This is a genomic window from Pseudoalteromonas sp. SG43-8 (genome assembly GCF_014164245.1).
Classification (GTDB): domain Bacteria; phylum Pseudomonadota; class Gammaproteobacteria; order Enterobacterales; family Alteromonadaceae; genus Pseudoalteromonas; species Pseudoalteromonas distincta.
The window spans coordinates 1-57,671 of sequence record NZ_JACJEX010000015.1 but is presented as its reverse complement, the minus strand read 5'-3'; the positions used below and the strand labels follow the sequence as shown (position 1 = coordinate 57,671).

General features: G+C 40.2%; 45 protein-coding genes and 1 pseudogene (1 of these 46 running past the window's edge). 14 read left to right on the top strand and 32 right to left on the bottom strand.

What is annotated here, in order from left to right; translation table 11 throughout:
- The 7 genes from ribD to H5122_RS17990 all read right to left on the bottom strand — a co-directional run.
- Nucleotides 1–747, bottom strand: the 5' portion of a protein-coding gene (ribD, locus tag H5122_RS18020) for a bifunctional diaminohydroxyphosphoribosylaminopyrimidine deaminase/5-amino-6-(5-phosphoribosylamino)uracil reductase RibD (protein ID WP_149603136.1). The gene continues 387 nt to the left of window position 1, outside the view; only the first 747 of its 1,134 coding nucleotides appear in the window; its start codon is at nucleotides 745–747; the stop codon falls past the left edge of the window.
- Between the two features lie 2 nt (nucleotides 748–749).
- Entirely contained in the window at nucleotides 750–1,199 is a 450-nt protein-coding gene (gene nrdR, locus H5122_RS18015; RefSeq protein WP_002961761.1) for a transcriptional regulator NrdR, read from the bottom strand.
- Between the two features lie 104 nt (nucleotides 1,200–1,303).
- The gene (gene glyA / locus H5122_RS18010) at nucleotides 1,304–2,560 is read right to left on the bottom strand and encodes a serine hydroxymethyltransferase (RefSeq protein ID WP_002961763.1); all 1,257 of its coding nucleotides are present in this window, start codon (nucleotides 2,558–2,560) and stop codon (nucleotides 1,304–1,306) included.
- 271 nt (nucleotides 2,561–2,831) lie between these two features.
- A complete protein-coding gene (thrC, locus tag H5122_RS18005) occupies nucleotides 2,832–4,115 on the bottom strand; it encodes a threonine synthase (protein ID WP_182682821.1) in 1,284 nt (427 codons plus the stop codon).
- An 11-nt stretch (nucleotides 4,116–4,126) separates the two neighbouring features.
- The gene (gene thrB / locus H5122_RS18000; protein WP_182682822.1) at nucleotides 4,127–5,062 is read right to left on the bottom strand and encodes a homoserine kinase; all 936 of its coding nucleotides are present in this window, start codon (nucleotides 5,060–5,062) and stop codon (nucleotides 4,127–4,129) included.
- Nucleotides 5,063–5,071: 9 nt separating this feature from the next.
- On the bottom strand, nucleotides 5,072–7,489 hold the full coding sequence (thrA, locus tag H5122_RS17995) for a bifunctional aspartate kinase/homoserine dehydrogenase I (protein WP_182682823.1): 2,418 nt from the start codon (nucleotides 7,487–7,489) through the stop codon (nucleotides 5,072–5,074).
- Nucleotides 7,490–7,717: 228 nt separating this feature from the next.
- Nucleotides 7,718–8,086, bottom strand: a complete 369-nt coding sequence (locus H5122_RS17990; RefSeq protein ID WP_024596295.1) for a response regulator — start codon at nucleotides 8,084–8,086, stop codon at nucleotides 7,718–7,720.
- A 355-nt stretch (nucleotides 8,087–8,441) separates the two neighbouring features.
- Between H5122_RS17990 and H5122_RS17985 the strand changes: the two genes are divergently transcribed.
- Complete coding sequence (locus tag H5122_RS17985) at nucleotides 8,442–10,211, top strand: sensor histidine kinase (RefSeq protein ID WP_182672773.1); 1,770 nt, start codon at nucleotides 8,442–8,444, stop codon at nucleotides 10,209–10,211.
- Between the two features lie 102 nt (nucleotides 10,212–10,313).
- Entirely contained in the window at nucleotides 10,314–11,231 is a 918-nt protein-coding gene (rdgC, locus tag H5122_RS17980; RefSeq protein ID WP_002962662.1) for a recombination-associated protein RdgC, read from the top strand.
- A 353-nt stretch (nucleotides 11,232–11,584) separates the two neighbouring features.
- Here the strand turns inward: rdgC and H5122_RS17975 are convergent, their stop codons facing one another.
- Nucleotides 11,585–11,821: a YgjV family protein gene (locus H5122_RS17975; RefSeq protein ID WP_149594066.1), complete on the bottom strand. Its 237-nt coding sequence runs from the start codon at nucleotides 11,819–11,821 to the stop codon at nucleotides 11,585–11,587.
- 287 nt (nucleotides 11,822–12,108) lie between these two features.
- Between H5122_RS17975 and H5122_RS17970 the strand changes: the two genes are divergently transcribed.
- Nucleotides 12,109–12,765, top strand: coding sequence for a Crp/Fnr family transcriptional regulator (locus tag H5122_RS17970; protein WP_002962665.1), 657 nt, complete (start codon nucleotides 12,109–12,111; stop codon nucleotides 12,763–12,765).
- Between the two features lie 65 nt (nucleotides 12,766–12,830).
- On the opposite strand, the gene H5122_RS17965 is transcribed toward H5122_RS17970, so the two are convergent.
- Together H5122_RS17965 and pepB are read right to left on the bottom strand one after the other, a co-directional pair.
- Nucleotides 12,831–13,397 carry a phosphoribosyltransferase gene (locus H5122_RS17965; protein WP_002962666.1) on the bottom strand — a complete coding sequence of 189 codons (567 nt, stop codon included), beginning with the start codon at nucleotides 13,395–13,397 and terminating at the stop codon, nucleotides 12,831–12,833.
- 183 nt (nucleotides 13,398–13,580) lie between these two features.
- Nucleotides 13,581–14,876 (bottom strand): aminopeptidase PepB, encoded by a 1,296-nt coding sequence (gene pepB, locus H5122_RS17960; protein WP_002962668.1) that lies wholly within the window; start codon nucleotides 14,874–14,876, stop codon nucleotides 13,581–13,583.
- A gap of 123 nt (nucleotides 14,877–14,999) precedes the next feature.
- Between pepB and sfsA the strand changes: the two genes are divergently transcribed.
- The 8 genes from sfsA to H5122_RS17920 all read left to right on the top strand — a co-directional run bounded on the left by sfsA (nucleotide 15,000) and on the right by H5122_RS17920 (nucleotide 21,428).
- The gene (gene sfsA, locus H5122_RS17955) at nucleotides 15,000–15,719 is read left to right on the top strand and encodes a DNA/RNA nuclease SfsA (protein WP_182672774.1); all 720 of its coding nucleotides are present in this window, start codon (nucleotides 15,000–15,002) and stop codon (nucleotides 15,717–15,719) included.
- A gap of 307 nt (nucleotides 15,720–16,026) precedes the next feature.
- Entirely contained in the window at nucleotides 16,027–16,470 is a 444-nt protein-coding gene (gene dksA, locus H5122_RS17950) for an RNA polymerase-binding protein DksA (protein WP_149594063.1), read from the top strand.
- 20 nt (nucleotides 16,471–16,490) lie between these two features.
- Nucleotides 16,491–17,435 (top strand): tRNA glutamyl-Q(34) synthetase GluQRS, encoded by a 945-nt coding sequence (gene gluQRS, locus H5122_RS17945; RefSeq protein WP_182672775.1) that lies wholly within the window; start codon nucleotides 16,491–16,493, stop codon nucleotides 17,433–17,435.
- Between the two features lie 78 nt (nucleotides 17,436–17,513).
- On the top strand, nucleotides 17,514–18,995 hold the full coding sequence (pcnB, locus tag H5122_RS17940) for a polynucleotide adenylyltransferase PcnB (protein WP_206013271.1): 1,482 nt from the start codon (nucleotides 17,514–17,516) through the stop codon (nucleotides 18,993–18,995).
- A 4-nt stretch (nucleotides 18,996–18,999) separates the two neighbouring features.
- Entirely contained in the window at nucleotides 19,000–19,485 is a 486-nt protein-coding gene (folK, locus tag H5122_RS17935) for a 2-amino-4-hydroxy-6-hydroxymethyldihydropteridine diphosphokinase (protein WP_182682824.1), read from the top strand.
- A 30-nt stretch (nucleotides 19,486–19,515) separates the two neighbouring features.
- Complete coding sequence (panB, locus tag H5122_RS17930) at nucleotides 19,516–20,310, top strand: 3-methyl-2-oxobutanoate hydroxymethyltransferase (protein WP_002962679.1); 795 nt, start codon at nucleotides 19,516–19,518, stop codon at nucleotides 20,308–20,310.
- On the top strand, nucleotides 20,310–21,158 hold the full coding sequence (panC, locus tag H5122_RS17925; protein WP_138489570.1) for a pantoate--beta-alanine ligase: 849 nt from the start codon (nucleotides 20,310–20,312) through the stop codon (nucleotides 21,156–21,158). The genes panB and panC overlap by 1 nt, the downstream gene beginning before the upstream one ends.
- Before the next feature lie 33 nt (nucleotides 21,159–21,191).
- Nucleotides 21,192–21,428: a hypothetical protein gene (locus H5122_RS17920; RefSeq protein ID WP_165744073.1), complete on the top strand. Its 237-nt coding sequence runs from the start codon at nucleotides 21,192–21,194 to the stop codon at nucleotides 21,426–21,428.
- A gap of 70 nt (nucleotides 21,429–21,498) precedes the next feature.
- Here the strand turns inward: H5122_RS17920 and H5122_RS17915 are convergent, their stop codons facing one another.
- The 12 genes and pseudogenes from H5122_RS17915 to H5122_RS17860 all read right to left on the bottom strand — a co-directional run bounded on the left by H5122_RS17915 (nucleotide 21,499) and on the right by H5122_RS17860 (nucleotide 35,288).
- Nucleotides 21,499–22,467, bottom strand: a complete 969-nt coding sequence (locus tag H5122_RS17915) for a PstS family phosphate ABC transporter substrate-binding protein (RefSeq protein WP_002962686.1) — start codon at nucleotides 22,465–22,467, stop codon at nucleotides 21,499–21,501.
- Between the two features lie 115 nt (nucleotides 22,468–22,582).
- Nucleotides 22,583–23,890 (bottom strand): phosphate regulon sensor histidine kinase PhoR, encoded by a 1,308-nt coding sequence (gene phoR / locus H5122_RS17910; RefSeq protein ID WP_002962688.1) that lies wholly within the window; start codon nucleotides 23,888–23,890, stop codon nucleotides 22,583–22,585.
- 65 nt (nucleotides 23,891–23,955) lie between these two features.
- Nucleotides 23,956–24,645: a phosphate regulon transcriptional regulator PhoB gene (gene phoB / locus H5122_RS17905; protein ID WP_006791869.1), complete on the bottom strand. Its 690-nt coding sequence runs from the start codon at nucleotides 24,643–24,645 to the stop codon at nucleotides 23,956–23,958.
- A gap of 725 nt (nucleotides 24,646–25,370) precedes the next feature.
- Nucleotides 25,371–26,435, bottom strand: coding sequence for a class II fructose-bisphosphate aldolase (gene fba / locus H5122_RS17900; RefSeq protein WP_002961523.1), 1,065 nt, complete (start codon nucleotides 26,433–26,435; stop codon nucleotides 25,371–25,373).
- A 201-nt stretch (nucleotides 26,436–26,636) separates the two neighbouring features.
- Nucleotides 26,637–27,812 carry a phosphoglycerate kinase gene (locus H5122_RS17895; RefSeq protein ID WP_182672777.1) on the bottom strand — a complete coding sequence of 392 codons (1,176 nt, stop codon included), beginning with the start codon at nucleotides 27,810–27,812 and terminating at the stop codon, nucleotides 26,637–26,639.
- 64 nt (nucleotides 27,813–27,876) lie between these two features.
- Nucleotides 27,877–28,893: an erythrose-4-phosphate dehydrogenase gene (gene epd, locus H5122_RS17890; RefSeq protein ID WP_182672778.1), complete on the bottom strand. Its 1,017-nt coding sequence runs from the start codon at nucleotides 28,891–28,893 to the stop codon at nucleotides 27,877–27,879.
- A gap of 178 nt (nucleotides 28,894–29,071) precedes the next feature.
- A pseudogene (locus H5122_RS17885) lies at nucleotides 29,072–29,735 on the bottom strand (peroxiredoxin-like family protein).
- Between the two features lie 79 nt (nucleotides 29,736–29,814).
- Nucleotides 29,815–30,549, bottom strand: a complete 735-nt coding sequence (locus H5122_RS17880) for an SIMPL domain-containing protein (protein WP_182682825.1) — start codon at nucleotides 30,547–30,549, stop codon at nucleotides 29,815–29,817.
- Nucleotides 30,550–30,688: 139 nt separating this feature from the next.
- A complete protein-coding gene (locus H5122_RS17875; RefSeq protein ID WP_182672780.1) occupies nucleotides 30,689–31,312 on the bottom strand; it encodes a 3'-5' exonuclease in 624 nt (207 codons plus the stop codon).
- Nucleotides 31,313–31,327: 15 nt separating this feature from the next.
- Entirely contained in the window at nucleotides 31,328–33,166 is a 1,839-nt protein-coding gene (locus tag H5122_RS17870) for a DUF294 nucleotidyltransferase-like domain-containing protein (RefSeq protein WP_182682826.1), read from the bottom strand.
- Nucleotides 33,167–33,289: 123 nt separating this feature from the next.
- Nucleotides 33,290–35,014, bottom strand: coding sequence for a sodium:solute symporter family protein (locus H5122_RS17865; RefSeq protein ID WP_002961534.1), 1,725 nt, complete (start codon nucleotides 35,012–35,014; stop codon nucleotides 33,290–33,292).
- 10 nt (nucleotides 35,015–35,024) lie between these two features.
- A complete protein-coding gene (locus tag H5122_RS17860; RefSeq protein WP_002961535.1) occupies nucleotides 35,025–35,288 on the bottom strand; it encodes a DUF4212 domain-containing protein in 264 nt (87 codons plus the stop codon).
- A gap of 414 nt (nucleotides 35,289–35,702) precedes the next feature.
- On the opposite strand from H5122_RS17860, the gene H5122_RS17855 reads away from it, so the two are divergent.
- Complete coding sequence (locus tag H5122_RS17855) at nucleotides 35,703–39,143, top strand: PAS-domain containing protein (protein WP_182672783.1); 3,441 nt, start codon at nucleotides 35,703–35,705, stop codon at nucleotides 39,141–39,143.
- A gap of 117 nt (nucleotides 39,144–39,260) precedes the next feature.
- On the opposite strand, the gene H5122_RS17850 is transcribed toward H5122_RS17855, so the two are convergent.
- The 4 genes from H5122_RS17850 to H5122_RS17835 all read right to left on the bottom strand — a co-directional run bounded on the left by H5122_RS17850 (nucleotide 39,261) and on the right by H5122_RS17835 (nucleotide 45,146).
- Nucleotides 39,261–41,906, bottom strand: a complete 2,646-nt coding sequence (locus H5122_RS17850; RefSeq protein WP_182682827.1) for a DUF2339 domain-containing protein — start codon at nucleotides 41,904–41,906, stop codon at nucleotides 39,261–39,263.
- A gap of 126 nt (nucleotides 41,907–42,032) precedes the next feature.
- Entirely contained in the window at nucleotides 42,033–43,394 is a 1,362-nt protein-coding gene (locus tag H5122_RS17845) for a hypothetical protein (protein ID WP_182672785.1), read from the bottom strand.
- A gap of 163 nt (nucleotides 43,395–43,557) precedes the next feature.
- Nucleotides 43,558–44,463, bottom strand: coding sequence for a GGDEF domain-containing protein (locus H5122_RS17840; RefSeq protein WP_182682828.1), 906 nt, complete (start codon nucleotides 44,461–44,463; stop codon nucleotides 43,558–43,560).
- Between the two features lie 98 nt (nucleotides 44,464–44,561).
- On the bottom strand, nucleotides 44,562–45,146 hold the full coding sequence (locus tag H5122_RS17835; RefSeq protein ID WP_002961545.1) for a YqaA family protein: 585 nt from the start codon (nucleotides 45,144–45,146) through the stop codon (nucleotides 44,562–44,564).
- A gap of 194 nt (nucleotides 45,147–45,340) precedes the next feature.
- Here H5122_RS17835 and H5122_RS17830 point away from each other — a divergent pair, with 194 nt between their 5' ends.
- The gene (locus tag H5122_RS17830; RefSeq protein ID WP_182672787.1) at nucleotides 45,341–46,576 is read left to right on the top strand and encodes a TMEM143 family protein; all 1,236 of its coding nucleotides are present in this window, start codon (nucleotides 45,341–45,343) and stop codon (nucleotides 46,574–46,576) included.
- Nucleotides 46,577–46,653: 77 nt separating this feature from the next.
- Here the strand turns inward: H5122_RS17830 and H5122_RS17825 are convergent, their stop codons facing one another.
- The 5 genes from H5122_RS17825 to H5122_RS17805 form a co-directional block, all read right to left on the bottom strand.
- Nucleotides 46,654–49,791, bottom strand: coding sequence for an efflux RND transporter permease subunit (locus H5122_RS17825; RefSeq protein WP_182682829.1), 3,138 nt, complete (start codon nucleotides 49,789–49,791; stop codon nucleotides 46,654–46,656).
- Nucleotides 49,792–49,799: 8 nt separating this feature from the next.
- Nucleotides 49,800–51,047 (bottom strand): efflux RND transporter periplasmic adaptor subunit, encoded by a 1,248-nt coding sequence (locus H5122_RS17820; protein ID WP_182682830.1) that lies wholly within the window; start codon nucleotides 51,045–51,047, stop codon nucleotides 49,800–49,802.
- Nucleotides 51,044–52,306, bottom strand: a complete 1,263-nt coding sequence (locus H5122_RS17815) for a TolC family protein (protein WP_182682831.1) — start codon at nucleotides 52,304–52,306, stop codon at nucleotides 51,044–51,046. Before H5122_RS17815 ends, H5122_RS17820 begins: the two co-directional genes overlap by 4 nt.
- A gap of 150 nt (nucleotides 52,307–52,456) precedes the next feature.
- The gene (locus H5122_RS17810) at nucleotides 52,457–52,765 is read right to left on the bottom strand and encodes a hypothetical protein (RefSeq protein ID WP_039490315.1); all 309 of its coding nucleotides are present in this window, start codon (nucleotides 52,763–52,765) and stop codon (nucleotides 52,457–52,459) included.
- An 81-nt stretch (nucleotides 52,766–52,846) separates the two neighbouring features.
- Nucleotides 52,847–53,665: an AraC family transcriptional regulator gene (locus tag H5122_RS17805; RefSeq protein WP_039490313.1), complete on the bottom strand. Its 819-nt coding sequence runs from the start codon at nucleotides 53,663–53,665 to the stop codon at nucleotides 52,847–52,849.
- A 112-nt stretch (nucleotides 53,666–53,777) separates the two neighbouring features.
- Here H5122_RS17805 and H5122_RS17800 point away from each other — a divergent pair, with 112 nt between their 5' ends.
- Nucleotides 53,778–56,864 carry a beta-galactosidase gene (locus H5122_RS17800; protein ID WP_182682832.1) on the top strand — a complete coding sequence of 1,029 codons (3,087 nt, stop codon included), beginning with the start codon at nucleotides 53,778–53,780 and terminating at the stop codon, nucleotides 56,862–56,864.
- A 52-nt stretch (nucleotides 56,865–56,916) separates the two neighbouring features.
- On the opposite strand, the gene H5122_RS17795 is transcribed toward H5122_RS17800, so the two are convergent.
- Nucleotides 56,917–57,363 (bottom strand): DoxX family protein, encoded by a 447-nt coding sequence (locus H5122_RS17795; RefSeq protein WP_182682833.1) that lies wholly within the window; start codon nucleotides 57,361–57,363, stop codon nucleotides 56,917–56,919.
- Nucleotides 57,364–57,671 lie beyond the last annotated feature (308 nt).

Genomic DNA, 57,671 nt, shown 5'->3' with positions numbered 1-57,671 from the left:
TAAAGCAAGGTCAGGTGTTAAACGGTTTTGAGAGTCAATTATAACACGCACGGGCTGGCGAAGCGGCAAATCAGTAGGCAGTGTGCAAGGCAGCTCACTTAGTCGCACATTAAGTTTAGCATCATCGACTAACACTGTATCGGCACCGGTTAAAATAGCGCAGCTTTTCGCTCGGTATAATTGTACGTCTTGTCGAGCAGCAGGACTTGTGATCCACTTACTTTGCCCATTTTTAAGCGCTGTTTTACCATCAATACTCGCTGCCATTTTGCAAATCACATAAGGTAAGCCTTGCTCCATACGCTTAAAAAAGCCAACGTTAAGTGCGCGAGCTTGTGATTCGAGTAACCCGTAAGCAACGTCAATACCCGCGTCGCTCAGTATTTTAAGGCCTTTGCCAGCAACTTGTGGATTTGTATCAACCATAGCAGCAATTACTTTTACCACACCGGCAGCTTTTAAGCCTTCGGCGCACGGTGGCGTACGGCCATAATGACTACACGGTTCAAGCGTTACATAAGCCGTTGCACCTTGTGCATTTTTTCCAGCGACAGCCAGTGCATTTACTTCTGCATGACCTTGACCTGCTAATTGATGAAAACCCTCACCAATTATTTGATTATTTTTAACTAATACACAGCCAACATTAGGGTTAGGTGTGGTAGTAAATCGCCCTTTTTTGGCAAGTTCTATGGCGCGTGCCATATACATTTCATCATGTTCGGTAAAAGTAGTTTGGCTTTGCATTGTTACTCCCCTAAACGGGCAATTTCTTCGCCAAATTCGCGTATATCTTCAAACGAGCGATAAACAGAGGCAAATCTTACGTACGCTACTTTATCGAGCTTCTTGAGGGCTTCCATAATGCATTCACCAACCAAATGGCTTGAAATTTCTCGCTCGCCTGTAGCACGCAACTGCGATTTTATTATATTCACTACTTCGTCTACTTGCTCTGTGCTCACTGGGCGTTTTTCGAGTGCGCGATTTAAGCCATTTAATAATTTATCTTCGTTAAATGGTTCGCGGCTGCCGTCTTGTTTAATAACACGAGGCATAACCAGTTCAGCGCCTTCAAATGTAGTAAAGCGCTCGTGGCAGTCGTTGCACTCACGGCGCCTGCGAACTTGGTGGCCTCCGCCGACTAGGCGAGAATCAATAACTTTAGTATCTTTTGCGGTACAAAATGGGCAATGCATAGCTCGGTACTTCCGTTTTAAAACAAAAAAGACCGCTAAATAGCGGCCTTTTATCTTAGCAAAAAACTAAACAGTTGTGATCTAAATTACTGTTGCTTATAAAATTAAGCGTAAACAGGTAATTTTGCACAAATTGCTTTAACTTTTTCTTTAACTTGCGCCTGTACAGATTCATCAGTGATGTTATCTAGTACGTCACAAATCCAGCCAGCAAGCTCTTTTGATTCTTCTTCTTTGAAACCACGACGAGTGATTGCAGGAGAACCAATACGCAAACCAGATGTTACAAATGGTGAGCGTGGATCGTTTGGCACTGAGTTTTTATTAACTGTGATGTTAGCGTTACCAAGGGCTGCGTCTGCATCTTTACCAGTAATATCTTTATCGATTAGATCGAGTAGGAATAAGTGGTTTTCAGTTTTGTCAGATACGATTTTGTAGCCGCGCTCTTGCATTACAGCAACCATTGCTTTTGCGTTTTTAACAACTTGTGTTTGGTATACTTTAAATTCTGGTTGAAGCGCTTCTTTAAATGCCACTGCTTTTGCTGCAATAACATGACATAAAGGACCACCTTGGCCACCAGGGAAAACTGCGCTGTTAAGCTTTTTGTAGATAGCTTCGTCGCCACATGCAGAGATAATTAAACCACCACGAGGACCAGCAAGTGTTTTATGAGTAGTTGTAGTTACAACATGTGCATGAGGAACTGGGCTTGGGTAAACGCCTGCCGCAATTAAACCTGCAACGTGAGCCATATCAACAAACAGGTAAGCACCTACTTTGTCAGCAATTTCACGGAATTTAGCCCAATCAACAATACCTGAGTACGCTGAGAAACCACCAATAATCATTTTTGGTTTATGCTCAAGTGCTAGTGCTTCAACCTGTGCGTAATCAATTTCGCCCGTTGTTTCATCTAGTCCGTATTGAATTGCATTGTAAAGCTTACCAGAGAAGCTTACGTGTGATCCGTGAGTTAAGTGACCACCATGAGCTAAGCTCATACCAAGTACAGTGTCGCCTGCTTCTAATAGCGCTAGAAAAACAGCAGCATTAGCTTGCGAACCAGCATGTGGTTGTACGTTTGCGTAGTCAGAACCAAATAACTCGTTAGCACGGTCAATTGCTAATTGCTCAACAACATCAACGTGCTCACAACCGCCATAATAACGTTTGCCAGGGTAACCTTCTGCGTATTTATTTGTAAGCTGTGAACCCTGCGCTTCTAGTACGCGTGGGCTACAGTAGTTTTCTGAAGCGATTAGTTCAATGTGCTCTTCTTGGCGAGCAGTTTCTTTGTTTATCGCGTCAAATAACTCTGGATCAAAATCCGAAATATTCATGCTACGTTCTAACATTGGGGTCTCCTAGGGCAACGTGTATGGTGTTTTTTAGAGGCTTTATTGTACGCTTTAAACGACTCTTTGCCTACGCTCTTAAGTTGAGGATATTTAAACAGGGATTGAAACTATTTCACAGACTTTTTAAGATGATATTTTCTTATAAAACCATAACGATTTTAAATGAATGCTATTTCCTACATTTAATTAGTAAATGCAATTCACTAGCTTTAATAGCCTAAAGTTATAAAAAAAGGCGGCTTAACCACCTTTTTTTCAATTAATTAACTTAGCCAAGTTTAGCAAGTATTTCTCTACGTAATGCGTCGTAATCGGCCTTTATATCGCTTGCTAGGCATGGTTTTGCTAGTGCGTCGCTAAGTGGTTTTGGCATACCTAATTCAATATTTAAAATACCCTCTACGCTTTCTTTAAACTTAGCAGGGTGAGCGGTGGCTAAAAAGATACCCGCGGCCCCTGGCGCTCGATTTTCAACAAGACCTTGGTACGCAATAGCAGTGTGAGGCTCTGCAACATAACCCGTTTGTTGAATTTTTTTCATCACCGATTGCGTGTCTTCCTCGTTTACGCTAGTTGAATAAAAGTTATCGTAGCTAAACCAGTTATTATCTAACATTGTTTGCACACGCGGCCAGTTGTTTGGCTTACTTACATCCATTGCATTTGAAAGCGACTCAAGTGTTGCGTTTGGCGTCCAGGTTTTATCAAGCATAAAGCGCGGCACAGTATCATTTTGGTTGGTTGTTGCACTTAATTTACCTACAGGTAAGCCAATAACCGCACCAATCATTGCAGCACATACATTACCAAAGTTGCCACTTGGCACTGATATATGCGCTGTTGCGCGTTTTTCTTTTGGTAGTTGTGCAATGGCCTCAAAGTAATAACAAACCTGAGCAACTAAACGGCTAATATTAATTGAATTAGCAGAATTAAGCCCAAGTGTTGATTTAACTTCTTCATCTAAAAAGGCATTTTTAACCAACTCTTGGCAATCATCAAAACTGCCATCAACTGCGTAACAATGAATATTGTTACCTAACGTAGTAAATAGCTTTTGCTGAGCAAGTGAAATTTTGCCTTTAGGATATAAGATGACAACATCGATATTCGGCTTGTTATAAAAAGCATGCGCAACGGCTGCACCAGTATCGCCCGATGTTGCAGTTAAAATAGTTACTTTTTCATCTTTATTAAATTGCGCTAAACACTCAGCCATAAAGCGACCACCAAAGTCTTTAAACGCAAGCGTAGGACCATGAAACAACTCTAAGCAGTATGTATTCTCTTCAACTTCCACCAGCTTAACTGGAAAGTTAAATGCATTTTTAACCATTTGTGCCACAGTGTCGCTTGGCAGCTCATCACCAATTAGGTGAGATAATATTTTGCCACTGCGTGTAACAAAGTCCATATCAAGCAATGCATCAACATCGGACAGTGGGGCAAGGGATTCTGGGAAAAACACACCTTGATTACGACCCAAACCTGTTTTTACGGCTTCAACGAACGACACTTTTTGTGAGCTATCTTTTAAATTATGTAATTGCATGACTACCTATCCTATAAAACTGTTAATTGACGCGTGCCGTCGTTATCTAATTTACAAATGTGGCAAAAGCCTTGCTCGTTAATGTAATTTGCCTCTAACCACTGCGCGCATTGCTGTGCAGCTTCAAGTGTTTTACATACACTAAACAAGGTAGGTCCTGCGCCCGAAATACTCACTATTTCAGCGCCCAGCGCTGGTAAGCTTGCTTTGGCTTCACTAAAACCTTTAATAAGCGGTGCGCGGTAAGGTTCTGCTATTTCATCTTTCATTATGCTAAGCGCATCGTCAAAACGATTAGTTAACAGTAAGCTACTAAATGCCGATAAACGCTGTGCAAACTCAACACTTGCATGCATGCTCAACTCTTTTGGTAAAACCGAGCGCGCTTTAGCAGTGTTGAGTGAAAAACCAGGGAACGCAGCAACGTAGTACCAATTATCATCAACAGGCAGTGCAATCGATTTATCAGGGATCAAATCACCTGTTAATTGCAAACCACCTAAATAACATGGCGTGATGTTGTCGTAATGACGACCACCGCTCACTACTGCTTCAAAGTCAGCCATAAGCTCAATAAGCTCAACCTGACTTAAGTTAGTTTGTGCAAACTTATCAAGAGCTGCAAAGGTAGCCACGACCGAGCATGCACTAGAACCAAGTCCAGATCCAATTGGTAAATTCTTTTTAAGCTCGAGCTTTACGCTTGGCATATCAGGCGCTACATGCGCTCTAAAATGTACTAAACACTGGTACGCTAAGTTTTCATTCGCATCACTTGGTAACTTGTGAGCGTAGTTGCCAGTGCAAATAAATTCGTCACTTGGTGCTGCACTTACAACGGCTACATCGCCTAATAAACTACCATCAATTGGCGCAAGCGCTGCGCCAAGTGCATCAAAACCCACTGCAAAATTACCAATAGACGCCGGAGCATATACTTCAATCATAACGAGCTCCTAGCGCGATAGTGTTTTTAAAATATCAGCAAATACACCCGCTGCTGTTACTTCAGAGCCGGCACCATAACCACGAATTACAAACGGACGTGGCTGGTAGTATTGGCTTAAAATAGCAAGCGCGTTTTCGCCATCGCGAATTACATTAAGCGCATGTTTTTCATCAACAGCCTCAATACCTACTTTACAGTGACCTTCTTTAATTGTACCTACATAACGAAGTACCTTTCCTTCGCTCGCAGCACTTTGAATGCGGTCATTAAAATCAGCATCTAGGCTTGGTAGTTTTGCCATAAACTCATCAACGCTATCACCTTGTGCAAAACCTTGTGGTAATACTGACTCAACTTCAATATCACTTAGCTCCAACTTCATACCGGCTTCGCGAGCAATGATCAGTAACTTACGTGCTACATCGGTACCCGATAAATCATCACGAGGATCTGGCTCAGTAAAACCGCTTTCTTTGGCTTTAATAGTTGCCTCAGAAAGTGATAAACCATCTTGAAGTGCGCCAAACATATACGAAAGTGAGCCAGATAAAATACCGCTAAACTCTAGTAACTCATCACCGGCACCAAATAATGACTGCAAGTTATCGATTACTGGTAAACCTGCACCAACGTTAGTTTCGTATAAAAATTTACGATTATTCTTTTGCGTAGCAGCTATTAAATCTTGGTAATACGTGTATGAGCTTGTTGTCGCTTTTTTATTAGCTGCAACCACATGAAAACCTGCATTTAAAAAGTCTACGTACTGCGCAGCAAGTGCATCTGAAGATGTACAATCTACTAATACCGGATTCACTAAGTGGTTTTGCTTAACAAATTGCTCTACTAATTTTAAATCAAATGCTTGCTCAGATGAGGCCAATTTTTGCTGCCAATCACTAAAAGCGATGCCTTCGTTATCAAGGTGTAATTGACGAGAGTTAGCAACACCATACAAGTTAAGTTTAATATTACGCTTTTCAAGCCAAGCTTGCTGGCGCTCAAGCTGATTAATAAGCTCTTGCCCTACTAAGCCACAACCTAGTAAAAACACATCAATTGACGGCACATGCGTGAAAAAGTTTTCATGGCATATTTTTACAGCGTCATTACATAACTCACCATCAATTACCGCAGAAATTGCACTTTCTGTAGAATCCTGTGCAATTGCCACAATATTTACTTGCGCTTGTGCAAGCGATGCAAAAAACTTAGCCGCTAAGCCACGGTGTGCGCGCATGTTGTCGCCCACTAAAGTAACAATGGCTAAATTACGCTGTACTTGTACAGGCTCAATAAGCCCTGCTTGTAATTCAAGCTCAAATGCAGTTTGTAACGCATCCAGTGCAAGTGCTAGGTCTGTTTCGTGCACACAAAAACTAATGCTAAATTCACATGATGATTGCGTGATCAATACAATTGATACGTTATCGTGAGCAAGCGCATTAAATACCTTAGACGCCATGCCTACTTTACCTTTCATGCCTGGGCCTGAAACAGTTAGCATTGCAAGGTCTTGTAAGCTCGAAAGCGCTTTTACTGGCTCATCAGATGAATAATCGTTACCAATTAATGAGCCTTGTGCGTCTGGGTTATGCGTATTTTTAATTTCGCATGGCACGCCTGCTTTAGCACACGGTAAAATTGTTTTAGGGTGAAGTACTTTTGCACCAAAGTAAGAAAGCTCCATCGCTTCTTTATAAGATAAAAAATCTACTTTAGTGGCTTTTTTAATATAACGAGGATCAGCACTGTATACACCATCAACGTCTGTCCAAATTTGGCAAATTTCAGCTTCTAAACATGCTGCTGCAATTGCTGCTGAGTAGTCTGAGCCATTACGGCCAAGCGTTGTAAGCTCGCCCTTGTCATTACTCGCAGTAAAACCAGGCATGATATAAATAGTTGCAGGATTTTCTTTAAGCACAGCTTGAAAGCGCGCTTTACTTATTACTAAATCAGCCTCGGCGTCGATATAACCACCCGTTGAGGCGATACAGCTTGTTGCTTCTAAGTATCTTGCATCGTGCGAGTTCAATAAAGCCTGCATTAAAGAAACGCTAACGCGCTCTCCAAAGCTAATTACAAATGCGCGAACTTGATCAGGGCAACACTGTATAAGCGACACGCCATCTAATTTATTTTTAAGTTCCATTAGATCTGGCCAGCTTGTAACTACTACGCCACTTTTTTCAACGTCAGCTTTTAAGCCTTCACAACGGCTAGCTAAGGCTTGCCATTGCTGCGAAAAATCTAAGCCTTGCTCTGCGGCACTTGCAAGTGCAACTAGCGAATCGGTCATTCCACCTGGAGCAGAAAGCACCAATAACATTTCATCTTTTAACTGTGCTTTAACTAACTGAGCTACCTGTTGTAAGCATGCATAATCGGCAAGTGAAGACCCACCAAATTTTAAAACTCGCATTGTTTATGTTCCTCATCCCATAAAACGAAAAAAGGCCTGTGTTCTAAGTGAACACAGGCCTTTAAATTTGTTGCACCGACCTATGCCACTATCCAGTAAGAATGATGGTTGTAATAATAATGGTCAGTACGCGATTAATTGTTTTCATATGTTAAGACTGCCTTAACAAAGGCTATGCTGTCAACCCTAAATTAAAAGATAAAACAGCCTTTTTTAACATGAAAAAACCTAATGAATGCCAAATTTATGCAATATTTCATTCAAGCTTGATTTATTAATAGGTTTATCAATAAAATCAATTGCGCCAAGCTGGGCGACTCGTTGCTTCATTTTTTCCTGTATATCAGCAGAAATAACCAACACAAAGCACTCTATTTTTTCTGTTTTTATAGTTTCAAGTACTTGTATACCATCAACCTCTGGCATGGTGAGGTCTAGGCACAGTAAATCAAAGTTTTGTGCTCTTAAAAGATCGAGGGCGTTTGCTCCATTTATAGCTTGTTGTATATCTGCGTCTATACACTCATTTAAACACCGCACGACTTGTTTACGAGCAACAGCAGAATCATCACAGACTAATATCGAAAATTTCATCATGTTTACTACTACACAACCATCAAAGTTATTAAAAGACCATCTTCCTTTGCACTAAGGACACTTTAACACGCATCTAAATACTTAGCGCATTAATAATTCAATGCAATAATAAATATAGAATTAATTCATTTAAATGTGATTAACGAAACTAAATTCTAATCAAACTTACAAAACTTAACGTCTAACGAATTTACTAATTCATAGCTGAGTTTAATTACATTAATACTACATACCTACTTAATTAGATTTATCTTATTAAATTTTAACTTTTTTATTTATTTTTAGAGGTTTATTGACTAACTTTTAAATTACAATAGTAACGTTACAAAAATAACAAAGGATGAACAAGTCACTCATGTTACAAAAAAGCCTTTCTAAGAAGCTACTAACAAGCGTTTTATCCGTTTATTTTTTGCTTACCTTCGTAGTGACTTGCGGACAGGTGCTTGCTGAATATCTCAATACTAAAGACTATATACGTGATGAATTAAGTACATTACAAAAAACCTTTAGTCGTAGCTTAACACGTGCAATTTGGGAGCTTAATACCAAGCAAACAATTACAACAGCAGAAGGTTTACTCGCCATTCCCATGATTGAAGGGATTATTGTTCGAGATGACAGCGGCGAAATTATTTCACAGTTAGGGCGCTCGCTCGACATACATAAGCTATATAACCAACAGTTAGTACAAGAAGAAGCTATTTTAGAAGACGCGAAATCCGGTCTGTTTGGTTATACCTTTCCACTTATTTTTGAATTTTCTGGCCGTGCTACCCAAGTGGGTGACGTTACCTTATTTTCTAGCCGAGAAGTTGTTTTAAGCCGAATTATGGTATCAATCTACTTTTTGATTGGTAATGCGATGATTAAAACCACCTTTTTAATCATTTTATTTTTAATGGCATTTAGAAAGCTTCTTACAGATCCCTTAGCTGAGCTCACTGAGCAACTAGAAAACCTAGAATTAGATGAGCTAGAAGGACAACACATTGAAATAGAAACAGAGGAGCATAACGAACTAAAAGTAATGGAGCAGTCGTTTAACAAACTAATAGATAAAGTGGTTCAGTATAGGAAAGAGCTTGAGCACACCCAAAAAGAACTCATTATTAGTAACGAAAAACTCGATCATCACAACATACAACTTGAGCAAGACGTAGCCCGTAAAACATCAAACTTAAGCCAAGCAATGATGGAATTACAACAGCAAAAATACGAACTTGAAAAGCAAAAAATTGTGCTCACTGAAGAAATAGACTTGCGCCGCAGCACAGAGCAAGAGCTAATTACAAAACAAACTGAATCCCAACGTTATATAGAAGAATTAAGCCTTGCACAGGAACGTTTATTAGGCACAGAAAAAATGGCCGCACTAGGCGGACTTGTGGCGGGTATTACACATGATATAAACACCCCTATTGGGATAGGTGTAACGGCAATATCGTTTTTGCAAGAACGCTTAAATAAACTCGAAAGTGCTTATAGTGAAAAAACACTTTCACCAAAAGCACTAGAAGAATTTATTAACGAAGCAAAACAAAGTACAAGCTTGTTAACCACTAACTTAGATAGAGCCTCAGAGCTTATTGCTAGCTTTAAGCAAATAGCGGTCGATCAGGCCAGTGAAGCAGTAAGAACTATTAACTTTAAAGATTACACTAACGAAGTAATACGATCACTGCATCCAAAACTAAAAAAGACATCTCACACAATAAAATTAGAATGCCCTGATGATTTAGTTTTAAATTTACCTGCAGGTGCCATCAGCCAAATTTTTACTAACTTAATTATGAATTCACTGATTCATGGCTTTGAAGGTAAAAGCAACGGTGTGATGGATATCAAAATAAGTGCAGATGACACTAACTTGACGATTGATTACAAAGATGACGGTAACGGTGTTACCAGTGAGCAATTGAAAAAGTTGTTTGACCCATTCTTTACGACTAAGCGCGATGAAGGCGGAAGCGGATTAGGTACCCATATAATGTTTAATTTAGTTAAACAAACTCTTAGCGGATCTATTGATGCAACGAGTGAACCTGGCAAAGGCCTACGTTACTATATTCAATTTCCAAAGAACATGGCTAAGCCAATGCCTATTTTTGAAAAATATGAATAAAAAAAGTTCATATATTAAATTTATTAGTAACAAATCAGTCATTTCGAGATGCTGTTTTTATTGCTATGATTGGACAAATTTTTCAAATGGATCAATTCCCCTATGTGGTTTAGTAACCTTATTTGTTACCGCTTTAAGCAAGACGTTTCATACACCCAAGAAGATTTTGATAAAGCATTAGAGCAAGATTTATTTCGCCCATGTACTGGTCAAGAGCTTGCAACATTTGGTTGGACGAAAGCGTTTGGAAAGCATGGCGAAACACTATCGCATTTTTCTCAAAAAAGTATTTTAGTTTGCGCAAAACGTGAAGAAAAAGTACTCCCAGCTTCTGTTATCAACGAACTAGTTGCTGAGAAAATTGATCAGATAGAAGCCGAAGAAAACCGCCCTGTTAAAAAGAAAGAAAAAGACGAATTAAAAGAAAACATTCTTCATACTCTTCTACCCCAGGCATTTAAAAAGTCGAGCTTACAATTTGCCTTTATTGACCAAGAAAATGGCTGGGTGGTTGTAAATAGTGGCAGCTTTAATAAAGCTGAAGAGCTACTGGCACTACTTCGTAAATCGTTAGGAACGCTCCCAGTTGTACCTGCGTTTGCTAACTACGACCTAGATGTATTCTTAACTGATTGGTTAACTAACTTTAGTACACCAGAAGGCTTTGCTATTGGCTCTGACGCTGAGCTTGAAGAAGCTGACGATAGCGGCGCACAAGTAAAACTAAAAGGCCATGATCTGGCATGTGATGAGGTTAAATCGCACTTAGAAAGTGGTAAACGCGTAACTAAACTGGCACTTGATTGGCAAGAACGCCTTAAGTTTATGCTGCAAAACGATGGCTCTATCAAGCGTTTAAGCTACTCTGAAACTCTAAAAGAAGAGAACGCAGATATTCCTAAAGAAGATATGGCTTTAAAACTTGATGCTGACTTTATTTTAGCTTCTGAGGAAATAAAGCAATTACTTGAAGAACTAACGGCTGGCTTAGGTGACGTTGAAGATTTAGAAAAAGCGTAAATACCACCACAACCTACATAAATATTTAAACGCTTTGAAGCATTAAATAGAGCCATATATAAGCAGGTTGGTATAACAGATAAAAATCCGATAGCAGTTTACTGCTATCGGATTTTTTAATGGAATTTTAGAAGCACTTATTTATATATTTGTTATCCGCGAACAGAATTTAGCTAACGTTCGGCGTATTAAAACCTAAGGTAATCATCTTTCAGTAAGAGGTTACAGCATGGTTCAAAGGTAAGTTATGTAGAGTGATATGAGATTATCTGTACTCACTTCAAGCCGGACGGTACAAAATAAGTTTTGATTTTAATTAAAATCATTAACTTATTTCGTGCAGATAGCTCATTTTAGCTTTTAACGTCTTCAGCTTTAGGTTGGCGATATATTTTTATAATGTGGTATAAATTTACAAGCGACAATAAGCCGTTGGTAAAAATAACAGGTACTGCGCCAATGGCAACACCGTATGCAGTAAATACAATACAACCAAACATGTTGTACCAACGCAGTTTTACTACATCTGTCATTGTTAACGATGCAACCAATAAAGCTGATGCAATATAACCTAAATATTCCCAACTCAATTGTTCTCTCCTAGCCTTTAGGTTAGCATTACATGCACTGCTAACTTATGGCACTTATAAGTATTGCAAAGTTACAACAAAATAAAAAAGCTAACTTGCTTAAAAACCTGAAAAAGTTTGCCGGAAAATACCAGCAAATTCTTAAATCATTACACGGGAAATGAAGGTAAAATAATACTATTAGCAAAGCTAATAATATTAGTAGCAAGTTAGCGTAAATTCTTAGTGTCTTAATGCTAACGTCATTAAGATGTAATAAATAGGACAAATGTCCGAAGAGCACATTGATGTTTCAATACCATTTTTCTAGTTACCTTGTTGATCAGCTTTTAACCTTTGCCGGTAGTAGCTATCAACAATCAAAAAAAGAAGTTCTGATCCATCAAGATCAGCCTTTAAGCAAGCTTGTGCTTGTACGCAGTGGCACTGTGTCGTTTAGTTACGACGTAGGTAATGGACGACGCCTGCTGTTAGGACAATTGGATTGTAACAACACCCTTATTGGTGAAATAGAAGCGCTAAATAATAATCCGTGTATTTATACGGTAACGTGCTTTAGCGATGTAACTTATAATCTTATTGAATTAAGACATTGGCGTGCTCTGCTGCTTGAAAAACCAGAACTGAGTTTATACACCGCACAAACTATTGCGGCTAAATTTCAGGAAAACCAAAAAATCAATTTAGATAAGCTACTACTACCATTGAGCTACAACATAGCCAAAGATTGCTTACTAAGAGCCGAGAACAACAACCCTACGCTACTTAGAGCCTATCCAACTGTAAATGCTGAAGCCGAACGCTTTGCTACCACTGAGCGAGCTTACAGACGTGTTGTTACAGAACTTGTCGAAAAAGGCTTGGTACTTAGAAGTAACGATGGCTTACAAGCAGTCGATATACCAAAGCTAAGTGAATACGTAGATAGCTTTGCTCAACTTTAAGTTATTTAAAATTTACCCATAAAAAAAGGCCTTAACGGCCTTTTTCTATTTATACAAATTACTGATTACTTCTCTAGCAAAATGTCATGAATTTTCACAAGATCAGATTTGCCTGCAATAATTTCATCCGGTGTTAAACCCGATAGTTCATGCGGGAACACTAACCACTCTTCAGACTCATGAATATAATAATCTGGAACAGTGTCTACTTTTGAGTTTTTTGGCTTGTAGTACGGACATGCAATACGAATATCACGTGGCAAGTTTAAGCGCATAAGCTCTGAAAGCTTTTCTTTTAATGCAACAATACTACGACCAGAGTCAAATACATCATCAACAATTAATAATGAGTCGCCTGCATTTGCGTTCTCAACAATGTAATGCAAACCGTGGACTTTAATTTCTTTAGATTGTTTACCAATACCGTAATAAGACGATGTACGTACTGCAATGTGGTCAGTCTCAATGCCTTTATAATCGTAATATTCTTGAACAGCAATACCGATCGGTGCACCACCTCGCCAAATACCAATAATAAAATCAGGACGAAAGCCATCTTGGTATACTTGTGCCGCTACGCGGAACGAATCTTCAAGCAGCTGTTGAGCTGTGATGTAGCACTTATCTGACATAATTAGAAACCCCAGTGGTGGATATAAGATTTGAGCGCAGCTTAGAGTTAAGCAAAAATTAAACTCAAACAGGTATTGGCGACGGATTTTACCGCAAATGAAATAAAATTGCTTGCCTGTAAATTAAAAAATAGGCACCCAAAGGTGCCTATTTTTAGTGTAAAAAGCATAATTTAGTAAATATTATGCTTTTTCTTGTAGGGTACGAGCAACCGTACGCATACCTTGAGTTGTTGCGCCCGCTGCCCATTGGCTTGTACTGCCCATGTTAAAAGCAGCAGCTAAATCTATGTGCACCCAGCCTTTGCCATCGTTTGGCACAAAGCGTGATAAAAAGCCTGCAGCATTCGATGCACCGCCGTAACCGCCACCCTTTTGTGCACGGCTATTTGCCGTATCAGCATAAGGAGATGGGCAGTTTTGTTGATGCCATTTTTCAAGAGGAAGTGGCCAAGCAGCTTCCATTTCTTGAGATGCAAAACTTTCAACTTCACGTGCAAGTTCTTTATCAAGTGCAAATAATGCATTGTACTCTTGGCCAACAGCAACAAGCGCTGCTCCAGTTAGTGTTGCTGCATCAATGATAAGTGGAGCGCCAGTCTCTCCTGCTGCCATTAAGCCATCAGCAAGTACTAAGCGACCTTCAGCATCCGTGTTTACAATTTCAACTGTTGTGCCATTTTTGTAAGTAAGAATGTCACCTAGTTTGTATGCATGACCCGAAATTAAGTTCTCAGCACAACATAAAAACAGCTTAATACGTTTTTCAATACCACGGTTAATAGCCAATGCTAAACCTGCTGTTACTGTTGCAGCGCCGCCCATGTCGCACTTCATACCAAGCATACCTTCGCTTGATTTGATTGAGTAACCACCTGAGTCAAACGTAATACCTTTACCTACAAGCGCAGCACTTACTGGTGCATTTTCGTCGCCTGTTGGGTTGTAATCAAGCTCAAGCAATACTGGTGGGCGAACACTACCGCGACCAACTGCATGAATACCAATCCACTGTTGTTCTAGTAACGCATCACCTTTAATAATTTGGTAACTTACGTGTTCAGGCGCTAATGATTGAATAAACTCAGCTGCTTTTTCAGCTAGGCTTTCTGGGTAAATGTCATCGGCAGTACCGTTAACCATTTCACGTGCCCAAATTGCTGACGTTTTTAAGTGAGCAAGTTCTTTAATATCTGATTGTGCGTTATCAACAAACTCAACACCGTTTAATGATTTTGGTGTTACAAAGCCTTGGTAAAAAGCCCACTGGCTTTCTGTACACCAAGTATCACCTGCTAATTCAACATTTTTAACGCCTTGGCTTGCAATAGTACGGCCTGCTTTTTGAACATTTTTTAATGTGTCTTGCTCAGATAAATGAACAGTTGCACCGCGCTCGTTAAAAGACAATGACGCATTATCGCCCCAATGACTCGCTGCTGCTTGTTCGCTTAGTTGAACAACAAATTTTTCACTCATGTTAAAATTCCCTTGCACTTAAATGTGCCACCGAGTTTACTATAGAGCGCTTAAGTTCCCAACAGCTTGAGATAAATAACATAAATCACACTGCTGAGCAGTGTTTACGCTTTGGAAGTTATTATGAAGTACACGCCAACGCTGCAACCGGCCATATTATTAAAGCGTTATAAACGCTTTTTAGCTGATTTACAATTAAGTGATGGCAGCGAATTTACCGCCCACTGTGCAAATACAGGTAAAATGACGGGATGCGCTGAGCCAGGCTTTACTGCTTTTTATTCAACAAGCGATAACGCAAAACGAAAATACCCGCATTCATTAGAGCTTACGCAAAATAACTTATCGCAGCTTATTTGTGTAAATACAGCGGTAGCTAATAAAGTAGTAGAAGAGGCAATCAACAATAATGTGATAAGCGAGCTACTCGACTACAGTCAATTGCAAAGCGAAGTTAAGTACGGCAGCGAAAACAGTCGTATCGACTTTTTACTCACAGACGAAAATAAGCCCGATTGCTATGTAGAAGTTAAATCAGTCACATTATTAAGCGAAGATGCACCACAAAGCGGGCAAGGCTACTTTCCTGATGCGCAAACACTGCGCGGGCAAAAACATATTCGCGAACTAATAGAAATGATCGAACAAGGCCACCGAGCAGTATTACTGTTCGCTGTTTTGCATGAAGGAATAAATACCGTAAGTGCAGCTGCGCATATTGATAAAAAATACGCGATGTTATTAAGCCAAGCAATAATAGCCGGTGTTGAAGTATTAGCATACAAAGCCAAAATTTCAGCTAATGAAGTCTTACTTCATAAAAAAATAGCATTTATAGAATAGTGTAATAAAACAAGGGATTGAACTAAGCGTAATTTACAAAGTACTCTAATTAAAGAAAGTGGTAAAAAGTGAATTATAAAAATTAACTTGTTTTTAAAGCTTTTGCCCATATAACAAGGCAAGTTTTAGAAAGCGAATATGTGAATTAATTAAAAGTGTAAATAAACTATTAATACACTTTTTACTCAGTAAGCATGGTTGAAGCTAATTCGATTAATTAAAAATAAATTTGCCTAGTGTATAAGATTCTGTTATCTATACCGCCGGCTAATGCTGAGGCATTAAATTAAGGATTTAGGAGAGAGTTATGCCAGACCAAAAGAAACATGGTTTATTGGCTCAAGCCGGTTTAGAACCATATCAAGAAAAACCAGGCGAAGAGTACATGAATGAAGCACAACGTGCTCATTTTAGAGCAATTTTAGAGACTTGGCGTAACGATTTACGTAACGAAGTTGATCGCACTAAATCGCACATGCAAGACGAAGCTGCTAACTTTCCTGACCCAGTTGACCGCGCTGCACAAGAAGAAGAATTCTCTTTAGAACTTCGTACTCGTGACCGCGAACGTAAATTAATCAAAAAAATTGAAAAAACAATTAATTTGATTAAAGAAGATGATTTTGGCTTTTGTGAGTCTTGTGGCATCGAAATTGGCATACGTCGCTTAGAAGCACGTCCTACTGCCGATTTATGCGTAGACTGTAAAACACTTGCAGAAATCAAAGAAAAGCAATCTGGACGCGGCTAATTAAAACTTATTAGTTAGTTATGTCTCCTACAGCCGTTACTGCGCCTATGCGTAAATATCGCGGTCGTTTTGCACCGTCTCCTTCTGGGCCATTACATTTTGGCTCACTTGTAGCGGCTGTGGGTAGCTACCTAGATGCAAAAGCTAACCAAGGAAAATGGTTAGTTCGTATAGAAGACATTGACACTACGCGCGTGGTTAAAAACGCCGACTCCGATATTCTAAATACCTTACAAGCCTACGCCCTTTACTGGGATGAACCTGTTGTATATCAAACGCAGCGTCTGTCTTTATATCAAGATATTACCCACTCACTTTTAGAGCAAAATCTTGTTTATGGTTGTACCTGTACTCGCAAGCAAATAAAGGCCATTGGCGGTATTTATCAGGGGCATTGCAAAGCACTTAATCATCATACTCAATCCGGCGCACTTCGTTTAGTTCAGCAACATCCAACGACCCAATTTAGTGATTTAATTCAAGGTGATATATCGGTAAATAGTGCATTATCCCACGAAGATTACTTAATTAAACGCAGTGACGGTTTATTTGCATATCAACTTGTTGTAGTCGTCGATGATATTGATCAAAAGATTAATCGAATCGTAAGAGGCGCAGATTTAATTGAACCAACAGCACGGCAAATTAGTTTGTTTAAACAACTCGACAGCCCTGTACCTGAATTTGCTCATTTACCTTTAGCGGTTGCCAAACCCGGTTTTAAACTATCTAAACAAAATTATGCCCCCGCCATTTGTAAGCAAAATCCAAAGCCTGCTTTAATTAGCGCTTTTGAATTTTTAGGGCTACCTGTTATAGCTGATTTAAGCGACTTAAATATAGAACAATTAATCGATTGGGGAATTAAAAACTTTAGCTTAAAACAGGTCCCCCAAGTATCCGAAATACAAATTTCTCAACATCCACATAGCCAGAAAGTCCAATTTACACATTTAAGTAAATAAAATAGCTAAAAACGGCTTAATTTCAACACATCAACTTAATTTTTAAACCCTGCTGGTATATGATAGCCGCCTAAATATATGCTAATTACGTCAAACAGCTTGTACTGGGTTATAACCGCCCTATTTGCTGTAACTTTTGATTGCGATGCAGAGTCAATCACACCTTCTAGGAGACAGACTATTATTTCCAAGCTTTTTCAATTTTGCCGACAAATAATCGGCCCGAATACAAGTGCACAAAGCGCTTCTGTAAGCAGTGAACCTATTGTTGTCACTCGTGGTGAGCATGGTATTTCTCGCAAACAATTTAGCCCAAATGCAATCAAAGTATTATACCGCTTAAAAGACGGTGGCTACGATGCCTACCTTGTTGGTGGTTGTATTCGCGATATATTGTTAGGCCAACAGCCAAAAGATTTTGACGTAGTTACTAATGCAACTCCAGATCAGGTAAAAAAACTATTTAGAAACTGTCGCCTGATAGGTCGTCGCTTTCGTCTAGCACACATTGTATTTGGTCGTGAAATTATCGAAGTGGCAACAATGCGTGGCCACCACGAAGCGCAAGAAGACAAAAATCAAATAAGCCAATCAAGCAATGAAGGTCAATTACTTCGTGACAATGTATTTGGCAGTATTGAAGAAGATGCAGAGCGCCGCGACTTTTCAATCAATGCGCTTTATTACTCAATTAAAGATTTTAGTATTCACGATTACGCTAACGGCTTAGCGGCAATTAAAGCTAAACAAATCGAACTTATTGGCGACCCTGAAACGCGTTACCGCGAAGACCCTGTTCGTATGTTACGTGCAGTACGTTTTGCCACTAAGCTTGATATGAGCATTGCGCCTAAAAGTGAAAAGCCAATTAGCGAGCTTGCAAGCTTGCTTGATAACATTCCGCCAGCTCGTTTATTTGAAGAAATTCTTAAACTGTTTTTAAACGGCAAGGCCGAAGCTAACTTTTTAATGCTGCGTAAATACGGCTTATTCCGCTCACTTTTTCCTGAACTTGATAAAATTTTAGATAAAAACCCAAGTGGCTTAGAGCACACGCTTATTCAGCAAATGTTTCAAAATACCGACAAGCGTATTAATGCCGATAAAAAAGTAACACCGGCGTTTATTTTTGCTGCCCTACTTTGGTTCCCACTGCTTGAGCGCACTAAAAAAATTCAAAGCCAAGAGCAACTATCTGAATACGATGCTTTCGCACAAGCAATGAATAAAGTACTAAGCGATAATTCACAGCATATAGCTGTTCCTAAGCGCTTTACTTTAGGTGCTCGCGATATTTGGCATATTCAGCACCGCTTAGATAAACGTGCTGGCCAACGTGCATACAGGCTAACGCAACAGCCTCGCTTTAAAGCCGCTTACGACTTTTTATTATTACGCGTAGATGCAGGCGAAACTCAGCATACAGAGCTTGCTCAGTGGTGGACACAATACTTAAGTAAAGATATAAACGGCCAAAAAGAGATGGTTAAAAGCTTAGGTCATCAAGGTGGTCCTAAGCCGCGAAAGCGCCGTCGCCCTACTAAAAAGCCAACTGAGTAATAACATGCATTGTGTTTATTTGGGTTTAGGTGCCAACCTAAACTCACCAAAAGAGCAGCTTGATAACGCGATAATTGCGCTTAAAAAGCTGCCTAATTGTGAATTTGTAAACGTATCGCATTACTATGCAAGTAAGCCTATGGGCCCACAAGATCAACCAGACTATATCAATGCCGTAGCCTGTATTAAAACGACCCTTGATCCAGAGCAATTACTTGATTTAACACAAAGTATTGAGCTTGAGCATGGTCGAGTAAGAAAAGCTGATCGTTGGGGTCCACGCACACTTGATATCGATACCCTATTATTTGATGATCAAATTATAAATACGGCGCGCTTAACCGTGCCTCATTGTGGTTTGAGTGATCGCGAGTTTGTGGTTTACCCACTATTAGAGCTTGCACCTGAACTTATTTTACCTAGCGGCATTGCATTAAAAACCATTGCAAATAACTTACCGCTCAACGACTTACAACAATTACCTCTGTAATTAACCTAGGCTTTTGCCTGCGAGGATATTATGTCTAAAATAACCGTTTCTACTTTAAATAAAATGAAAGCAGAAAATAACAAAATTACTGCATTAACAGCCTACGACGCTAGTTTTGCAAAGTTATTTCATGATAACGGCGTTGAAGTTATTTTAGTGGGCGACTCATTGGGCATGGTACTACAAGGCGGCGATGACACCCTTGGCGTAACAAATCAAGATATTGCATATCATACCCGCTGTGTACGCGCTGGTAGCCGCGAATTATTTGTAATTGCTGACTTACCTTTTATGACCTACTCAAGCGTTAGTGATACCTGTAAAAATGCAGCTGAGCTTATGCGCGCTGGCGCAAACATGATTAAACTTGAAGGCGGAGAGTGGCTTTACGAGAGCATTAAAGCACTCACTCAACAAGGTATCCCAGTTTGCGGGCATTTAGGCCTTACACCACAGTCAGTTCATGTATTTGGTGGCTTTAAAATACAAGGTCGCGAAGAAGATAAAGCACAAAAAATGATTGATGATGCGAAAGCACTTGAAGCTGCTGGCGCGCAATTATTAGTACTTGAGTGTATTCCAAGTGCCCTGGCAAAACGCATTACAGACGCTCTAAGTATCCCAACTATTGGTATTGGTGCTGGCAGCTTAACTGACGGCCAAATACTGGTAATGCATGACCTGGTTGGTATTTCGGCAGGTTACATTCCTAAATTTTCTAAAAACTTTTTGCTCGAAACAGGCAATATGCCTGCTGCCGTTCAAAAGTATTGTACAGATGTTAAAAGTGGCGCATTTCCAAGCGCTGAACATGAGTTTAAATAATGCAATCAATAACTGAAATCAGATCGTTACGTAGTCAAATTAAAGCATGGCGCCAAGCAGGTCTTAGCGTGGCGCTTGTGCCAACAATGGGCAACTTGCACCGTGGGCATTTTTCGCTAGTAGAAAAAGCAAAAAACTTGGCCGACAAAGTCGTTGTAAGTATTTTTGTAAACCCAATGCAATTTGGCGCTAACGAAGATTTAGATAACTATCCTCGTACGCTAAACGAAGACAAACAAGGCCTTGCTGAACTAGGCACTGATATTGTATTTACCCCAAGTGTAGAAACAATCTACCCTAACGGACTAGGTGCACAAAGCTTTGTAGATGTGCCTGACATTTCATTAGGCTATTGCGGCGGCTCACGTCCAGGTCACTTTAGAGGCGTTGCAACAATCGTGACTAAGTTATTTAACTTAGTGCAACCAGATTACGCCTGCTTTGGTGAAAAAGATTTTCAGCAATTACAAGTAATCAAAACTATGGCACGCGACTTATCAATTCCGGTTGAAGTTATTGGTGTACCTACAATGCGAGAAGTTTCTGGCCTTGCTATGAGCTCACGTAATGGTTACTTATCTGATGATCAAAAAGCGACTGCAACCGTATTATTTAAAGCCCTTAATACGTGCGCTGAGCAACTTAAAAGTGGCGAGAAAGACTTTGTAAAACTTGAAAGCTTAGCTAAACAAAGTTTAGAGCAAGCAGGCCTAAAACCAGACTATTTTGAGATTGCTCAACGAGATACATTAAAAACTGCTACAATCGAAGATACTCAATTTGTTATTTTAGCCGCAGCCTATTTTGGTGGTGTTAGATTGATCGACAATATCCAAGTCGAAATTTAATATTATTGCGACTCCATTTTAAGGATAAGAAGCATGCACACTTTAATAAAAACAAGCGTAGTCGCCCTTACTTTTGCACTATTGGCAGGTTGTCAAAACCAAGTTGAAAACCCTGAAATGAATCAGTGTGCTCAACAAAACTACCAGTGTGAAACTAGTTGTGAACAGCAAACAACTGCTGAAGGCTTAAAGCAACAAGTATGCTCTGGAAAATGTGTTGAGAGCTATAATCAATGTAAAGCACAAGCCGAAAAATTAGGTAATATTTAATTCCTAAAAGTTTTTAGTTTTAGGCACAAAAAAACCGCTCAATGAGCGGTTTTTTATTGCTTATAGTTTATTAATTTAAACCAAGCTTCTTAAGTTCTGTTTCTACTAGCTTTGCAGAAAGTGGTACATAACCATCTTTTTCTACAATTTGCTGACCATCTTTTGAAAGTACCATTTTTAAGAATTGCGCTTCCATTGGAGACAACGGCTTGTTTGGGTGCTTATTCACATAAAGGTATAAAAAGCGAGATAATGGATATTTGCCTTGTGCAACGTTATCAAGTGTTGCATCAACAAAGTTATCGCCTTTTTTAGCTAGCGGTACTGTACGTACGCCCGATGTTTTATAACCAATACCTGAGTAACCAATTGCATTTAATGAAGATGAAATTGACTGTACTACTGATGCAGAACCCGGTTGCTCATTTACGTTATTACGGAAATCACCTTTACAAAGTGCTTTCTTTTTAAAGTAACCATACGTACCTGATACTGAGTTGCGTCCGTAAAGTTGCACATCTTTAGCTGCCCAATCACCTGTTAGACCAACATCGCTCCAGCGGTTAACTTGCTCTGGTGCGCCACATTTTCGAGTAGATGAAAAGATAGCATCTACTTGGTCAATACGAAGACCTTCAATTGGGTTATCTTTATGTACAAATACAGCAAGTGCATCAATAGCTACGCGAACTTCAGTTGGCTTATAACCGTAACGTTTTTCGAACGCTTCGATTTCTTTAGATTTCATTTTACGGCTCATTGGACCTAGGTTAGCTGTACCTTCGGTAAGTGCCGGTGGAGCAGTAGAAGAACCTGCTGCTTGAATCTGAATATTTACATTTGGGTAAATACGTTTGTACTCTTCAGCCCAAAACGTCATCATGTTGGCTAAAGTGTCAGAACCTACTGATGAAAAGTTGCCTGAAACACCACTAATTTTTTGATACTCAGGAATATTTTGGTCTAGAGCAACTGCTTGTGCAGATACGAAAGTTGTAACAGCCACACCCATTGCGGCAACTAAGTTTTTAAATTTCATGTAGAGTTCTCCGGTTTGTTCGTTCCATTTTCTAACTGCTGCCCACTCTAAAGTGAGTACATGACAGTTACATTACTCTTAAATGACACTTTTATGACTTGACCTATTAGCTTAATTATTTAGTCAGCGAAACTATCTTATCTATTGAAAATTCAAAAGAAAAACACGATCCTTTGTTAACTTCACTGCGAATATTTAATTTACTATCATGGCGAGTTAACACATGTTTTGTTATAGCGAGCCCTAAGCCTGAGCCACCTGTTGTTCTACTGCGAGCTTTATCAACACGATAAAAACGCTCAGTTAATCGGTTAATATGCTCAGGCGCAATACCATCACCATTATCGGTAACACTAAAACACGCTTTATTGTTTTTGCGCTGCCAGCATACTTCTACTTTACCGCCTGGTTTTGTGTAATGAATCGCGTTGAATACTAAATTAGAAAACGCACTACGCAGTTCATCCTCAGAGCCTTTAATATCAAGGGTTTTATCAATATCAAAAATAAGTTCGTGGCCTTTGTCTTGATTAATTGAGTTTGCTTCAGTGTGAATATAACCAAGTAATTGCGGCACATTTATAGCTTTATCATTGTCTTGGCGACGAGCACCTTCAATACGCGAAAGCGATAGTAATTGGCTGACTAAGCTATCCATGCGCTTGCATTGTTCAAGCATAGTATTTTGCGCTTTGTTCCACATTGCTGGCGGCGGCATCATGTCGCCATCCATCATCTCAAGATACCCTGTAACCACTGTAAGCGGTGTACGTAGTTCATGCGACACATTGGCTACAAAGTCTTTACGCATCTGTTCAAGCTGTTTTAAGCGCGTTACATCACGTACCACAACCATAAGTTGCGTACTTGCATATGGCATTACCCTAAACTCCAGCACCTGCTCAATACTGTGACCGTTATCCAGCTCAAGCGCATCGTCAAATTCGCCTTTGTGCATGTATTTAGCAAACTTAGGTTCGCGAATTAAATTATCAAGGCGCTGACCATGATCGGTAGGCCACTGCAAACCAAGCACTTTAAGGGCTAATTGATTACACCACACAATACTTAAATCGTTTTGTAATACCACAACCGCATCAGGTACCGCTTCAGCCCCATCGCGAAAGCGACGAATTAAATCTGCAAGCTCATTACGTTTTTTACGATTACGATGCTGGAGATGATAAATACCTTCAAACACTTGCTCCCATGCACCCTCACCCTCTGGCGGATTAAAGCTGCGTTGATTAAGTAGCCAATCGCTCAAACGATAAAGTTGATGGTAGTGCCAAATAAGGAGGGAAAAAGATCCTAAAAATAAAAGCAAAAATGGCGCGCCAACCAGCACACCAATTAATAGTAAGGGTAAAAAATAGATAAACAGGCGCTTTACTAACGCCTGCTTATTAACAACTCGATACATACACTCACTTTACCTTAGAGTAGTAATACATGCGTATTTTACACATTAGCTAAGCTTTAAGCTGATCACAGCTTACTTGAAAAACGATACCCAGCGCCACGTACTGTTTGCACCAAACGGTCATGTCCAAGTGGGCCAATTGCTTTACGCAGGCGACGAATGTGAACATCAACAGTGCGATCTTCTACGTAAACGTTAGTTCCCCACACATGATCAAGCAGTTGTTCACGGCTATAAACACGCTCTGGGTGAGTCATAAAAAAGTGCAGTAATCTAAATTCGGTTGGCCCCATATCAAGCTCGTTACCTTCTGAGGTAACACGATGAGAAATAGGGTCTAAACGCAGGCCATGTACTTCAATAGCTTCTTCTAATGAGGTTGGCGATACACGGCGAATAACCGCTTTAATACGTGCCATAAGCTCTTTAGGAGAAAACGGCTTGGTGACGTAATCATCTGCACCTACTTCAAGGCCGCGTACTTTGTCTTCTTCTTCGCCGCGAGCTGTAAGCATAATAATTGGGATTTGGCGGGTGTGTTCGTTTTGCTTAAACTTTTTAGCAATTTGAATACCGCTTCCACCTGGTAACATCCAATCAAGTAAAACCATATCTGGGTAAGGTTCAACCATAGCTGCAATAGCAGAGTCGTAATCTTCTGCTTCAATTGCTTGAAATCCATTTTGCTCTAAAACAAAAACCAACATCTCCCTGATAGGAGCTTCGTCATCTACGACTAGTACTTTACGTGACATTCCAATTTATCTCTTACGCTATCGAATTAGTTTTCATTATTATGACTAAGTATGACATTTTTATGAAAGTGTAACGTGTAAATTAAAATGGTGGTAAAAAAAACACAAATTAGTGACAAAAAACCTCATTAACGTCATATTTTTAAAACCTTTTTAATATTTAACGTAATAAAAAGAGATTTACGATAAATTTATGTAATAGCTAACTTTTTAAAATTATCTTTTTTGTATCGCTATTTAAACCACTAAACAATATTAAACTAGCTGGGATCATTGTTTTACTAACCAAGACATTTTTACAGATCGATCGTTTAAAAGTAGCTTTAAAGCCCTTTTAAAATCAACAAACCCGCCTGTGTAACAAACAATACGCTCAAAAATAGATCTAAATTTTACTAAGCTCCAAATAAAGGATCAGATTTTTACCAAGCCGATCAACCCTCAGATCAGAGTTGTACCTAGTCAAAGCCATAAGTTGTTGATTGTTTATACAAATAAATAACGATCAAATTATCTCAGAACCTATATATAGCATTAAAGTGTATTTGGCTTAGTAAAGTAATGATCCGAAAAAGGCTGTGTTAGTAAATGCGTGATCCCAAAATTCCGCGTTGGTAATGCAGTGATCTGATCAAAAAACCGTAATCTGTAATATAAAAAGGGCTGACATTAAAAAAGCCAGTAACAAAGTTACTGGCTTAGATGATCAATTATAAATTGATCTATTATCTAATTTTAGGGTCTAGTTCGCCGCTTAAGTATTTAAGGTGCATTTCATCAAGTGAAATTGGCTTAATTTTACTAGCCTGACCAGAAGTACCAAACGAGTTATAGCGTGCAACGCAAATCTCTGTCATTGCTTTTGTAGCTTCAGCTAGGTATTTACGTGGATCAAAGTTAGATGGGTTAAGCGCCATATGACGGCGAATTGCACCGGTAGATGCTAAACGTAAATCGGTATCAATATTTACCTTGCGAACACCAAACTTAATGCCTTCAACAATCTGCTCAACTGGCACACCATAAGTTTCTGGAATTTCGCCACCGTACTGATTAATAATTTCTAACCATTCTTGAGGAACTGAAGATGAGCCATGCATCACTAAGTGCGTGTTAGGAATACGGGCATGAATCGCTTTAATACGATCAATCGCTAAAATATCATCTGTTGGTGGGCGAGTAAATTTATAAGCACCGTGTGAAGTACCGCAAGCAATTGCAAGTGCATCAACGTGTGTTTTATTTACAAAATCAGCCGCTTCTTCAGGGTCTGTTAGCATTTGATCAGTTGTTAATAACCCTTCTGCGCCAACGCCATCTTCTTCGCCAGCTTCACCTGTTTCAAGTGAACCAAGTACACCTAGCTCGCCTTCAACCGATACGCCACAGGCATGCGCCATCGCAACAGTTTCGCGCGTTACTTCTACATTGTATTCGTAGCTTGAAGGGGTTTTTCCGTCGCTCATTAACGAGCCATCCATCATTACTGATGAAAAACCAAGCTGAATTGAACGCTGACACACACCTGGCGATGTGCCGTGATCTTGATGCATTACAACTGGGATATGTGGCCATTCTTCAACGGCTGCTAAAATCATATGACGAATAAATGGAGCACCAGCATAAGCACGTGCACCAGCTGATCCCTGAACGATTACTGGGCTGTTTGTTTTGTCAGCCGCTTCCATTATTGCGCGCATTTGCTCTTGATTGTTAACATTAAAAGCAGGTACGCCGTAACCATGCTCTGCTGCATGATCTAAAAGTTGTCGCATACTGATTAAAGCCATTGGGTATTCTCCAATTTATCGACAGTAGTTCCCTACCATCTAGTTTGAACGGATGTGTTAGTTTGGCGTTATAACAACGCCACGAAAAACCACTGCTTTGCAGTAATATTCCGTCTAAATTAACGACTAAATTAGGGTGAGAGGTATTTAGTAATTAATTGTCGGTGAGGGCTATTACCCCCTCACCTTACGCCACTAAAATTACTTAGCGCGCGACTCTAGCATTTCAACTGCTGGAAGTATTTTGCCTTCTAAAAACTCTAAGAACGCACCACCACCAGTAGAAATATAAGATACTTTATCGGCAATGCCGTATTTATCGATTGCGGCTAAGGTATCACCACCACCGGCGATTGAAAACGCATTTGAGTTAGCAATTGCTTGTGCAATAGCACGAGTACCATTACCAAACTGGTCAAACTCGAACACGCCAACAGGGCCATTCCATACAACAGTGCCTGCATTTGCAATAATTTTTGCAAGCTTGCTCGCTGTATCAGGGCCAATATCAAAAATCATATCATTGCTTGTTACTTCGCTTACATCTTTAAGCGTAGCTACAGCAGATTCAGAAAACTCATTACCAACTACTACGTCAGTCGGTACCGGAATTTCACCATTATTAGCAATCGCTGCTGCACATAAACGATTCGCTTCATCCATTAAATCAGGTTCGTAAAGCGACTTACCAACTGGGCTACCTGATGCAGCAATAAAGGTATTTGCAATACCGCCGCCGGTAACTAATTGGTCAACAATTTTAGAAAGTGAATCTAAAACGGTGAGCTTAGTAGATACTTTAGAACCACCAACAATCGCCACTAATGGACGAGCTGGATTATCAAGTGCTTTGCCTAACGCTTCGAGCTCAGCCGATAACAGCGGACCTGCACATGCAACATCGGCAAATAAGCCAACGCCATGGGTAGATGCTTGTGCACGGTGAGCCGTACCAAATGCATCCATTACATATACATCACACAGTGCAGCTAGTTGCTTAGATAACGCTTCGTCGTTTTTCTTCTCGCCTTTGTTAAAGCGCACATTTTCAAAAACAACCACTTCGTTATCAGCAATATCAACACCGTTTAGGTAATCTTTTTCTAAACGTACAGTTTGCTCTAGGGCATCGTTTAAGTAATTAGCTACAGGTGCAAGCGAAAACGCTTCATCGTATTCCCCTTCCGTAGGACGGCCAAGGTGTGACATAACCATTACTTTAGCGCCTTTTTCAAGGGCTAGTTTAATAGTAGGTAGTGCTGCACGAATACGCGCATCTGACGTCACTTTACCTGCTTTAACTGGTACATTTAAATCTTCACGAATTAATACGCGTTTGCCGTTTAAATCTAAATCTGCCATTTTTATGACCGACATGAACATCTCCTTAGTTAACGATACTGAACCTGAAAAATACGTTTAAAATTATTATATTAATAAATTACTTATTCGCTGCCATCATAGCACGCGCTGTGTCGAGCATACGATTAGCAAAACCCCATTCGTTATCACACCATACTAATAACTTTATCAGTCGTTTGTGACTAACACGTGTTTGTGTGCCATCAATAATACAAGAATGTGGGTCGTGATTAAAATCAACCGATACAAGCGGCTCTTCGGTATAACTTAAAATACCTTCTAAGCGGTCTTTTGCTTGTGCTTTAAGTGCATTATTTACTGCATTTAAATCTACATCGGTATTAACCGTTACACTTAAATCCATTGCCGTGACATTTATAGTAGGTACACGTACGGCGATGGCTTCAAAACGGCCTTTAAATTTAGGTAAAATACGGTCTATACCACGAGCGAGCTTTGTATCAACTGGAATAATTGATTGGCTTGCAGCGCGAGTACGGCGTAAATCATGATGATAACCATCAATCACTTGTTGATCGTTCATCGACGCATGAATCGTTGTAATAGCGCCCGACTCAATACCAAATGCATCATCTAATACTTTAATAACCGGCACAACACAGTTAGTTGTACACGATCCGTTAGAAACAATTGTGTGCTCGCTTTTAAGCTCATCGTCGTTAATGCCATACACAATCGTAGCATCAACATCGTTATCGGCCGGATGCGAAAACAACACCTTTTTAGCACCTGCGGTAATATGTAACTGCGCATGTTCACGCGAGTGGTAAACACCCGTACATTCAAGTACAACGTCTACATCGAGCGTTTGCCAAGGTAATTCAATTGGGTTTTCTTCACAAAAAAGTGCAATGGTATCGCCTGCAACACTAATGGTGTCTTCACCAAGTTTTACAGGAAAAGAAAAACGACCGTGGGATGTGTCGTATTTTAATAAATGAGCAATAGCTTCAGGATCAGCAAGTTCGTTAATCGCAACAATTTTTATATCGTCGCTCAAACCAGACTCGTATAACGCGCGGACAATATTTCGACCAATACGACCAAAACCATTAATTGCAAGTTTGATTGCCATGAAATATAAAATCCACTCTTTTAGCGTGCAGATAAAGGCAATACGCCTTTTAGATGTCTGTATTGTAATCGACCTTGCATCTGATTATAAGAGGGAAGCATTAGAAACTTTAAATTAAGGTTAAAGAGCTTAGGCATTGCAAGCTCTTCAAGGGGTCTGACTTTTTAAATTAAGTTTTTTATACTAAATTTTTCAAAGCGTTAATTATATCTTCTGGCTCAGAACGAGTACGATAATCAACATCAACATACCGCCAAGTCACTTTACCTTGTTTATCTAAAACAAAGGTGGCAGGGATCGGTAAAACACTACTATTGCCATTGTTAACCGACTCTAAATCTAGGCCTCGGTCTACTCGCATATGCTCGAGTAAAAATGTGGGCACTTGCCATGCTACGCCGTAGCTTGCTGCTACATCGGCATTTTGATCCGACAGTACTAAAAAATCCATGTTACTTATATCGCTTTCGCTCATTGAGCCATCGGGTACTTGCGGGCTAATAGCCACCAATTGTGCGCCTAATGCGTGAACTTCAGGTAAATGTGCTTGAAGCGCTTTGAGCTGTAAATTGCAGTACGGACACCAACTTCCACGATAAAAAGTAACAACTACAGGCCCTTTAGCAAGTAACTCAGTTAACTGCACCGATTGACCATGCTGATTTTGGTAACCCAAAACTTGGTGCGATTTGGTTTAAATCAAGTGCATTAGCACCTTGTTGAAACGCTTTCGCTTGTGCAATCGTTTCATCAACACCTTTCATAAAATCAGGATTACCTTTACGCCCTGCTGCTATTTTTGCCTCAGTTTGTGCTTTTAATGTGTTATTTTTATCGCTCATAATATGGCTACCTTCAAATTAATCAAAAACTTAAAGCCAGCTTACATTATGAAAATGTATTTGAAATGAAAATTTTAACTTAATCATTTACTTCTAAATCAAACACCACGTTTATTGATGATTTAAATGTAATAGTTTCTTGCAGGTATCTACCTTGCTCGAATGGATTTCTAGTAACTTTAGAACCGCTCACAACTATTCTCTCAAAATTATCTGCGCCATAACCATAACTTGAACGGTTAGAATTTGAATTAATACTGTAAATTTTTCCAAGCTCTGCCCCAAATGCTTTGGCAAGCTCGCCCCCTTTAACTATAGCGTTATCTATTGCGCCTTGTGTTGCTTCAGCTTCTAACTGCGCAGCTTTTGAAGACACAAGCTCAATATTCGTCACTTCATTAATTTTTACACTTAGTGCAAAATCGATAAAATCATTCAATTTTTCAATATTTCTTAATGTTACTTTAAGTGTTCTTGTTGCTACATATCCTGCATTAATTGCTGTACCGCTCTCGACATTAAACATATCGTCATCATTATGAGTTAACAGGCTTGTAGCAGAAACATCCGTCTCCTTAACACCGTACTTGCTTAATCCTTTAAGTAACAAATTTACTCGATCATCAACATCACGTTTAGCATCAAGTGATTTGTCTTTAAAGCTTATTACTTCAAAAGAAATCTTAGCCATATCGGGCTTTGCTAATACCTCTGCAATACCCTGCACTGCAATATGGCGATTAGCAGGTAAGCTTGAATTAGCAAAAGTGATAAGTGGGAATAAGGTTAAGAAAATGGCAGTAATGAGTTTCATATTCGTTCCTTGAGGTAATTAGTTAAATAATGACTACGTAACTGTACCTATAGTTATACGGATAACAATAAAAGTAAACTGCTCTTTATTGTAGGCGGGAGTTTATCTCGCGCGGCATAAAGCCCCGCCTACAGCCAACCTACGCCAACTCACCTACTTTTAGCTCTTTACCACGGCTTATTTGATGGCACTGGGCTAGCAGTAACTCTGCGGTGGCTTGTGCATCGGTCAGTGCATGATGGCAATGATAGCTTGGTAACTCATAACGTGTGCGGCAAGCATTAAGGGTTAAATCATCTTGTTTTATTTCAGTTGAATGATGGAGTAAGCGCTTTTGCTCAATATGAAGTGTGTCGAGTATGAGTTTAGGGCGTATTGTTATATTGGCATTTTTAAGGGCTATTTTTAAAAAGCCCCAATCGAGCATGGCATTATGAAACACTAAAATACAGTCGCTAAAATGGCAGCTCAATTGCGTTAATATACTGCACAAGCTCTGTCCTTTTGTTATAGCATCGTCGCTAATTCCATGAAAAACAGGACTTTGCTCAAGGCTTTTTACGTCTTTATTTATAAGGTGCTGCGACTCGCTCATTTTTATACATTGGTTATCTATTATCACCCACGCTACCGATACAATTTCGTGCTGTTTTGCATCAAGGCCAGTTAGCTCTAAATCAATCACTAAGTAACGTTGTTGTAAGGCATTTTTACCTAGTAATTTACGGCGCTTTAAATACCGAGTGAGCAGCTTTTTTACCATGTTAGTAATCCATCATTATAAACTGCCACGAGCAAACTTAAACGCGGCGGCTTGCTGCGCTTGTTTAACAAGGTAAAACGCTTCTTTTAGCTGATGGCGCTCTAGTGAGTTTAATTTATTAGGATTAATACAATTACTCGGTAAGCCCTCTTCGTTTATTTGTGTACTCAAGCGCAACTGCGTTAAGAACCGCCAGCAGTCTTTTAGGTTGTATATATCTTCTTTGCTGATCAGTTTATGTTTTAGTAGTGCGTCCAACCGTTCTTGCGTGTTGGCGCGCCTAATACCCGCTTTTAAAGCGTATAACCGCACTATGTCATTTATAATTACGACACCGCGTTTTTTTAAATCTATGTATTTATTATTTTGATCTGTTTTTTCTGTTTTAAATTTATTAAATAAACCAATTGGCACGCTTTTGCTGCTTATGTCGGTTGCCATTGCGGCATAGAATAAGTCGTTACGCGATATACGAATTAGTTGCTCGCAAAAAGCCGTGTATAAAGCGTTTGAACCTTCAATAAATCGCAGGTCAAAAAATATCTTACAGTTAAGCATTGCATTGGGTGTGGGGCTTTTTATCCATTTAAAAAAGCGCTCGCTCCAGTCGTTTACGCTCATACGGCACTCATCACTGCTTGCCATAATATTACCCGGGCAACGCCTAATGCCGCACTCAACTAAATTCTCGCATACAAACTCCCCCATACTTTTAAAGTAAGCGTGTTGATCGGGGGTTAAGTCGTTAGGGAGTAATAAGCCGTTATCTTGATCTGAATGCAGGGTTTGTTCTTCGCGTGCTTGCGAGCCAAAGCAAATAAAACTAAAGCTGGTTGGCGCTGCGCCATGCTCTTCTTGAAATAAGTGAATCAGGCGCGATGTAAGCGCGTCGGTTAAACCACTGAGTAATTTACCAATTAGCGATATGTCGTCAATGTTGTACGAAAAGCTACGCAAAAGTTCGGGAATTTCTTTAGCGTAGCGTTTTAAATCAGTAACAGTGTGCGCTTTATATATGCGCCCAATAAGCTGTACGGGGTCACTTTTTTGTTGGCGCAGTAAATCGGTGCTGGTTATCATCCCTATCGGGTTATGATTTTCGTCAAGCACGGGCAAATGGTGAATATTGTATTTAAGCATTAAATGCAGCGCTGAAAACACTCGGTTATTTTCAAATATAAACTTAGGTTTGGCGGTCATAATACTGCTTACTGCGTCTTGTGGATCTACCTCGTCGGCAAGTACTCGGTTGCGTAAATCGCGGTCGGTCACCACCCCTACTAAGTGCGCGTGCTGCGTTATCATTATTGACGACACACCATGCTCTTTCATTTTTTTAGCGCTTTGCCTAATACTTGCATCAGGCGTAAGCGTAATTGCTGTGCGCGTCATCAGCTCTGATATTTTACGTTCCGACCAGCTATCGTTTTTACTTTTATAATGCGATGACAATAACCGGTTAGCATGAGCGCGTACAAAGTATTGCTCAAACGATTTATATTCTCTGCGTAAAAAATCAAAGTGCGTTTGAGAGAGCATATACACTATCCCCTCTTTGTGTACTTCTAACCTATTTTGAATTGCCTCACCGGTTAATAGCGACGGAAAACCAAAATAGTCACCTTGCGCTAAGCGCGTAACAACATCGCCCTTGCCATCAACTAGGTCGTACAAACCAGAGCGAATTAAAAATAGTTTAGGGTTTTCACTTTGTAACCACTGAGTTTGGTTTTCGCGGGTAAGGTAAATAATATCAAGATGATTTACAAAGTATTCGCATGCGCTGCTATCAAGCATAGTAAAAGGCGCTTGCAAACAAACGTATTGGGCTATTTCTTGTTGTTCTACACTCATTGTATTCGCTCTTTAAATGGTGATGTACCAATCTAATGTACTTATTTATTAAACAAATAAAAAACCCGACTAAAGTCGGGCTTTGGGTGCTTTATGTTTTTTTACTATATCTATAAATGTTGCCTAGTGATCGTGCGCTTCAGCTGACCCTTTAGGGTTACGAATACCTTCTACCATTTCTTGAATTTCAATAGGTGTAGCTTGAGTAAATTTAAGAACAACTGCAGCTACTACAAAGTTAATAATCATACCAATTAAGCCAATACCTTCAGGCGAAATACCTAAAAACCAATGTTCAGGATTGTTAAGCTCAGGGCTTACAAACTTGAAGAAGATGATATACGCAGCGGTAAAGCCAATACCCGTTACCATGCCTGCAATTGCGCCCTCTCGGTTCATTGTTTTAGAGAATATACCCATAATAATTGCTGGGAAGAAACTCGCTGCCGCCAAGCCGAAGGCAAATGCCACTACCGATGCCACAAATCCAGGCGGGTTAATACCAAAGTACGCGGAGATAACAATAGCGACCATGGCTGCCAACCTCGCTGCAAGTAACTCTTGCTTGTCGGTAATGTCGGGCTTGAGGGTTCGCTTGAGTAAATCGTGCGAAACGGAGGTCGAAATAACCAGTAGTAAACCTGCGGTTGTAGACAGTGCAGCGGCAATACCACCAGCAGCTACAAGTGCAATTACCCATGCTGGTAAGTTAGCAATTTCTGGATTTGCTAATACCATAATGTCGCGGTCTACATTTACTTCGTTAGCACTGTTCGGATCGGTGATTTTACCCGCCGTGTAGAACATTTTGCCATCGCCGTTTTTATCATCAAATGTAATTAAACCGGTGCGTTCCCAGTTTTTAATCCATCCTGGTGCTTCTGCGTAAGCTGTACCGCTACCGTCTTTACCATTAATAGTATCAACCATGTTTACGCGAGCAAAGGCTGCAACAGCAGGTGCTGTAGTATAAACAATTGCGATGAACACAAGAGTCCATGCCGCAGAAATACGTGTGTCTTTTACGCGAGGTACAGTGAAAAAGCGTACAATTACATGTGGTAAACCAGCAGTACCTACCATTAACGCACCAGTAATAGCGAATACGTCAATCATGCTCTTAGAGCCTTCGGTATATTGCGCAAAACCAAGTTCAGCGCTTAAGCCATCTAATTTATCAAGTACGTACACGCCGTCGCTGCCAATTAATGTGGCACCAAAACCGGTTTGTGGGAAGAAATGACCCGTCATCATCATCGAGATAAAAATGGCTGGTACAAGGTATGCAAATACAAGTACACAATACTGCGCTACTTGTGTGTAGGTAATGCCTTTCATGCCGCCAAGTACCGCATAAAAGAATACAATCACCATACCAATGTAAACACCGGTTTCAATTTCTACTTCTAAAAAGCGTGAAAATACCACGCCTACGCCACGCATTTGCCCTGCTATATAAGTGAAACAAATAAATATGGCACAAAAAATAGCAACTAAACGCGCGGTACGTGAATAGTAACGGTCGCCAATAAAGTCTGGCACAGTAAACTTGCCGAATTTACGTAAGTAAGGCGCTAAACACATGGCTAATAGTACATAACCACCTGTCCACCCCATTAAGTAAACACTGCCATCGTAACCTGCAAACGAAATAATACCCGCCATTGAAATAAACGACGCGGCGCTCATCCAATCGGCAGCTGTTGCCATACCATTAGCAAGAGGAGGTACGCCGCCGCCCGCTACATAAAACTCTTTGGTTGAACCCGCTCGGGCCCATATTGCTATGCCGATATAAAGCGCAAAGCTTAAACCAACAATTAAAAACGTGAGTGTTTGAACATCCATTGCTTAGCTCCTATTCGTCTACGCCGTATTTTTTATCTAACGTATTCATTTTGAAAACGTACACAAAAATCAAAGCAACAAAGGTATAAATCGCGCCTTGCTGGGCGAACCAGAAGCCAAGTTTAAACCCAAAAAAACGTACTTCATTAAGTACATCAACCAGTAATATGCCAAACCCAAAAGACACAACAAACCACACTGCTAACAGTTTAAATAACAGCGAAATGTTTTCTGCCCAATAAGCTTTTGCTTGTTCTTCATCTTTAAAAGCCATTTTTGTTTTCCCCTTTAAGCACCGCAATATCGCGATGAGTGGTTTTTTATCTTCGCTTACCAATTTAGCAACGCTGGTTACATATTGAATTGAGACCATAGTCGTAACAGCCTATTAACGTTTACGTAAACTGTATTTATCATTCAAGCGTGTTTTATATATTTTTATATTATTTCAATTGCTTAGGCTGTTTTTGTAAGCTGGCTTTATGATTAAATTGATAAGTTGGTCATTAATGCGACATTAGTCTAATGCTCAAGGGTGTTTTATTTTTACTCTTAATATTCAATAAGATATAAATAAAATAAAAGTTTTATTTTAAATTCAAGCCTCACACTTAACCTCAGTTCTGGTATTGTGTTAATCCCTCATAGGGATGAGGGACTATTTAAAATAATAAGGTTTAATAACAACATGACTGCCGTACTCATTATTGTTGCTTTAAGTTATATAGGTGTGCTGTTTTGGCTTGCCAATTGGGGCGATAAAACAACCCCTTTAGCAAAGCGTATTAGCCATCACCCATTTGTGTATTCACTCTCACTCGGGATTTACTGTACCTCTTGGACTTATTACGGTTCGGTTGGAACAGCCGCCACCAGCAGTTGGAGTTACTTGCCAATATTATTAGGCCCTGCGTTGCTGTTTTTATTCGGCCAAGGGTTTTTACGTAAGCTGGTACTGGTAAGTAAAAAACAAAATATAACGACTATTGCTGACTTTATTTCAGCTCGTTACGGCAAACGTCAAACTACAGCAATAATGGTTACTGTAATCGCATTACTGGCAACCATTCCCTACATTGCACTGCAATTAAAAGCGCTTAGTACAAGCTTTTTACTTTTGCAAAACAGTAATAAAATATCCGGCGATATGCTCGCGCTTTCTGCCACACTAATTATGGCTTTATTTGCTATATTTTTTGGTACTCGCAAAGTTGATGTAACTGAATATCGCTCTGGGTTAATGCTCGCTGTTGCATTTGAATCTATGATCAAACTTATTGCTCTTATTGCCGTTGCGGGGCTTGCAGTATTTACACTTTTTAATTTACCTGAAGCCACCACGAACAAAGTAACTGAGTCTATTTGGGGTCACTGGAGCGATTTTAACTTTTTTAGCTTTAACTTTATTGGCCAGTCTTTAATGGCTGCAGCGGCTATTATATGTTTGCCTCGCCAGTTTCATGTAACCGTGGTCGACAACCAAAACAAACGCCACTTACTTACCGCTCGCTGGGCTTTTCCGCTGTATTTACTACTAACAGCCGCAATGATTTTACCTATCGCGACGGCGGCCATTCATCCTGAAATTGGCAGCGGCTATTCACCCGACAGCTTTGTACTTGCCCTACCGCTAATTAACGACAACGCTTTTTTAACCACCTTTGTATTTATAGGTGGACTATCGGCCGCCACCGCAATGATAGTGGTAGCAACGCTTACATTAAGCACGATGATCTCAAACGATGTGGTACTGCCGTTAATGCTGCGTAGAAAGTTTAAACGTAACTTAATTACCAGCAGTTATAAGTCTCGTATATTACTTGTAAGGCGCTTTGCTATTGCAGGCATATTAATTTTGGCCTATTTCTATCAGCAATGGTTTGGCCATAGTAGCGCACTGGCCAGTATGGGCTTGGTCGCATTTTCACTTGTTACCCAATTGCTGCCCTCTATTGTGGGTGGTTTATACTGGCGAAAAGGTCATGCTTATGGGGTGTATGCGGGTTTAGTAGCAGGCTTTATTTGCTGGATACTATTTTTAATGCTGCCAATACTCGATGCCGGTACAACCCTTGATAGCGAGCTGCAACAAACGCTTATAACGCGTGGAACCTTGATAGCTTTGTTTGCCAATATTGGTTGTTATATTAGTTTTTCACTTGGGGCTGAAGAGCGCTTAATTGATAAAATTCAGGCCGCTGCTTTTGTTAACCCTAAAGATCAGGCTATTTTATCAAGGCGCTTAAATAAAGACGTAAAAGCCACCGTTTACGACTTTAAAATACTACTGCAAACATTTCTAGGTATTCAGCGCAGCCAACAAGTATTGGCCCATTACGCACTCGCCCATCATTTAAGCGATAACAACGCACACCCAGAGCCTGAATTTATAGCCTACTGCGAACGCGCGTTAACAGGCGTGCTTGGTGCATCGTCAGCGCAAGCATTAATACATACGGTATCGTCGGGTAAACGTATGGCGTTTGAAGAAGTAGTAAACTTTTTTGACGAAACCACACAAGCGCTGCAATTTAATCAAAACCTGTTATTTACCTCACTCGAAAATTTAAGCCACGGTATTTCAGTTGTTGATAAAGATTTAAAACTCGTTGCATGGAACAAACGCTACAATGAAATGTTTGGCTACCCTGAAGGCTTTTTAGAAGTAGGCCAACCCATAGAAGACATTATTAGATACAACGCTAACCGTGGTGAATGTGGCCCCGGTGAAATAGAACGCCAAGTAGAAAAACGTGTACAGCATTTAAAATATGGCAGCTCGCATCATTTTATTCGCCACCGTCGTAATGGCCAAGTATACGAAATGATTGGTAATCCGCTGCCCGATGGCGGATTTGTTACCAGCTTTTCAGATATTACAAACCACATAAGTACGCAAAATGCGCTTGAAGAAGTAAACATGGATCTTGAAAACCGCATAGAAGCACGTACTCAAGAAGTGCAAACTATTAATAAAGACTTACAAGCTCAAATAGATAGCCGTGTACAAACCGAGCAAGCACTTACTTTAGCTAAACGAGAAGCAGAGCAAGCCAACGATAGTAAAACGCGCTTTTTAGCACTGGCGAGCCACGATATTTTACAGCCATTAAATGCAGCACGTTTATACCTTGCCGCCATTGACGAAAAACAGCTCGACAGCACTAACCAAAACAGCTTTGAAAAATTAGGCGACAGTCTCGATTCAACCGTACATTTAATGTCGGCATTGCTTGAAATAGCTAAGCTTGAGCAAGGCGCTATGACCCCTACCCCTCGCCACTTTTATATTGAAGATATTTTAGCCCCACTGCAAAGTGAATACGCTATTTTATCAAGTGATAAAGGCCTTAAGCTTAGTGTGCGTTCAAAACAGCAAATTGTGCACAGCGATATAACCTATTTGCGCCGAATTATTCAAAACTTGGTCTCTAATGCAGTTAAATACACCGATAATGGCCGTGTATTAATTGCCTGCAGGAACCGAAAGCATAATTTACGAATAGAAGTATGGGATACAGGCCCTGGTATTAGCGAAGTAGAGCAAGCTAAAATATTTAACGACTTTTACCGTGTTGAGTCGGGCGATAACAAAGGCGTAGGCTTAGGCCTAGGTGTTGTAAAACGTATGGCTGACTTATTAAGTTTGCCTCTCGATGTGCATTCAGAGCCTAATAAAGGTAGCCGTTTTAGTATTGAGGTGCCTTATGGCGAAGAGCAGTTTGTGCAACAAAAACCAACCGCTAGCAGCCTAATAGAAAACCGCGCAGCAATTAATATTGTTGCCGTAGACGACGACCCTGAAAATTTAGCAGCAATGGCAAGCTTACTTAAAAAGTGGCAAGCTAATTACACCCTTTTTGATAACGTAGATAATGTACTGGCGCACGCTAAGCAAAACGGTGCACCCGATGTTATTTTAATGGACTACCAATTAGGCAATGACTGCGATGGCATAACGCTAATTAAAACCCTGCGCGAAATTTGGCAAAGCCAAGTCCCTGCTATTTTAATTACCGCAGTGCGCGACACCGAGCTTAAGCAAGAAACCAAAGCCGCTAATATTCATTATTTAAGTAAGCCAATTAAACCGGGCAAACTAAAGGCACTGCTTAATCACAGTACATAATAAGCTAGTAAAAAGTGATCTAGTTAAAAGTATTCTAGTAAAAAGCTATCAAGTAATAGCGTAAAACAAAAAGCCCAGTATCTTCACTGGGCTTTGCTTTATAAAATATTCATAAAGTTAAACTTGATTTACTCGGCTTCTAAGCTTTTGAAACAACCAACTTAACCCCACCAACGAAAGCCCTAATCCAATAAACGAAAGCGCTTTAAGTAAGCCCTCCAAGTTAGCCATATCAATTAAAAACACTTTAACAATAACTGCAGCTAGTATGCCTAGGCCTACTTTTTGTATTAATAATTGATTTTTTAAATGCCCAAAAATAACAGTACCCGCCCCCAATACTAACCAAATAACAGAGTAACTATAAAGCTCTGCATTGCTCGCCCCTTTTGATAAGTAAATGTAAGGACCTTGCCAGTACTGACGAATAAAGCTGTTTATTGCCAATAATATAAAGCCACCTGCAACGGCCAATATAAATGGCGTAGCTTTAGCATTTATTGGTTTTACAAGCTTGGCCAGCCAAAGCGTTAATCCTGCAGGTACTAACCACAATAGTAATAACCAGTTAAATATTGGCAGCTCACCTATGTAAAGTGATTCAAATAATGGGTTATCGTCAAGTAGTGTTTTAATAGCAAAAAGCCCTGCTAACCCTGTAAGTACAAAGCCCGCCACTTTATATAACTTAGCTAAAGTACCGGCAAGTTTTGCTCTGTGTAAATACACACACCCTAATGCCAGCCAGTTACAGGTAAGGAGTATTTGCTCGTAAAAGTTAAGTGAATCAAATTGCGGATAATGCCCTACTAACTGATAACTTGTTTCGGTAGTAATAAAAAGCGCTAAACAATGAAGAGCTGCACCTTCGAGCCATATTTTAAGTTTTGATGAGTCAAAGCACTTAGCTGCGGCAAAAAATAACGCAATACATAACGGATAAACCACAATACTCCAATGCAAACCAAATACCGTAAGTGCATCGTAACTTGGTGTCCAAGGCGCAAGCGTTAAGCGCAGTAATAACGCAGCAACTAAGGCTTTTATAGGCCAATGCGGCATAGGCACGTTATAGCGCTTAATAAGTACGCTTATAAGTAATACTTGTACAGCAAGTGCAATGGTTAGGCCGCTGTCACTTAGTAGCATGGTAATTGCTAACGTAATATTGGCATTAGCCCCTACCCAATAAGTAAAACGCTGAAATAGCGTTGTATTATGCTGCGCGAGCTTTATTAAAATAGCCGCCACTACAAACAATGCAACGGCCCAAAGTGGATATGCAGTACTTAACGCAGAATTAGGAATAAGCGTATATAAAGTCGCTATCATTACAAATGCACTAAATGCCCCCGTAATATGAAACGCTAAACGCTTAATCTGTTTTTTACCGTAATAGAGCCCAAAAGCGGTAAGTAACAATCCGAGTAATAAACCCAAACCGTATTCATTTTTGAATATAAAAAGGGCGTCATCAAATAGGTTTGGCGAAAGATGCGTGCGCTGAGCGCCTAATACTAATAGCGTTGAAATAACTAACGCTACGCCCTGCCAAATATCCCAACTGCTATTTTTAAGGACTAAAAACAACACCAATACAATACTTAACACGCCGATTGCTTGCCACTGCATATCAAAGTGACTGATCAACATAGTAAATATTAAGGGCGCTATAAAAGCGAGTAGTAATGCATGATCTGGAAGCACTTTAAGTAAACGTTTTAAACTGTGCGGGCGATGTTCAATAACATTCAGTTTTAGACCTAAGCGCGGTATAGCAATTAACCCTACAATACTAAGTAAAGCAAATGCCCCCATTAACCAAACGGTATTAGCTTTAAGTAGCGTAAAACCAACTAAATACCAGCCAATGTGCCCAGCCCATAGTAAATACCACAACCAAGCTCGCTGTACTTTATGTGCAACTAACGCAGCCGACAAACTTACAAAGCCAATATACATTAACAGCGCAAATAAGTTACCACTGCCAGTGCTAACCCATATTGGTACGCTGTAAGCGCCAATAATACCAAGCACGGCCAATAGCGGGCCTAACCTAAGCGCCATCGCGCTTGCACTAATTGCTATAATAGCTAACGCAAAAAATGCCACGGTAGGGCTCAGCATGTCGTAACGGCTGTAAGCTAAAAGCGTTAAAGCAAAACAGGTAATAAACCCGCCGCTTGCAAGCGCTGCGGGTATGTAATTATTAAAGCCTTCAAATACAATGCGTTTATGGTGTAAATAAGCTGCGGCTGCAATTAGGCCAAGCCCAAATAAGCCGCCTAAACTCAACCTCATTACAGGCGATAATAATCCCGCTTCTAGGCTGTATTTAGCTAAAAAGATGCCCCCAAACGCAAGCGCTATTGCGCCTATCCAGGTCATCCAGTTCTCTTCAAACCCTGCGCGCAATTTATTAAATAGTAATTCTATGGCTGATGCTTCAGCTGGTTTGGCTTTTTTAGGAGGCGCTGATAGCTGATTTACTACAGGTGGCGACGCGTTTTGGGACATTAAGCTTGGCTGTGCTTTATGAGCAATTGGCTCTGATCTTGAAAGCGCTGCCTGAGCCGTAGATGCTTCACTTTGAGGTTCACTTTGCGATATCGATTTATGTGTTTGTAGATGTGTTATTTTGGCCCTTAAAACAGCAACTTCTTGTTTTAATCCATTTAACTGCACTAGCGCTATTAAGCCGCAAATAGCACCGGCAACTACAACCAGTATTACTATGACGGCTAACCCAACTAAATCATCCATGGCACACTCTTATTAATTATTATGCCCTGAGTGTACCTAATTATTAATGAGTAGGTAAATTTTGTTCAATAAAAAAGCCTAAGCACTTAAAGTGCTTAGGCTTTATGCTACTTTATATGTTTAGGTTTATTCAACACTATCGGTAATAGTGCGCTCTAGGGTCATCTTATAACCTGAGCTTGTTGTTTCATCATGCTCTAAAATCAATATGTAGTTACCCTCTTGTGTAAAGTCCATATCGCTTTGTTGAATAAGCACAATTTGCTGGCCGTTGTCTTCGTAAACAACATAAACCGTGTAAATTTCGTTATCTACAACCTGCTCTTCTTGGTCATACTTATCTAGGCCATCGACTACGTTACTGGTGTCGTCTACCGTTTCGCCGTTAAGTGTAAAGTACACATCTACATCTGAAACCGACTGCCCTGCGTAGCTTTCAATTAGGTTTACAACCGATACCGTATGGCTATAACTGCTTGGTGTTAGATTTTCTTCAACGCTCATCATACGTAAACCGTTATCTGCGTCGTTATAAAAAATACCCACCGCACTTTGCTCGCGCTCTAGTGTCATTAAAAAGTTATCAGCTAGTTTTGTACCTTCTTCGTCGTACATCGCTACGCTGTAACTATTAGGCGAAAGTTCAACATAATCGGTATAAGAGTCACTAGCGACTGTATTTGTTGTGTTTACAGTTGTACCGCGTGTAGCAGAAAAGCTTACTGGCGAGTAGTCATCAACGGTATTTATAAAACGTAATTGCCCCAGAGCAGATTGGTGTTTAAGCTCAGTAACGTAGTTATTATCGGTTACTACATCAAGCGTAATACCACCTTCTTCTGTTGCATAACTTGGGCGGATCATTGCTACATAACTTGCTTCATCGTATAAATAAACAGATGAAGACTCGTACACAACATCACTGCTGCCCGCTTCTGTTATGTAAATAGTGTAATAACCTTCATCAACGCTTTGCAGATCTAACTCACTTAAATATTGAGCCGATGAAAAAAGTGTCGCGCTTTCAAATACGCCATCATCAGTTGCTAAGTAAATATCGTAGCTAGTATCCTCACCTGCAATATTGTAAAACCCTAAGTTAAACTCACCCGTATCGCTTGAGATAGGTACGCTAAGCTCTGTAAATGTAGGCTCATCAAAGTTACCACTCATTACTACTAACTGTGTTTTGTCACCCTTAATAGAAATTTCTTGATCGCTAATTGTTATATAGCTGTCGTTAGCATCTAGGTACTCAAAACTTACATCATAAGTGTCTGTGCTGTAGTTATGGCGAGTAGTTACATCAGCAAAATCAGCGCCTGAGCGCTCTGTTTCTTCAACAAACAAACGTGTGTATGGGCTATTGTAAGAGCCGTTATACAATTGGATGTAACCTGTAGAGCTTGAGCTATCGTCAGAGCCACAGCCCGACAAAATAGTAATTAGACTTAAGGGTAATGCAGCTTTTAAAAGGGAGTTGGTCATTAAGGTTATTCCTTATTATTAATATCCCCATTATGACCCAAACATTCTATTTTAATTTCATGATTTACAAAGCATTACCCTCACTGACACTTCCTTACGAAAACGTTAAAAAGTGTAGTAAATGTGCAAACAATAAGGACGTGTTTTTATATAATTAAAACGCTTACGGGGCAATTTCAAAACGATCTCGGCCACTTTTTTTAGCTAAATATAAAGCTTGATCAGCGCGCTTCATTACTTTATCTAAAGGCTCATTAGGCGTTTGCATTGCAACACCTATACTTACTGTTAAGTGACGAGAGTTTTGAACATTTATGGTGTGCGCAAGATCAATTAATTGCTTCGAAAAATCACACGCTTGCGTCATATTATTTGTAGGAAAGTAGCCACCAAATTCTTCACCACCGAGGCGAGAAAATTTGTTTTGGTGCGTAAAAGCATTGTCGTATTTAGTTGCTAGTTCTTTAAGCATTACATCACCAACATCATGACCAAACTCATCATTAATTGCTTTAAAGTGGTCTATATCGATAATTAAAATAACGTAAGGTGAGTGCTGAGCATCTTTAGCGTGCTGATAAAAATAACGTCTATTATGTACCTTGGTTAAATCGTCAATAATGAGCTCACGCGCTAATCGGTTATTAATACTTTGTACAAAGCGCATAGTTTTAAATAAACCATAGGAAGTTAAAAGCATGCCGCTGGTTCTGCATAAGTCCTCAAAATAAATACTTATCCAATAAGGTTGCACAACTAACTCATCAAGCACATCTGCCGTGGGGCCAATGCTCCATAGTAATAAACCAAAACTAGAAAAAATATATGCTTTTTTAGATAGCTCAGAGCATTGAACCATCCAAAACAGAAATATAATGACAATTAAATTAATAAAATCGGTAGTAAAACCGTACACATTGTTTTGAACTTGTAAGGGAGGAAAGTTAGTTAGGGAGTAGGCTGAAAAAATAGCAATATAGATCAATAAAGCTAAACTTAAAACTTTATTGATCAAAGGCATTTTATAAAAGTTAGAAAGTTTAACGGTAAGTTTTACTGTTTCAATCATATTAATTGCTAGGTTTTTCAGTACTTCATTTGAAAACTATAGCACAATAATAAAAACCACCACGAAGATGAAACCCGTAATAACTCCCAAATTTAAACTTAAACTACGGTACTAAGTCCCCACAATCCCAACACTAAAATAGTAATGCCAATCATCGCTTTAGTTTTATGTTTACTAATGATTCGCTCAGCTTCATTACCGGCATAATAAACAATAATAGCCAGGCCAAAGTAACGAATAGAACGCGCAATACCTGAGGCCAATAAAAATAGCCAAATAGAGTACTTAGTCGCGCCCGCCGCGAGCATCGCTATTTGAAATGGAATGGGCACAATGCCCAGTGTTATTACAAACCAAAAACCTTGATCTTGCATTTTTTGTTTAACGTTCTCAAATTGCTCAGGGCTCGAAAGTGTATTAATAATCCAATCGCCTACCGCATCAAATAAATAGTAACCCAATGCATAACCAAACAATGCACCCACTATGCAGCCTAAGGTCGCCATTAATGCTATCAGCCATAGCTTTTCTCGACGAGCCTGCATAAGAGGCACAAGCACTGCTTCAAGTGGAATAGGAACTATGGTTGACTCTAAAAACGACGCCACTGTAATACCGCTAAGCATATGCTTAGAGTCAATAAAATTACGTGTTTTTTCTTTTAGCTTTTTTTGAATGGCCATAGTAAATCCTTTTCACTTATCAGTAAGAACAAGAGTATTCAATAAACCAATAATTACATATTTAGGTTAATACACGCTGAAAACTGTGTACTAAATTTATCAGGTCCTAGGGTGTTAACAAATTAGTAATATCCATAAGAATATTTTATTATGTGTCAATGCAGTTAAATACCTACCAAAGCAGTTAAAAACTTATGCAAAGTGCACGTTTTATTCCCTTTAGAAAGCAAGATATTGTTGATATGTGTAGCGAAGAGCTTAAAAGCAGTACACAAAAAACATCGTTTAAACAATTTTGTGATTTACTAGCAAGCCTTATTCATTACGATTACCACTCAACACTTGAATCGCTTAAAAACAACTACGCACCGTTTGATCCCAATAGTGACACGCGATCGTTAGCGCCAGTATCGGCGGATCAAAAAGCGCAGTGCCAACGAGATTTTGCTAAAGATTTTGCTAAGGTACTTAATGCAGCTAACTTTGAAGTGATCACCAATGAAGACTTACAAGATGCATTAAACGAAGAGTCACTATTTAAAGTGCGCCTTGAAGTTGAATTTGATGACTTTGAAGAAGTGGTTTTTTATCGTCGTGGCGAGTCGCAACTCACTGAAACCATAACCAGCTTTTGGGGCCTTCGTAAAAAGCCGCTGCACTTTACTAATTACGACCGAGTAGCCGTGTTTATTCGCTTTAAAGACAGCGCTTATTTTGAAGCTAAAAATAAAATGCCTTTAGGGTTTGAGCCAAGTTCGACCATAGTTAAGCTGTTTCAAAATGTGCCAAAAGCCGATCTCGAAATGCTATTTCCTAATAGCGAAGTACGCATGCGCCCTATTGATAAAGCAATTATTGGCTCATCGGCTTTAATTGGCGGTGCGGTGGTACTTATAACTAAGCTTGGTGCATCAATTTTATTATTGCTTGCTCTGTTTGCTTTTTGGGGTGGCTTTAGAAGTGAAGCTGTCGAAATGACGCAACAACACTTTATTACCTTTGCTATTGGCATGGGGGTTTTTGGCAGCTTTATTTTTAAAGAATGGAGTAAGTTTAAAAACCGTAAAATTAAATTTATGAAAGCACTTAGCGATAACCTCTACTTTAAAAACCTTGATAACAACGCCGGTGTTTTTCACACCCTTATAGACGCCGCCGAAGAAGAAGACATAAAAGAAGCCCTGCTTGCCTATACGTTTTTACTAAAATCAGAAAGTGGCTTAACCGCCCAAACGCTTGATGAACAAATAGAGTATTGGTTTAAAAACAAATACCAGTGCGATCTTGATTTTGAAATTAGCGATGCCCTTGAAAAGTTGGTACGTATGCGCTTAGTGACGAGCACTAATGATGTGTATAGCGCAATAAATTTGGAGCACGCAAAATCTATTTTGGATGAGCGCTGGGATAACCTGTTTCAATATAATTAACCTGCAAAGTTTACTTAACAACAAAAAAGCAGCTGAAACTTCAGCTGCTTTTTACTTTACTTAACTAGGTGCAACTACTAAGCGGCTTGATGCCTATTAAATTTTGCATGTACTAGCTTATAAAGTGCGGGCAATATTAATAACGTAAGTAGGGTTGATGAAATAATCCCCCCTACTACAACCGTCGCCAGCGGCCGTTGTAGCTCAGCGCCGGTGCCTGTATTTAGCGCCATAGGAATAAACCCTAAACTTGCCACTAAAGCGGTCATAAGTACTGGGCGCAGGCGCGAAAGTGCACCTGTTTGTATTGCATCTATTAAGCTAAGCCCATCGGCTCTTAACTGTTTAATAAACGACAGCATCACCACACCATTTAATACCGCGACACCACTTAGCGCTATAAACCCCACGCCTGCCGATATTGATAACGGCATATCGCGTAATAGTAACGCAAGTACACCACCGGTCAGTGCAAGTGGTACGCCGCTAAATATAATTAACGAATCACGAAGTGAATTAAACGCACTGTAAAGCAGGCCAAATATAAGCAATAAAGTAACTGGCACCACCAGCGATAACCGCTTACTTGCCGATTCTAACTGCTCAAACGTGCCGCCGTATTCAATCCAATAACCACTTGGTAAATTAAGATCTGAATTTAAAGCGGCTTGTGCATCACTTACAAAGCTTGCTAAATCGCGCCCTTCTACATTTGTAGTTACGACTACATTACGCTTACCGCTTTCACGGTTTATTTGATTAGGTCCTTTATCAATACTAATATTTGCTACTTCGCCAAGCGGTACAAATGCAAGGTCTGGGTTGGCACTTTTTGGCACGGCCACTGGCAAATGCGCAAGCTGTGATACATCGCTTGACCAAAGTTCATCTAAACGCACTAATAACGAAAAGCGTTTATCGCCTTCATAAATAAGTCCGGTTTGCACACCACCTACCGCTGCGCTCACACTTTGCTGTATATCGGTTACGGTTAAGCCTAACAGCGCCATATGATCACGAAGCGGAGTAACCGAAAGTGTAGGCAAACCTTCCATTTGCTCAAGGCGTACATCAGTTGCGCCAGTAATGTTTTGCACCAAGGCTGTGGCTTTTTCGCCATACTGTTTTAATGTTGATAAATCATCGCCATAAATACGCACCGCAACGTCGGCTCGCACGCCTGCTATTAACTCGTTAAAACGCATTTCTATAGGTTGCGTAAACTCATAATTATTACCTGGTACTTCATTTACTAAATGGCGAATTTGCTTAACCAGTTCTTCTTTACTTAAAGCTGGATTAGGCCATTGTTCGCGCGGCTTTAACATTAAGAATGTGTCGGCAACGTTAGGTGGCATAGGATCGTTTGCGACATCAGGCGTACCAATTTTTGAAAAGACCTTTTCAACTTCAGGTATGTCTAAAATGGCTTGCTCTAACTCTTTTTGCATTTTTACCGATTGCTCAATGCCGGTGCCGGTAATGCGCAGTGCATGCATAGCTATATCGCCTTCATCAAGCTGTGGTAAAAATTCAGCCCCCATATTTTTAACTTTGTAGCCAAGTGCAATTACAAGCACAGCAGCAATGCTTAGCATTACCCACGGTAACTTAAGCGATAAGCTAAGTAGCGGTTTGTAGCCTTTTTTAATACCGCGCATAACCGCATTTTCGCTCTCACTCACTTTACCGCGTACAAATACCGCAATAGCGGCAGGTACAAAGGTAACGGCAAAAATAAGTGCGCCAACTAATGCAGCAACAACAGTAAATGCCATTGGCTGAAACATTTTGCCCTCAACCCCACTAAGTGCAAACAGCGGTAAATACACCAGCATAATAATTAAAATGCCAAACACTGCAGGGCTGAACACTTCTTTAGTGGCGGCGGTTACAACACTTAAACGCTCATTTAATGTAAGTAGCCTGCCATGTTTGTGCTGCGCAAGGCCAAGTTGCCTTAAACAATTTTCGACTACTATTACAGCGCCATCAACAATTAAACCAAAATCGATTGCGCCTAAGCTCATTAAATTCCCCGAAACACGATTGCCAACCATACCGGTAATGGCAAATAACATGCTAAGCGGGATAACCATTGCCGTAATAAGCGCACCAGTTACATTACCTAATAACAGCAGCAAAATAACAATCACTAATACCGCACCTTCGAACAGGTTAGTTTTTACGGTTTCTATGGTTTTATCTACAAGGGTTGTACGGTCATAAACTGCCTCAACTACAACCCCTTCAGGTAAGCTTAGTTGTACGTCGTTAAGTTTATCGGCCATCGCTTTTGCCACTACGCGGCTGTTTTCACCAATTAGCATCATGGCAGTGCCAAGCACAGTCTCTTTGCCGTTATAAGTGGCAGCCCCTGTTCTTAGCTCTTTACCTAAACGCACATTTGCGACATCTTTAATGCGTACAGGCGCATCATCACGTTTTGCAACCACGGTATTAGCTATATCATCTATGGTTTTTAATTGCCCTGGCGAGCGCACTAAATATTGCCCGTCAAAACGCTCTATAAACCCTGCGCCTTGGTTACTGTTGTTTAATTTAAGTGCAGTAATTACATCGCTGAGCGTAAGCTTATAAGCTAATAGCTTTTCAGGCATGGGCGCTACTTGGTACTGACGCTCAAAGCCACCTTGGCTGTTTATTTCGGTAACACCTTTTACTTTTAAAAGCTGCGGGCGAATTACCCAATCTTGCAAAGTACGTAAGTCTTCTGCATTAAATGGGGTGCCATCGTCTTTTAACGCACCGTTATTTGCATGCACAGAGTAAGTAAAAATCTCCCCTAGCCCGCTAGCAATAGGCCCTAAGTTTGGCTCAATATTGGCAGGTAAATCTGATCGAATACTTTGAATTCGCTCACTAATTTGCTGGCGAGCCCAGTAAATATCAGTGCCTTCGTTAAAAATAACGGTTACTTGCGAAAGCCCATAACGCGAAATCGAACGGGTGTAATCAAGCTTTGGTATGCCCGCCATAGCGGTTTCAATTAAATAGGTAATGCGCTGCTCGGCTTCAAGCGGGGTAAACCCGGGTGCTTTGGTGTTAATTTGCACTTGTACGTTAGTAATATCGGGTACAGCATCTACCGCTAAATTTTGTGTGTTGTATACACCAAAGCCTGCAAATAAAAGCGTGAGTGCAAGCACCATCATGCGACGTTTAACCGCAAACGAAACTATCCAGTTAATCATGCTGCCTCCTAGTGTGAGTGGCTTGCGCCGCTTTTTAATATATCGGCTTTAATTACATAACTGTTTTGCGTTACATACTCACTGTTTGGCGAAAGCCCCTCAAGTACCTCAACCCACTCGCTGTTTTTAGCACCTAGTTTTACAGGGCGTACTTCAAACACATTGCCGCTTTTAATAAACACACTCGGTTTGCCGTTAAATTCCTGCACAGCTGTAGCCTTTACTCGCACTGCAGCATCTACTTTTGCAGTACTAATGTCGCTATTAACATGCATACCAGGACGCCAATGACCATCAGGGTTTGTAAGCTCGATTCGCGCACGCGCAATATGTCCGCCGCTCATCATAGGGGCTATGTAAAACACCTCACCTTGCGCATTTAAATGATGATGTAAATCGTACACTTTTGCGCTTTGTCCTATGGCGAGCTTTTCAATATTTTCAGGAAAAGCCGAGAGCTCGACCCATACGGTTTCAAGGTTTACTATTTGCATTAATGCGCTATTGGCAAGCTCACCGCGCTTTAAATATTGCTCGGTAATAACGCCTGTAATTGGGCTTTTTATGGTGTAATTTTGTAGGGTTTCGCGGTTGGTAATGCTGGCAAGTTTATCGCCTTTTTTAACGTTTTGACCAATGCTTACAAAAATCTCGTTAACTAAACCGGTATAAGGCGCCATTACTTCCACGGTGCCGTGTGCGGTGGGTGCTATAACACCAAATAAAGTATCGGTTAGTTCAACGCTACCCGCTTTTGCAATCTCGGTTTTAATTCCTGCGCGTTCAATTGCAGCCTCGCTTAGCGCTGTACGCCCCTCTTCTTGCTCATAGTGGTAGTTAATTTTTTGCCCTTTATAACTTGCCATTACATCAAGCTTAAATGAGTGCGGTTCATTCACGCTCACGGTACTAACTAAATAATCATCTTCGGCTTTAAAGCTAATAAGCTGTGGCTTCTCACTTAAACGCTGCACGTTTATGGTTACGTCTAACTGGTTTATATCAATGGCTTTATTGTTATTAAAGCCATATATTCGCAGCTCGGTATTACCTGCAAACTGGGTTAATTTAAGCTCTAAATCGAGCGCGTTATTGGTTAGTAAAAATCCGCCGTGTGGGCCTTTTTCTTGGTGTTCATCTCCATGACCTTCTTCATGGCCTTCTTCGTGATGATTAGCCGACGCCATAGCCGTGCTACTTAATAATGGGAGTGCAAAAAATTGCGTAATTAATAATGCGATAAGTGTTTTATTCATGATTGATGAGTCTCAATTAAAGATTGGCCAGTTAAGCGCTCAAGAGTAAGTAGTACTTGATATAGTTCGCTATGGGTGTTGATAAGTGCCCGTTTAGAATCAAATAAAGCTTGCTGTGCGTCTAGCAATTGCAATACCGATATTTGCCCTTGTTGGTAGCTCTTTAAGCTTTGTTCTATCAGCGTTTTGGCTTGAGGAATAACGTGCTGCGCTAAAAGTTGTGCTTGCTCAGTTTTACCTTGGTAGTACGCATACAGCGTGCGTATTTGTTGGCGCAACTGGATACGCAATTGCCCTTGTTGCTCATTAAGTAGGGTAAGTTGATGCTGCGCCGCCTCAATATTACCGCTATTAGAATTGCTTAATTGCAGCGGCATTGAAAAAGAAAACACCAACGAGCTGGCATCAGTTTGCTGGTTATATCGCACGCCACCACCCAGGGTTAAATCGCTTTGCCCGCTTGAGTGCTGCAGCGACAAATTAGCCGTTTGCTGCATATATTGCTGCTGTAGCAGTGCAAATTCAGGCGCTGTATTTACCGCATCAAGTAGCGCTGCTTCACTTTTAATAGCAGCTATTTGTGATAAATCGCCAGCATAGTAATCACTCACTTGTGGCTCTTGCCAAAGCTCGGTTAGAGCTAAGCGCGCACGCTCAAATTCGCTATTTAGCATCAGCGTATTTAAATCTACTTGGCTTAATGCATAACGCATGCGGGTTACATCAGCACTTGAGGCTGCACCCGCTTTAGCGCGTTTTTCAATTGCGTTAAGTGCCTGCTTAACGGTGTTTTTACGCTCACTATTTAAAGCAATTAACGCCTGAAATTTAAGTATTTGGTAATAGCGCTCAGCGGTAGTTGCTAAAAGTGCTAACCGAGTATTTTTATACTCAATTGTTTGCGCTTTTATATTTGCCGTGGCGTAGTTAATGCGGTTTTGGCGTTTATCACCCAGCTCTATTAATTGGCTTAAAGCCAGCGTGTACTGCGCCCCCGAAAACGCATGGGAGCCATGGGTTCCTAAAAAGTTTTCAGCTTCAAAACTCAGCTCAGGATTAGGTGAAAGCGCAGCTTGGGTTTTAAGCGCCGTTAATATTTTTTGATGATACGGGTAGCGTTTAAGCTCAGCATTTTGCTGCTCGGTATTTTTAAGCGCCTGCTTTAGCGTTAATACGTTTTGAGGCTCATTTTTTGCCAAAACGCTCATTGCTGGTAATGCGCACAGTAGCGCCACCAGCATAAGTGGTTTTTTATTCATATAGCATGTCCGTTTTTTAACAAACAGAGTTGACTTAATCACTACGCCTATTTTAAAAACAAGTGCAATTAAGCAACCTAAATATGTACATAACTAGCCTTATAGCGCACAGGCGCAGGCAGTTATTTACAAAGTGTTTAAAATTAGAAACTAGCTATAAAAATTTGGTGGCGGAACATCTGGTGGATAGTTTAAACCGCTATAGCACGCAGGCAGTGTAGCTTGGCTTTGCTCAGGGCTTATAGAGTGATTTAGCGTACTGTAGTAACCACAGTGGCAATGCTGATGGGCATGTATTTCAGTAGGTGATTGCGCATCTTCATCGTTTGCATTTGTTTGAGAATGAACATGCGTAACGTGATCAACTTCTTCTTGCAGGTGATACGCCGCCGCATCACAGCTAATAAAGCTGTGCACAAGCACTAAAAGTATCACGACTAAAAAGTAGTTTGAGCGCATTACCTACCTAAAAACTCTAAAATGCAATTTAAGAAATCGCACAATACCTTAAATTTATTCAAATGTAGAGAGCCGCTTACGTTATTTTCTAAATTCACTTGGTGATACACCCACTGATTTTTTAAACCGTTTAGAAAAATTAAATATATTAGGATACCCCACGTAAGCAGCAATATGGGCAACAGGCCAGCGAGTATTTAGTAGTAAGCTTTTAGCTCGTTTAATGCGTAAATAAATAAGCTGCTGCATAGGGCTTTTACCAAATTGCGCTTGGCATAACCTATGTAAATGCGGTGCTGAGTAATGCACGTGCTCGCACATAACCTCTATAGTCCAATCAAACTGCAGGCGCTCTTCTACCTCTAAAAATAAGCTGGTTAATCTGTTTTGCCCGCCTATTTGTGGCTCGCTTTGAAGCGTAGTGTTTAAATAGTGGCTTAAAATAGGCATAACCCCTTCGCGCAAAGTAGCGTTACTTTCGCTATATAAAAGCTCCATAGCTAAATGTAATGGCGCTAATTGCTGATTAGTTAATACCTTAGCCTGTGCTAAATTTAAATGTTGCCAACGTTTAGTGTTTGCAAGGTTTAGCCAAATCACATCCCACTTTTCGCTTGCTATTTTAACCTCAAAACTTTGCCTTGCAGGCAATATAGCTAAGCTATTTTCAGTTAATGAGTATTGGTTATTAACTGTTTTAAGTGTGCCCTGACCAGCCAAAGTATAAAAAAGAGTATGTTCAAGCGGGTTAGTACGTGCAACACAATAGTCACCCAATAAATTAGAGCAACCTGCCAGCTCTATTTCAAGGTTTGGCATTTGCGAAAGCGTGGTTAAATCAATAAACCGCTCTGTACACTCTGGGCCAATATCGAGTACATCTACAATAGTGTTGCGCATAATTTAAAATGATAGTTTTGGACATGTAAAAGAGAGCTTTAAGCATAACCTCAACGCATTATTTTAGCTATATTTAAGCCACTATAATTGCCATACATGCAATAGGACACCAATGAACTCACTACAACACATAATTAACCGCCGTGATTGGGAAAACCCAATTTCAGTACAAGTTAATCAAGTAAAAGCGCACAGCCCACTCAATGGATTTAAAAGCGTTGACCATGCCCGTACTAACACACAATCACAAAAACAAAGTTTAAACGGCCAATGGGATTTTAAATTATTTGATAAACCCGAAGCGGTTGATGAATCACTGCTAAGTGAAACACTAAGCAAAAATTGGCAAAGTATTCCTGTGCCTTCTAACTGGCAGCTACACGGCTTTGATAAACCTATTTACTGTAATGTTAAATACCCATTTGCAGTTAACCCGCCTTTTGTACCAAGCGATAATCCTACAGGTTGCTACCGCACTGAATTTACTATTACAGCGGATCAATTAGCGCAACGAAACCATATTATTTTTGAAGGCGTAAACTCGGCGTTTCACCTTTGGTGTAACGGTCAGTGGGTGGGTTATTCGCAAGATAGCCGCTTACCGAGCGAGTTTGATTTAAGCGAGCTGTTAGTGGCGGGCACCAATCGCATAGCGGTTATGGTTATTCGCTGGAGCGATGGCAGTTACCTAGAAGATCAAGACATGTGGTGGCTAAGCGGTATATTTCGCGATGTTAACTTACTTACAAAACCACAAAACCAAATTCGCGATGTATTTATAACCCCAGATTTAGACGCCTGCTACCGCGATGCAACGCTACATATAAAAACGGCGATTAATGCACCAAATAACTTCCAAGTAGCCGTACAGGTTTTTGATGGTGAGCAAGCACTGTGTGAGCCGCAAATCCAAAGCACTAATAATAAACGTGTTGATGAAAAAGGCGGTTGGAGCGATGTAGTATTTCAAACCATTGATATACAAAACCCTAAAAAATGGACCGCCGAGACCCCTTATTTATACCGCTGTGTTGTAAGCCTGTTAGATGAACAAGGCAATACTATAGACGCAGAAGCCTACAATATTGGCTTTAGAAAAGTAGAAATGCTTAACGGGCAACTTTGTTTAAACGGCAAGCCGCTACTCATACGCGGTGTTAATCGCCACGAACACCATCCTGAAAACGGCCATACAGTAAGCACCGTCGACATGATTGAAGATATTAAGCTTATGAAGCAAAATAACTTTAATGCTGTACGTACTGCTCACTATCCTAACCACCCGCGTTTTTACGAATTATGTGACGAGCTAGGTTTATACGTAGTGGACGAAGCAAACATAGAGACCCATGGCATGTTTCCTATGGGTAGGCTTGCCAGCGATCCGCAGTGGGCTGGTGCATTTATGTCGCGTTATACACAAATGGTTGAGCGCGATAAAAACCACGCCTCAATTATTATTTGGTCACTGGGTAACGAATGCGGGCACGGTGCCAACCACGATGCAATGTATGGCTGGTCAAAAAGCTTTGACCCGTCGCGCCCAGTGCAATACGAAGGCGGCGGCGCAAATACAACAGCAACAGACATTATTTGCCCTATGTATGCTCGTGTAGATACGCATGTTGCCGATGACGCCGTACCTAAATACTCTATTAAAAAATGGTTAAGCCTACCGGGTGAAACGCGCCCTCTTATTTTATGCGAGTACGCCCATGCAATGGGTAACAGCCTAGGTAGCTTTGACGATTACTGGCAAGCATTTAGAGAATACCCACGCCTACAAGGTGGCTTTATTTGGGATTGGGTAGACCAAGGTTTATCTAAAACTGATGAAAACGGTGAGCATTACTGGGCCTACGGCGGCGATTTTGATGATGAGCTAAATGACCGCCAATTTTGTATTAACGGCTTATTATTCCCAGACCGCACGCCGCACCCCAGCCTGTTTGAAGCTAAATACAGCCAGCAGCATTTACAATTTACGCTGCGTGAGCAAACTAAAAATCAATACATCATTGATGTATTTAGTGATTATGTATTTAGACACACTGATAACGAAAAACTGGTTTGGCAATTAATGCAAAATGGCGTGTGTGTTGAACAAGGCGAGCATGTACTTAATATTGCTCCGCAAAGCACGCATACGCTAACTATTAATACAAAAACGGTGTTTAAAGCAGGTGCGCAATATCATCTTAACTTAGATGTAGCACTAATTAACGATTGCAGCTTTGCAAGTGCCAAGCATGTATTAAACACCGAGCAGTTTAAGCTTATAAATAGTAATAATTTAAACAGTGAATCATTTACATCAACTACAGAGCAAAGCGCTATAAGTGTTAGTGAAACCGACTCTCAACTAAGTATTGAAAACGATAAGTTTAAACTTGTTTTTAGTAAGCAATCAGGGCTTATAGAGCAGTGGTTACAAAACGATACTCAGGTTATTAGTAGCCCACTGGTTGATAACTTTTATCGCGCCCCGCTTGATAACGACATAGGCGTAAGCGAAGTAGATAACCTAGACCCTAATGCATGGGAGGCACGTTGGTTACGTGCAGGTATAGGGCAATGGCAGCGCACATGCAGCTCAATTCACGCAGTGCAATCAAGTGTTGATATACGTATTACATGTGTATTTAATTATGAGTTTAATGGCGTGCTACAAGCAAAAACACAGTGGCTATATACACTAAATAATACCGGCAATATTAGCTTAAATGTTGATGTGCAACTAAACGATACTCTGCCGCCAATGCCGCGTATAGGGCTAAGTACAACGCTTAACAAGCAAAGCGATACAAAAGTAAACTGGCGTGGTTTAGGGCCTTTTGAAAACTACCCAGATCGCAAAGCCGCTGCACGTTTAGGTTATTACAGCTTAAGCTTTAATGAGCTACATACCCCGTATATTTTCCCAACCGATAACGGCGTGCGTAGTGATTGCCAATTACTGAGTATTAATAATTTAACCGTAACCGGTGCGTTTTTATTTGCCGCCAGTGAGTATTCGCAAAGTATGCTAACGCAAGCGAAACACACTAACGAACTCATTGCTGATGATTGCGTACATGTACATATTGACCATCAACATATGGGGGTTGGTGGTGATGATTCATGGAGCCCAAGTACCCATAAAGAATATTTACTTGAGCAAAAGCAGTACAGTTATTCTTTAACATTATCTGCTGAATAATTTAAACAAAAATAGCGGCCAAATTGGCCGCTATTTTTTTAATTAACACACTCTATTTATTAGCGAGCTTTTTAGCTAATACGTTATCAAGAGAAAAGCTTCCCGCTCCTTGAATTGCTAAAACTACAGTTACTACTAGTAAAGTTAATGCGTATTCATAGCCATTGTTTGCCATAAATAAGCCATTACTAATATGTACGCTAAAAATAGCAATCAGCATAGTAAAGCTGGCAACTACAGCAGCTGGGCGAGTTAACAAACCAATTGCTAATGCAATGCCACCAAAAAACTCAGCGCTACCTGCCATCATTGCTAACCAATAGCCAGGCTCTAAACCAATACTCGCCATCCATTGGCCTGTACCTTCAAGCCCGTAACCGCCAAACCAAGCAAATAGCTTTTGTGCACCATGCGCCGCTAAAATAAGGCCTACTGGTACTCGTAAAATTAATGCTGCTACGCCTGCTTTTGAGCTAAGTAATGTGTTTAGTAATTTCATGAGTTTTAGTCCTGTTTAAATTTATTTAATCGTTAGGTTTTTCCTAACCGTTGAGCACAGTTTACTATCATCATTAAAAAACATTAATACGGAACTCATTGGTTAATTAGCAACGCAGTATTTATAATAATCCATAAAAAAACCGCCAACCCAAAGGTTGACGGTTTTTTATTAGCGTATTACTTAGGGCGTGTTGATCTTTGTGGATTGAAATTTGTTCAATCTAGGGGCGATTAAATCGCGGCGCGAGGTTTGTAACCTAGTGGGCTAAGTAAAAACCGAGCAACAAAGAGTTAATCGTCCCTAGA

Excerpts from the sequence above, each read along its gene's own strand:
- nrdR (WP_002961761.1), bottom strand. The coding sequence starts at position 1,199 with ATGCATTGCCCATTTTGTACCGCAAAAGATACTAAAGTTATTGATTCT.
- glyA (WP_002961763.1), bottom strand. The coding sequence starts at position 2,560 with ATGTTAGAACGTAGCATGAATATTTCGGATTTTGATCCAGAGTTATTT.
- thrC (WP_182682821.1), bottom strand. The coding sequence starts at position 4,115 with ATGCAATTACATAATTTAAAAGATAGCTCACAAAAAGTGTCGTTCGTT.
- thrB (WP_182682822.1), bottom strand. The coding sequence starts at position 5,062 with ATGATTGAAGTATATGCTCCGGCGTCTATTGGTAATTTTGCAGTGGGT.
- thrA (WP_182682823.1), bottom strand. The coding sequence starts at position 7,489 with ATGCGAGTTTTAAAATTTGGTGGGTCTTCACTTGCCGATTATGCATGC.
- H5122_RS17990 (WP_024596295.1), bottom strand. The coding sequence starts at position 8,086 with ATGATGAAATTTTCGATATTAGTCTGTGATGATTCTGCTGTTGCTCGT.
- H5122_RS17985 (WP_182672773.1), top strand. The coding sequence starts at position 8,442 with ATGTTACAAAAAAGCCTTTCTAAGAAGCTACTAACAAGCGTTTTATCC.
- rdgC (WP_002962662.1), top strand. The coding sequence starts at position 10,314 with ATGTGGTTTAGTAACCTTATTTGTTACCGCTTTAAGCAAGACGTTTCA.
- H5122_RS17970 (WP_002962665.1), top strand. The coding sequence starts at position 12,109 with ATGTTTCAATACCATTTTTCTAGTTACCTTGTTGATCAGCTTTTAACC.
- H5122_RS17965 (WP_002962666.1), bottom strand. The coding sequence starts at position 13,397 with ATGTCAGATAAGTGCTACATCACAGCTCAACAGCTGCTTGAAGATTCG.
- pepB (WP_002962668.1), bottom strand. The coding sequence starts at position 14,876 with ATGAGTGAAAAATTTGTTGTTCAACTAAGCGAACAAGCAGCAGCGAGT.
- sfsA (WP_182672774.1), top strand. The coding sequence starts at position 15,000 with ATGAAGTACACGCCAACGCTGCAACCGGCCATATTATTAAAGCGTTAT.
- dksA (WP_149594063.1), top strand. The coding sequence starts at position 16,027 with ATGCCAGACCAAAAGAAACATGGTTTATTGGCTCAAGCCGGTTTAGAA.
- gluQRS (WP_182672775.1), top strand. The coding sequence starts at position 16,491 with ATGTCTCCTACAGCCGTTACTGCGCCTATGCGTAAATATCGCGGTCGT.
- pcnB (WP_206013271.1), top strand. The coding sequence starts at position 17,514 with ATGCTAATTACGTCAAACAGCTTGTACTGGGTTATAACCGCCCTATTT.
- folK (WP_182682824.1), top strand. The coding sequence starts at position 19,000 with ATGCATTGTGTTTATTTGGGTTTAGGTGCCAACCTAAACTCACCAAAA.
- panB (WP_002962679.1), top strand. The coding sequence starts at position 19,516 with ATGTCTAAAATAACCGTTTCTACTTTAAATAAAATGAAAGCAGAAAAT.
- panC (WP_138489570.1), top strand. The coding sequence starts at position 20,310 with ATGCAATCAATAACTGAAATCAGATCGTTACGTAGTCAAATTAAAGCA.
- H5122_RS17920 (WP_165744073.1), top strand. The coding sequence starts at position 21,192 with ATGCACACTTTAATAAAAACAAGCGTAGTCGCCCTTACTTTTGCACTA.
- H5122_RS17915 (WP_002962686.1), bottom strand. The coding sequence starts at position 22,467 with ATGAAATTTAAAAACTTAGTTGCCGCAATGGGTGTGGCTGTTACAACT.
- phoR (WP_002962688.1), bottom strand. The coding sequence starts at position 23,890 with ATGTATCGAGTTGTTAATAAGCAGGCGTTAGTAAAGCGCCTGTTTATC.
- phoB (WP_006791869.1), bottom strand. The coding sequence starts at position 24,645 with ATGTCACGTAAAGTACTAGTCGTAGATGACGAAGCTCCTATCAGGGAG.
- fba (WP_002961523.1), bottom strand. The coding sequence starts at position 26,435 with ATGGCTTTAATCAGTATGCGACAACTTTTAGATCATGCAGCAGAGCAT.
- H5122_RS17895 (WP_182672777.1), bottom strand. The coding sequence starts at position 27,812 with ATGTCGGTCATAAAAATGGCAGATTTAGATTTAAACGGCAAACGCGTA.
- epd (WP_182672778.1), bottom strand. The coding sequence starts at position 28,893 with ATGGCAATCAAACTTGCAATTAATGGTTTTGGTCGTATTGGTCGAAAT.
- H5122_RS17880 (WP_182682825.1), bottom strand. The coding sequence starts at position 30,549 with ATGAAACTCATTACTGCCATTTTCTTAACCTTATTCCCACTTATCACT.
- H5122_RS17875 (WP_182672780.1), bottom strand. The coding sequence starts at position 31,312 with ATGGTAAAAAAGCTGCTCACTCGGTATTTAAAGCGCCGTAAATTACTA.
- H5122_RS17870 (WP_182682826.1), bottom strand. The coding sequence starts at position 33,166 with ATGAGTGTAGAACAACAAGAAATAGCCCAATACGTTTGTTTGCAAGCG.
- H5122_RS17865 (WP_002961534.1), bottom strand. The coding sequence starts at position 35,014 with ATGGATGTTCAAACACTCACGTTTTTAATTGTTGGTTTAAGCTTTGCG.
- H5122_RS17860 (WP_002961535.1), bottom strand. The coding sequence starts at position 35,288 with ATGGCTTTTAAAGATGAAGAACAAGCAAAAGCTTATTGGGCAGAAAAC.
- H5122_RS17855 (WP_182672783.1), top strand. The coding sequence starts at position 35,703 with ATGACTGCCGTACTCATTATTGTTGCTTTAAGTTATATAGGTGTGCTG.
- H5122_RS17850 (WP_182682827.1), bottom strand. The coding sequence starts at position 41,906 with ATGGATGATTTAGTTGGGTTAGCCGTCATAGTAATACTGGTTGTAGTT.
- H5122_RS17845 (WP_182672785.1), bottom strand. The coding sequence starts at position 43,394 with ATGACCAACTCCCTTTTAAAAGCTGCATTACCCTTAAGTCTAATTACT.
- H5122_RS17840 (WP_182682828.1), bottom strand. The coding sequence starts at position 44,463 with ATGATTGAAACAGTAAAACTTACCGTTAAACTTTCTAACTTTTATAAA.
- H5122_RS17835 (WP_002961545.1), bottom strand. The coding sequence starts at position 45,146 with ATGGCCATTCAAAAAAAGCTAAAAGAAAAAACACGTAATTTTATTGAC.
- H5122_RS17830 (WP_182672787.1), top strand. The coding sequence starts at position 45,341 with ATGCAAAGTGCACGTTTTATTCCCTTTAGAAAGCAAGATATTGTTGAT.
- H5122_RS17825 (WP_182682829.1), bottom strand. The coding sequence starts at position 49,791 with ATGATTAACTGGATAGTTTCGTTTGCGGTTAAACGTCGCATGATGGTG.
- H5122_RS17820 (WP_182682830.1), bottom strand. The coding sequence starts at position 51,047 with ATGAATAAAACACTTATCGCATTATTAATTACGCAATTTTTTGCACTC.
- H5122_RS17815 (WP_182682831.1), bottom strand. The coding sequence starts at position 52,306 with ATGAATAAAAAACCACTTATGCTGGTGGCGCTACTGTGCGCATTACCA.
- H5122_RS17810 (WP_039490315.1), bottom strand. The coding sequence starts at position 52,765 with ATGCGCTCAAACTACTTTTTAGTCGTGATACTTTTAGTGCTTGTGCAC.
- H5122_RS17805 (WP_039490313.1), bottom strand. The coding sequence starts at position 53,665 with ATGCGCAACACTATTGTAGATGTACTCGATATTGGCCCAGAGTGTACA.
- H5122_RS17800 (WP_182682832.1), top strand. The coding sequence starts at position 53,778 with ATGAACTCACTACAACACATAATTAACCGCCGTGATTGGGAAAACCCA.
- H5122_RS17795 (WP_182682833.1), bottom strand. The coding sequence starts at position 57,363 with ATGAAATTACTAAACACATTACTTAGCTCAAAAGCAGGCGTAGCAGCA.